The sequence below is a fragment of the Paraburkholderia sp. RL17-368-BIF-A genome, from assembly GCF_046054045.1.
GTDB lineage: Bacteria > Pseudomonadota > Gammaproteobacteria > Burkholderiales > Burkholderiaceae > Paraburkholderia > Paraburkholderia graminis.
On record NZ_JARESN010000014.1, the window covers coordinates 1 to 55,755 of the forward strand.

Annotated in this window: 56 protein-coding genes (1 of these 56 only partly in view); 19 read left to right on the forward strand and 37 right to left on the reverse strand. The window is 62.5% G+C overall.

Annotation, left to right across the window (positions count from 1 at the left end; translation table 11 throughout):
• The 8 genes from P0D87_RS22535 to P0D87_RS22570 form a co-directional block, all read right to left on the reverse strand.
• Positions 1–1,014 (reverse strand): UDP-glucuronic acid decarboxylase family protein (locus P0D87_RS22535; protein WP_408637041.1); only part of this gene is annotated, 1,014 nt, incomplete at its 3' end.
• A 48-nt stretch (positions 1,015–1,062) separates the two neighbouring features.
• The gene (locus tag P0D87_RS22540; RefSeq protein ID WP_053859476.1) at positions 1,063–2,019 is read right to left on the reverse strand and encodes a glycosyltransferase family 4 protein; all 957 of its coding nucleotides are present in this window, start codon (positions 2,017–2,019) and stop codon (positions 1,063–1,065) included.
• Positions 2,009–3,148: a glycosyltransferase family 9 protein gene (locus tag P0D87_RS22545; protein WP_053859475.1), complete on the reverse strand. Its 1,140-nt coding sequence runs from the start codon at positions 3,146–3,148 to the stop codon at positions 2,009–2,011. The genes P0D87_RS22540 and P0D87_RS22545 overlap by 11 nt, the downstream gene beginning before the upstream one ends.
• Positions 3,145–4,224 (reverse strand): glycosyltransferase family 2 protein, encoded by a 1,080-nt coding sequence (locus P0D87_RS22550; RefSeq protein WP_053859474.1) that lies wholly within the window; start codon positions 4,222–4,224, stop codon positions 3,145–3,147. Before P0D87_RS22550 ends, P0D87_RS22545 begins: the two co-directional genes overlap by 4 nt.
• A complete protein-coding gene (locus tag P0D87_RS22555; protein WP_053859473.1) occupies positions 4,221–5,966 on the reverse strand; it encodes a carbamoyltransferase family protein in 1,746 nt (581 codons plus the stop codon). The genes P0D87_RS22550 and P0D87_RS22555 overlap by 4 nt, the downstream gene beginning before the upstream one ends.
• A 25-nt stretch (positions 5,967–5,991) precedes the next feature.
• Complete coding sequence (gene waaF / locus P0D87_RS22560) at positions 5,992–7,281, reverse strand: lipopolysaccharide heptosyltransferase II (RefSeq protein WP_053859472.1); 1,290 nt, start codon at positions 7,279–7,281, stop codon at positions 5,992–5,994.
• The gene (locus P0D87_RS22565) at positions 7,278–7,883 is read right to left on the reverse strand and encodes a D-glycero-alpha-D-manno-heptose-1,7-bisphosphate 7-phosphatase (RefSeq protein ID WP_053859471.1); all 606 of its coding nucleotides are present in this window, start codon (positions 7,881–7,883) and stop codon (positions 7,278–7,280) included. The genes waaF and P0D87_RS22565 overlap by 4 nt, the downstream gene beginning before the upstream one ends.
• 109 nt (positions 7,884–7,992) lie before the next feature.
• Positions 7,993–9,291 (reverse strand): glycosyltransferase family 4 protein, encoded by a 1,299-nt coding sequence (locus P0D87_RS22570; protein ID WP_053859470.1) that lies wholly within the window; start codon positions 9,289–9,291, stop codon positions 7,993–7,995.
• Between the two features lie 485 nt (positions 9,292–9,776).
• Between P0D87_RS22570 and P0D87_RS22575 the strand changes: the two genes are divergently transcribed.
• Positions 9,777–12,458 (forward strand): ATP-binding cassette domain-containing protein, encoded by a 2,682-nt coding sequence (locus tag P0D87_RS22575; RefSeq protein ID WP_053859469.1) that lies wholly within the window; start codon positions 9,777–9,779, stop codon positions 12,456–12,458.
• Between the two features lie 39 nt (positions 12,459–12,497).
• On the opposite strand, the gene P0D87_RS22580 is transcribed toward P0D87_RS22575, so the two are convergent.
• Positions 12,498–13,442: a glycosyltransferase family 2 protein gene (locus P0D87_RS22580; RefSeq protein ID WP_053859468.1), complete on the reverse strand. Its 945-nt coding sequence runs from the start codon at positions 13,440–13,442 to the stop codon at positions 12,498–12,500.
• A gap of 94 nt (positions 13,443–13,536) precedes the next feature.
• Positions 13,537–14,262 (reverse strand): PIG-L deacetylase family protein, encoded by a 726-nt coding sequence (locus P0D87_RS22585; RefSeq protein WP_321175870.1) that lies wholly within the window; start codon positions 14,260–14,262, stop codon positions 13,537–13,539.
• 177 nt (positions 14,263–14,439) lie between these two features.
• Between P0D87_RS22585 and P0D87_RS22590 the strand changes: the two genes are divergently transcribed.
• Together P0D87_RS22590 and P0D87_RS22595 are read left to right on the forward strand one after the other, a co-directional pair.
• On the forward strand, positions 14,440–15,471 hold the full coding sequence (locus P0D87_RS22590; protein ID WP_053860755.1) for a flavodoxin family protein: 1,032 nt from the start codon (positions 14,440–14,442) through the stop codon (positions 15,469–15,471).
• Between the two features lie 54 nt (positions 15,472–15,525).
• Positions 15,526–16,764: a phosphatidylserine decarboxylase family protein gene (locus P0D87_RS22595; protein WP_006049350.1), complete on the forward strand. Its 1,239-nt coding sequence runs from the start codon at positions 15,526–15,528 to the stop codon at positions 16,762–16,764.
• Positions 16,765–16,869: 105 nt separating this feature from the next.
• On the opposite strand, the gene P0D87_RS22600 is transcribed toward P0D87_RS22595, so the two are convergent.
• The gene (locus P0D87_RS22600) at positions 16,870–17,745 is read right to left on the reverse strand and encodes a manganese catalase family protein (protein ID WP_053859466.1); all 876 of its coding nucleotides are present in this window, start codon (positions 17,743–17,745) and stop codon (positions 16,870–16,872) included.
• 170 nt (positions 17,746–17,915) lie between these two features.
• Between P0D87_RS22600 and P0D87_RS22605 the strand changes: the two genes are divergently transcribed.
• The gene (locus tag P0D87_RS22605) at positions 17,916–18,416 is read left to right on the forward strand and encodes a YciE/YciF ferroxidase family protein (protein ID WP_006049352.1); all 501 of its coding nucleotides are present in this window, start codon (positions 17,916–17,918) and stop codon (positions 18,414–18,416) included.
• 112 nt (positions 18,417–18,528) lie between these two features.
• Here the strand turns inward: P0D87_RS22605 and P0D87_RS22610 are convergent, their stop codons facing one another.
• From P0D87_RS22610 to P0D87_RS22625, 4 genes are all read right to left on the reverse strand, one after another.
• Positions 18,529–19,041 carry a hemerythrin domain-containing protein gene (locus tag P0D87_RS22610; RefSeq protein ID WP_006049353.1) on the reverse strand — a complete coding sequence of 171 codons (513 nt, stop codon included), beginning with the start codon at positions 19,039–19,041 and terminating at the stop codon, positions 18,529–18,531.
• A 94-nt stretch (positions 19,042–19,135) separates the two neighbouring features.
• A complete protein-coding gene (locus P0D87_RS22615; RefSeq protein ID WP_053859465.1) occupies positions 19,136–19,696 on the reverse strand; it encodes a hypothetical protein in 561 nt (186 codons plus the stop codon).
• Between the two features lie 53 nt (positions 19,697–19,749).
• A complete protein-coding gene (locus tag P0D87_RS22620) occupies positions 19,750–19,977 on the reverse strand; it encodes a hypothetical protein (protein ID WP_006049355.1) in 228 nt (75 codons plus the stop codon).
• Between the two features lie 73 nt (positions 19,978–20,050).
• A complete protein-coding gene (locus P0D87_RS22625) occupies positions 20,051–20,458 on the reverse strand; it encodes an NUDIX hydrolase (protein ID WP_044021019.1) in 408 nt (135 codons plus the stop codon).
• Between the two features lie 164 nt (positions 20,459–20,622).
• Here P0D87_RS22625 and P0D87_RS22630 point away from each other — a divergent pair, with 164 nt between their 5' ends.
• Positions 20,623–23,304, forward strand: a complete 2,682-nt coding sequence (locus P0D87_RS22630; RefSeq protein ID WP_053859464.1) for a glucose/quinate/shikimate family membrane-bound PQQ-dependent dehydrogenase — start codon at positions 20,623–20,625, stop codon at positions 23,302–23,304.
• 334 nt (positions 23,305–23,638) lie between these two features.
• On the opposite strand, the gene cydB is transcribed toward P0D87_RS22630, so the two are convergent.
• Both cydB and P0D87_RS22640 read right to left on the reverse strand, forming a co-directional pair.
• Positions 23,639–24,655, reverse strand: coding sequence for a cytochrome d ubiquinol oxidase subunit II (gene cydB, locus P0D87_RS22635; protein WP_029966253.1), 1,017 nt, complete (start codon positions 24,653–24,655; stop codon positions 23,639–23,641).
• Positions 24,636–26,087 carry a cytochrome ubiquinol oxidase subunit I gene (locus P0D87_RS22640; protein ID WP_408637044.1) on the reverse strand — a complete coding sequence of 484 codons (1,452 nt, stop codon included), beginning with the start codon at positions 26,085–26,087 and terminating at the stop codon, positions 24,636–24,638. The genes cydB and P0D87_RS22640 overlap by 20 nt, the downstream gene beginning before the upstream one ends.
• A gap of 254 nt (positions 26,088–26,341) precedes the next feature.
• On the opposite strand from P0D87_RS22640, the gene P0D87_RS22645 reads away from it, so the two are divergent.
• Positions 26,342–28,648 (forward strand): FdhF/YdeP family oxidoreductase, encoded by a 2,307-nt coding sequence (locus P0D87_RS22645; RefSeq protein ID WP_053860754.1) that lies wholly within the window; start codon positions 26,342–26,344, stop codon positions 28,646–28,648.
• A 64-nt stretch (positions 28,649–28,712) separates the two neighbouring features.
• Here P0D87_RS22645 and P0D87_RS22650 read toward each other — a convergent pair whose 3' ends face one another.
• The 3 genes from P0D87_RS22650 to P0D87_RS22660 form a co-directional block, all read right to left on the reverse strand.
• Positions 28,713–29,300, reverse strand: coding sequence for a hemerythrin domain-containing protein (locus tag P0D87_RS22650; RefSeq protein WP_006049360.1), 588 nt, complete (start codon positions 29,298–29,300; stop codon positions 28,713–28,715).
• 142 nt (positions 29,301–29,442) lie between these two features.
• Entirely contained in the window at positions 29,443–31,491 is a 2,049-nt protein-coding gene (locus P0D87_RS22655; RefSeq protein ID WP_053859462.1) for an NAD(+) synthase, read from the reverse strand.
• Positions 31,488–32,003, reverse strand: a complete 516-nt coding sequence (locus P0D87_RS22660) for a CinA family protein (protein WP_053859461.1) — start codon at positions 32,001–32,003, stop codon at positions 31,488–31,490. Before P0D87_RS22660 ends, P0D87_RS22655 begins: the two co-directional genes overlap by 4 nt.
• A 278-nt stretch (positions 32,004–32,281) precedes the next feature.
• On the opposite strand from P0D87_RS22660, the gene P0D87_RS22665 reads away from it, so the two are divergent.
• Complete coding sequence (locus tag P0D87_RS22665) at positions 32,282–32,791, forward strand: GNAT family N-acetyltransferase (protein WP_006049363.1); 510 nt, start codon at positions 32,282–32,284, stop codon at positions 32,789–32,791.
• A gap of 45 nt (positions 32,792–32,836) precedes the next feature.
• Here the strand turns inward: P0D87_RS22665 and P0D87_RS22670 are convergent, their stop codons facing one another.
• From P0D87_RS22670 to coxB, 6 genes are read right to left on the reverse strand one after another with little or no spacing between them, the layout of a single operon-like run.
• Positions 32,837–34,159: a c-type cytochrome gene (locus P0D87_RS22670; protein ID WP_053859460.1), complete on the reverse strand. Its 1,323-nt coding sequence runs from the start codon at positions 34,157–34,159 to the stop codon at positions 32,837–32,839.
• The gene (locus tag P0D87_RS22675) at positions 34,156–35,124 is read right to left on the reverse strand and encodes a cytochrome c oxidase assembly protein (protein ID WP_053859459.1); all 969 of its coding nucleotides are present in this window, start codon (positions 35,122–35,124) and stop codon (positions 34,156–34,158) included. The genes P0D87_RS22670 and P0D87_RS22675 overlap by 4 nt, the downstream gene beginning before the upstream one ends.
• Positions 35,097–35,429 (reverse strand): hypothetical protein, encoded by a 333-nt coding sequence (locus P0D87_RS22680; protein ID WP_053859458.1) that lies wholly within the window; start codon positions 35,427–35,429, stop codon positions 35,097–35,099. Before P0D87_RS22680 ends, P0D87_RS22675 begins: the two co-directional genes overlap by 28 nt.
• An 11-nt stretch (positions 35,430–35,440) precedes the next feature.
• On the reverse strand, positions 35,441–36,091 hold the full coding sequence (locus P0D87_RS22685; protein ID WP_006049367.1) for a cytochrome c oxidase subunit 3: 651 nt from the start codon (positions 36,089–36,091) through the stop codon (positions 35,441–35,443).
• On the reverse strand, positions 36,088–38,037 hold the full coding sequence (gene ctaD / locus P0D87_RS22690) for a cytochrome c oxidase subunit I (protein WP_053859457.1): 1,950 nt from the start codon (positions 38,035–38,037) through the stop codon (positions 36,088–36,090). Before ctaD ends, P0D87_RS22685 begins: the two co-directional genes overlap by 4 nt.
• Positions 38,034–39,119, reverse strand: coding sequence for a cytochrome c oxidase subunit II (coxB, locus tag P0D87_RS22695; protein ID WP_082367108.1), 1,086 nt, complete (start codon positions 39,117–39,119; stop codon positions 38,034–38,036). The genes ctaD and coxB overlap by 4 nt, the downstream gene beginning before the upstream one ends.
• 317 nt (positions 39,120–39,436) lie before the next feature.
• On the opposite strand from coxB, the gene P0D87_RS22700 reads away from it, so the two are divergent.
• Positions 39,437–41,848, forward strand: a complete 2,412-nt coding sequence (locus tag P0D87_RS22700; protein WP_053859456.1) for a hybrid sensor histidine kinase/response regulator — start codon at positions 39,437–39,439, stop codon at positions 41,846–41,848.
• A gap of 19 nt (positions 41,849–41,867) precedes the next feature.
• Here the strand turns inward: P0D87_RS22700 and P0D87_RS22705 are convergent, their stop codons facing one another.
• Both P0D87_RS22705 and P0D87_RS22710 read right to left on the reverse strand, forming a co-directional pair.
• Positions 41,868–42,149 (reverse strand): hypothetical protein, encoded by a 282-nt coding sequence (locus P0D87_RS22705; RefSeq protein WP_053859455.1) that lies wholly within the window; start codon positions 42,147–42,149, stop codon positions 41,868–41,870.
• A 145-nt stretch (positions 42,150–42,294) separates the two neighbouring features.
• Complete coding sequence (locus P0D87_RS22710) at positions 42,295–42,750, reverse strand: hypothetical protein (protein WP_053859454.1); 456 nt, start codon at positions 42,748–42,750, stop codon at positions 42,295–42,297.
• Between the two features lie 263 nt (positions 42,751–43,013).
• Here P0D87_RS22710 and P0D87_RS22715 point away from each other — a divergent pair, with 263 nt between their 5' ends.
• Positions 43,014–43,454, forward strand: coding sequence for an Hsp20/alpha crystallin family protein (locus P0D87_RS22715; RefSeq protein WP_006049373.1), 441 nt, complete (start codon positions 43,014–43,016; stop codon positions 43,452–43,454).
• A 29-nt stretch (positions 43,455–43,483) separates the two neighbouring features.
• Positions 43,484–43,891 carry an Hsp20/alpha crystallin family protein gene (locus P0D87_RS22720; RefSeq protein ID WP_053859453.1) on the forward strand — a complete coding sequence of 136 codons (408 nt, stop codon included), beginning with the start codon at positions 43,484–43,486 and terminating at the stop codon, positions 43,889–43,891.
• Between the two features lie 52 nt (positions 43,892–43,943).
• On the opposite strand, the gene P0D87_RS22725 is transcribed toward P0D87_RS22720, so the two are convergent.
• Positions 43,944–45,032, reverse strand: coding sequence for a glycosyltransferase family 4 protein (locus tag P0D87_RS22725; RefSeq protein WP_053860752.1), 1,089 nt, complete (start codon positions 45,030–45,032; stop codon positions 43,944–43,946).
• A gap of 72 nt (positions 45,033–45,104) precedes the next feature.
• A complete protein-coding gene (locus P0D87_RS22730) occupies positions 45,105–45,275 on the reverse strand; it encodes a hypothetical protein (protein ID WP_006049376.1) in 171 nt (56 codons plus the stop codon).
• 206 nt (positions 45,276–45,481) lie between these two features.
• Between P0D87_RS22730 and P0D87_RS22735 the strand changes: the two genes are divergently transcribed.
• The 5 genes from P0D87_RS22735 (at position 45,482) to P0D87_RS22755 (ending at position 47,525) form a co-directional block, all read left to right on the forward strand.
• Positions 45,482–46,027, forward strand: coding sequence for a DUF4142 domain-containing protein (locus tag P0D87_RS22735; protein ID WP_006049377.1), 546 nt, complete (start codon positions 45,482–45,484; stop codon positions 46,025–46,027).
• A gap of 195 nt (positions 46,028–46,222) precedes the next feature.
• Entirely contained in the window at positions 46,223–46,375 is a 153-nt protein-coding gene (locus tag P0D87_RS22740) for a DUF6496 domain-containing protein (protein WP_006049378.1), read from the forward strand.
• A 56-nt stretch (positions 46,376–46,431) separates the two neighbouring features.
• Complete coding sequence (locus P0D87_RS22745; RefSeq protein WP_053860751.1) at positions 46,432–46,860, forward strand: GFA family protein; 429 nt, start codon at positions 46,432–46,434, stop codon at positions 46,858–46,860.
• Between the two features lie 79 nt (positions 46,861–46,939).
• Positions 46,940–47,065, forward strand: coding sequence for a hypothetical protein (locus tag P0D87_RS22750; RefSeq protein ID WP_006049380.1), 126 nt, complete (start codon positions 46,940–46,942; stop codon positions 47,063–47,065).
• A gap of 166 nt (positions 47,066–47,231) precedes the next feature.
• Complete coding sequence (locus tag P0D87_RS22755; protein ID WP_029966222.1) at positions 47,232–47,525, forward strand: DUF6723 family protein; 294 nt, start codon at positions 47,232–47,234, stop codon at positions 47,523–47,525.
• Between the two features lie 69 nt (positions 47,526–47,594).
• Here the strand turns inward: P0D87_RS22755 and P0D87_RS22760 are convergent, their stop codons facing one another.
• The 3 genes from P0D87_RS22760 to P0D87_RS22770 form a co-directional block, all read right to left on the reverse strand.
• Positions 47,595–48,170: a low affinity iron permease family protein gene (locus tag P0D87_RS22760; protein ID WP_006049382.1), complete on the reverse strand. Its 576-nt coding sequence runs from the start codon at positions 48,168–48,170 to the stop codon at positions 47,595–47,597.
• Positions 48,171–48,259: 89 nt separating this feature from the next.
• Positions 48,260–48,475 (reverse strand): FmdB family zinc ribbon protein, encoded by a 216-nt coding sequence (locus P0D87_RS22765; protein WP_053859452.1) that lies wholly within the window; start codon positions 48,473–48,475, stop codon positions 48,260–48,262.
• A 62-nt stretch (positions 48,476–48,537) separates the two neighbouring features.
• A complete protein-coding gene (locus P0D87_RS22770) occupies positions 48,538–50,703 on the reverse strand; it encodes a response regulator (protein WP_029966218.1) in 2,166 nt (721 codons plus the stop codon).
• Positions 50,704–50,915: 212 nt separating this feature from the next.
• Here P0D87_RS22770 and P0D87_RS22775 point away from each other — a divergent pair, with 212 nt between their 5' ends.
• Positions 50,916–51,143 (forward strand): DUF2795 domain-containing protein, encoded by a 228-nt coding sequence (locus tag P0D87_RS22775; protein WP_006049385.1) that lies wholly within the window; start codon positions 50,916–50,918, stop codon positions 51,141–51,143.
• A gap of 89 nt (positions 51,144–51,232) precedes the next feature.
• Here the strand turns inward: P0D87_RS22775 and P0D87_RS22780 are convergent, their stop codons facing one another.
• Entirely contained in the window at positions 51,233–51,646 is a 414-nt protein-coding gene (locus tag P0D87_RS22780) for a hypothetical protein (RefSeq protein ID WP_006049386.1), read from the reverse strand.
• A 182-nt stretch (positions 51,647–51,828) separates the two neighbouring features.
• Between P0D87_RS22780 and P0D87_RS22785 the strand changes: the two genes are divergently transcribed.
• From P0D87_RS22785 to P0D87_RS22795, 3 genes are all read left to right on the forward strand, one after another.
• On the forward strand, positions 51,829–52,083 hold the full coding sequence (locus tag P0D87_RS22785) for a hypothetical protein (RefSeq protein WP_053859451.1): 255 nt from the start codon (positions 51,829–51,831) through the stop codon (positions 52,081–52,083).
• A 66-nt stretch (positions 52,084–52,149) separates the two neighbouring features.
• On the forward strand, positions 52,150–52,611 hold the full coding sequence (locus P0D87_RS22790) for a VOC family protein (RefSeq protein ID WP_029966211.1): 462 nt from the start codon (positions 52,150–52,152) through the stop codon (positions 52,609–52,611).
• 54 nt (positions 52,612–52,665) lie between these two features.
• Positions 52,666–53,193: a GNAT family N-acetyltransferase gene (locus tag P0D87_RS22795; protein WP_053860750.1), complete on the forward strand. Its 528-nt coding sequence runs from the start codon at positions 52,666–52,668 to the stop codon at positions 53,191–53,193.
• Positions 53,194–53,341: 148 nt separating this feature from the next.
• On the opposite strand, the gene P0D87_RS22800 is transcribed toward P0D87_RS22795, so the two are convergent.
• The 3 genes from P0D87_RS22800 to P0D87_RS22810 all read right to left on the reverse strand — a co-directional run.
• The gene (locus tag P0D87_RS22800) at positions 53,342–54,403 is read right to left on the reverse strand and encodes an alkene reductase (RefSeq protein WP_006049390.1); all 1,062 of its coding nucleotides are present in this window, start codon (positions 54,401–54,403) and stop codon (positions 53,342–53,344) included.
• Positions 54,404–54,493: 90 nt separating this feature from the next.
• The gene (locus tag P0D87_RS22805) at positions 54,494–54,811 is read right to left on the reverse strand and encodes an ArsR/SmtB family transcription factor (protein WP_053859450.1); all 318 of its coding nucleotides are present in this window, start codon (positions 54,809–54,811) and stop codon (positions 54,494–54,496) included.
• 160 nt (positions 54,812–54,971) lie between these two features.
• Positions 54,972–55,755, reverse strand: partial view of a LacI family DNA-binding transcriptional regulator gene (locus tag P0D87_RS22810; RefSeq protein ID WP_053859449.1) — the 3' portion only. The gene runs 272 nt beyond the window's last position; 784 of the gene's 1,056 nt are visible here — the last part of the coding sequence; its start codon lies beyond the right edge, outside the window — the gene reads right to left on this strand; the stop codon is at positions 54,972–54,974.

The following is a 55,755-nucleotide window of genomic DNA, read 5'->3' on the forward strand; positions in this document are numbered from 1 at the left end:
GGCGATTGGCGCGCCCGCTTCCGAACTCGCTTCCGAACTCGCTTCCGAACTCGCCTCCGAACTCGCCTGGATTCGCGCGCGGAAGTAACGCGCGGTGTGCTGAAGACCGTCGTCGAGCGAGGTTTGCGGTTGCCAGCCGAGCAACTCGCGCGCGCGAGAAATATCCGGCTGCCGATGCCACGGATCGTCGGTCGGCAACGGATGCAATTCGAGCGGCGAATTGGAGCCCGTGATCGCGACGATCCGTTGCGCGATCTCGCGCATGCTGACTTCGTGCGGATTGCCGAGATTGACCGGACCGCCTGGGTCGTCGGCGGAATTCATCAGGCGGATGAACGCGTCGATCATGTCGTCCACGTAACAGAACGAACGCGTTTGCGAGCCGTCGCCATAGAGCGTGATCGGCTCGCCGCGCAGCGCCTGCATCATGAAGTTCGACACCACGCGGCCATCGGCGGGATGCATGCGCGGCCCATACGTATTGAAGATTCGCGCGATGCGGATCGACAGGCCATGCTGGCGCCGGTAGTCCATGAAAAGCGTTTCCGCGCAGCGCTTGCCCTCGTCGTAGCACGAGCGCGGGCCGATCGGATTTACATGGCCCCAGTAGTCTTCTTTCTGCGGATGCACGAGGGCATCGCCATACACTTCGCTCGTCGACGCCTGAAAAATCCTCGCCTTCACGCGCTTCGCGAGGCCCAGCATGTTGATCGCGCCGTGCACGCTCGTCTTGGTGGTTTGCACCGGATCATGCTGATAATGAATCGGCGATGCGGGACACGCGAGGTTGTAGATCTGGTCGACTTCGACATAAAGCGGAAATGTCACGTCGTGACGCATCAGCTCGAAATTCGGGCAGTCCAGCAGATGCGCAATGTTGTCCTTCGTGCCGGTATAGAAGTTGTCCACGCACAGCACGTCATGGCCCTGCGTCACGAGCCGCTCGCACAGGTGCGAGCCGAGAAAGCCGGCGCCGCCTGTGACGAGAATCCGCTTGCGGGTAAGTTCTTTCATGTTGCGTCGTCCTTATGATGATTCGGCGAAGGTGTCAAGACGCGCCGCTCATGCGGTAACGTGCAGCAACGCTTCGTGCCAGTCCTGCGCGAAACGGTCTATGTGGAAGCGCTCGAGCGCAGTGCGCCGCGCGCCTTCGCCCAGACGCCGTGCTTCCGCCGGGTCGCGCAGCAACTCGTGCATCGCGTCTTCGAGCGCATTCACATCCGTATGCACGAAGCCGTTTTCGCCGTTGCGAATCACCGTCGCGAGTTCGGTGGTCGCGAGGCCGACGATCGGCATGCCGATCGTCATTGCCTCGACAATCGCGAGACCGAGGCTTGTCCAGCGAATCGGATTGAAGAAGAAGCGATAGCGCGCGCTGAACGCGGCGAGATCCAGATTGCCGACTTCGCCGATACCATCCAGCCGCTCCGCATCCATGCCGACGAGATCGAGCGGCACACGCGTGCGCAGGTCGGCGAACACGTCGGCGCCAAGCCGCCTTCCGCGCTGCGCCAGATGATTGACGACGACAATGCCGCGTTCCAGTTCGCCGCTGTAGCGCACGCCTTCCGGCACCACCACGCCATGTTCGATCACGCGCGTCGGGGTCACGCCGCAATCCCACATCAGCCGGTTGAAGTGGGTGACATGGACCAGCAGCGTGTCCGGGTCGTCCACCCAATGCCATTGCTGGAACGGGTTTTCCTGCGGCGGATCGTGCTCGATATAGACGCGCGGCAGGCGCCGTTGCGCCTCGCTCAACACATGCTCGCGGTCGTATTCCCAGTGCGTTTTGTGCTGATACAGGATCACGTCGAATTCCTGATCGGGCACGTCGTCCGCATTGATTTCGTGGACGTTGTCGCCCCAGGGCAGCACGCCGACCTTGCCCGCATAGCCGGGCGGATGGCCCGGCTTCGTGACCAGATAGAAGTCGTGCGGCGCCTGAGTGAGGTAATACAGATAGTTGCCGTGGACGTGCCATGTCAGCACACGCAGACGGCGGCAGTTACGCAGCATGATGCAACTCCTCGAAGGGCCCGCTTCCGGTCTGCGTATGCAACGCGTACGGACCGGCGGGACGGGCGCCGTGAACCTCGGCCAGTTGCGCGCGGGCCGTCTCGACCACGCGCTCGATGCCGATATTCAGCGCGCAAGGATGGCCGTACGGGCACTCGCGGAACATGCACGGACGGCACGGCGGATAGTCGGCGAGCACGCGATGCCGCGCGTGGTCGAGCGGCGCCCAGCGCCGTGTGTCGCTGCCCGATGCAATCACCACCGACGCGGTCGCGACAGCCGCGGCGATATGCGAAATGCCCGTGTCGTTGCAGACCACAAGCCGCGCATGCGCGACGAGCGCCGCCAATCCGCCGAGCGACGTCGCGCCGGCCAGGTGCAACGCGGGCGCGGTCATCGCGCCGAGCACCTCGCCGGTAAGCGATGCTTCAGCCGCGGTTCCCGTGATCGCGATTTGCCAGCCGTCGGCGGCGAGGCGGTCCGCGACTTCGGCGAAACGCGCAGCGGGCCAGCGGCGCGAGGGCAATTGCGCACCGGGATGAACCAGCACCAGACGCTGCGCTTCGATGCCGTGCGCGGCGACGAGCGACGCATATTCATCGCCATCGCGATCGCTCAGCGGAAACGACAAGTGCCGCTCGGTGGTGTCGGCACCTAGCGCGCTCATCAACGCAAGGTAGCGCTCGGGCTCCGGCAAATCGTCGGGCCAGCCGATGAACACGCCATCGCGCGGCGGCTCGTCCGGCTGCACGAAGCCTGCATAAGCGCGCGCGCCGAACTGAAGCAGCAGATCGTTCGCGATGCCGCCGCTGCCATGCAACTGGATCGCGAGATCGAAACCTTGCGCGCGCATCCGTTCATAAAACGCGGGCAGGCCGTCGTTCGATTCGCGCTGCTCGGGAAAGCCTTCGGCGCCCGGAAAGACGATCAGCTCATCGACGAGGTCCGCGTAACGTTCGACAAACGACTGCGCCCACGGCAGACCGATCAGCGCGATATGCGCGTGCGGCGCAGCCGCGCGCAGTGCCCGCAAAGCCGGCACCGCGCAGAGCATGTCGCCGAGTTGCAGCGCACGAAAAACGGCGATGCGCCGCGGTGCGAGTGACGCGATGAACGGGCCTGCATTCATAGAAAGAGCACCTTGTAACGTACGGCGCCGTAAAGCCGCCAGTAGATCGAAAGGAACGGGATCGGGATCGACGTCCACGCCATTTCGGCGATGTGCCGCAAACCGCGGTCCCGTCCGCGCAGGCGTATCGCGCAGAAGTAGGCCGTCAGCGCAAGCCATGCGACAAAGCCGAGCGTCATGGTGGTCGTGTCTCCGATCACGACGCCGATCAGCGCGGCCAATGCGGCGCACAGAATCAGGTAATAAAGAAAAGGAGGCGACGAGCGAATCCGCGCCTTGAACAGTTCGGGGTGCTTCTTGTACAGCAGCGCGTCGAACTGGCTTTTCTTTTGCTGCGAGATGCTGACTCCCCAACGCGCCGGCCGCACGGGATGCACGACGACCGCCTCGTTCGCGCGCACGATCTTGCCGCCCGCTTGCAGCAGCGCGAACTGCAGGTCGGAGTCCTCGCGCCACGCCGACGTGAAGCGTTCATCGAAGCCGCCCGTCATCGTCAGAAAGCTTCGGGCGACGAATACATTGGCGGTTGCGAATTCGGCGCGTTCGAGTCCGCTTGCATCGGCTTCGTAGTCGGTCGGCACGGCGGGCAGCGGCACGACGATTCTGCCCGCGGCGGCCGCCGCGCCCTGGCGAATCGCCGTGAGCCCTTCTTGCAGCCAGTGCGGATCGGGCAGCGTGTCGTCGTCGGTGAAGGCGATCACCGGCGAGCGCGCCTGCTGCCAGCCCGCATTGCGCGCGCCGGCCGGACCTTGCGTGCGGGTGACGGGCACATAGCGCACCGTGAGCCCGCGCTTCGCCTGCTCGGCCGCAATGTGAGCGACGCAGGCGCGCGTCGCTTCGTCGGGGCCGTCGTCGCAGACCACGATTTCATAGCGGTCGACAGGAAAGTCCTGCTCGGTCAACGCGCGAAGGCACGCCGCCAGCATGTCGGGCCGCCGGTAAGTCGGCACCACCACGGACACATCGAGGTGCGCGAGCAGCGCACCCGGATAGCCCGCGGCGATCGGCTCCGTCTCGTCATGCGAACGACTGAAGCCGCCTGTTACGTCCATCGGTCCCGTAGCGGATGGACTCATGCGCTATCCCTCGCTTTCTCGACGAGAAACGGGCCGATCACGAGCGCGTCGAGCGGCGAGGTCCAGAACGACTCCACCGCGTCGCGCGGCGAATTCACCATCGGCTCACCGCGCGTATTGAACGACGTGTTGACGAGAATCGGCACGCCGGTGCGTTGGTTGAATGCGGCGAGCAGATCGTAATAGAGCGGATGCTGCGAACGGTTCACGGTCTGCACGCGCGCGGTGCCGTCGACATGGCGCACGGCCGGAATGCGCGCGGCCTTGTCGGCGTGCACGTCGAACACGAACAGCATGAACGGCGCGACCTTGCCGTTCACGAACCATTCGCTCGCATGCTCTTCCATGACGACCGGCGCGACTGGCCGGAAGTCCTCGCGGTCCTTGATCTCGTTGAGCTTCGCCTGCATGTGCGGATCGACGGGCGACGCGAGAATCGACCGTGCGCCGAGCGCGCGCGGACCGAATTCCGTGCGGCCCTGATACCAGCCGATCACCTTGCCGCTCGCGAGCAGGTCGGCGGTTTCGCCGGCAATGTCGCCAAGCCGCCGATAGGGCACCTTCGACCATTTCAGGAACTGTTCGATTTCCTCTTCGGGATACTCGGGGCCGAGGTACGCATGGTCCATCGTCCAGTGACGCTTGCGGTCGCCGCGCTCGCTGCGTTCGCGATAGTCGATCCACAGCGCCGCGCCGAGGGCGGTGCCCGCATCGCCCGCGGCGGGTTGCACCCATACGTCGTCGAACGGGCCCGCGTCGCGCAGCTTCGAATTCATCACGCAGTTCAACGCCACGCCGCCCGCCATGCTGAGCTTGCGCAAGCCGGTCTTCTCATGCAGCCAGCCGGCGAGTTGCAGCACCGTTTCCTCGAGCACGCGCTGCAACGAATGCGCGATGTCGAAGTGGCGCTGCTCAAGCGGGCCGCCGCGTTCGCGCGCCGGTCCAAAGCGCTTGACGAGGCGCGGCGCGTCGACCGTATAGCTGCCGTCGCCGCGATAGCGCACGATGTCGCGGAACACATCGACATATTCGGGCTTGCCGTATGACGCGAGCGCCATCACCTTGTACTCGTCCGACGAATGCAGAAAGCCGAGCCAGTCGGTCACGGCTTCATAGAGCAGGCCGAGCGAGTGCGGCAACTCGACCTGTTTCAACCGCGTATATTCGCCGTCGACGAACTGGCCCATGCTGGTCGTCACGCCTTCGCCGCGGCCGTCCATCGTGAGCACGGCGGTGTCGTCGTAAGGCGCCGCGAGAAACGCGCTCGCTTCGTGTGCGAGGTGATGCTCGACAAAATGCCACTTGAAGCCGTTGTTGCGGTCCACGCCCTGAAAACGCTTGCGCAGATGATGCGGCGCACCGTCGAGCAACTGGCCCTTGGCGTTCGCGATATAGCTGAGAAAGAGCGGGTCCCACGGCGATGCGGACGGGTCCGTGAGGCGCGTGTTGGCCGGATCGAAGGGCAGTTCGATGGTCGCGCCCGGCTGCTTCGGCATGCCGCCGAACAGGCTCGGGTCGTACGAATACGCAACATGATCGACGTCGGCAAGCGTGATGCCGGCGGCTTTCAGGCAGTAGTCGATGGCATCGAAGGGCAGTTGCCAGGTCGAGAACGGCACGGGACGCTTCGCATGTTTGACGTGCGTGAAGCGTTCGTCTTCGGCGGCGGCGAGCACCACGCCGTCACGCAGGATGGCTGCGGCGCTGTCGTGATAGACGGCATTGATTCCGAGTGTATACATGGGCGTTCGCAGTAGAAGTGGGTTGTCAGGGCGCCACCGGTTGTTTGGCGAGCGGCTGTGCCGCGTCGCTTTCGTGGTGGGCATTGGGTGGGTTGTCGGAAGCACGGCGCGCAGACGGCGCGTGTGACTGCGCTTCGGCGCGCAACTCCAGCGCGGCTGTCACGACTTCGCCGGGCGTCACGCCGAGCAGACACGCGTGATGATGTTGCGGACACTCGCTGCGATAGCACCAGCGGCATTCGACATCGCGAAACAGCACGCGATGCGGCGTCTGCCACGGCGTGTGCTGCGGATTCGTCAGCGCGTAAAGATCGATGACGGGCGTGGCAAGCGCGGACGCGAGATGCACCGGTCCGCTGTTATTCGACACCAGCACGCTGGCGCGCTCGATCAGCGCCGCGAGTTCGCCGAGCGACAGCGCCCCGCTCATATCGTGCAGTTGCGCGCGAACGCGAGGCGCGGCCGCCGCGATCACTGCATCGACCAACGGACGCTCGCTCGCGCTGCCGGTGATCAGAATAGGTGCGCCGGTTTCCGTGGCGAGGCGCGTGGCCACCTGGCCGAAGCGCTCCGGCGGATAGCGGCGCGATGCGGCCGTTGCGCCTGGGTGCAATACGATCCACGGGGCGCGGTGTTGGGTGCTGCCATTTGCGCGGCTTTTCGCGTCACTATGCACGCCGCGTGCCGCAAGCTGCTTCGCAAGCGCGCGCCTATCCGAATCCCGCACAGCGAAGCGCATCCGCGTATCGGGCGCTTGTGCGCCGACCTGGCGCACGAGATCGAGTTGCCGCTCCACCTCATGACGCGTGCGCTGCTGCGGCTCCGGTTCGCGCAGCCAGTCGCTGAGCAACGCATAAGGATTCTCGCGGCAATGCGCGAGCCGCCGCGGAATGCCCGCGAGATAACACAGCATCGCAGCGGGCAACGGGCTCTGACTGTAGACGGTGAAGATCACGGCCGCGTCAAAGCCGCCGTGCCGCAAGCGCTCCTGCATGCGCTGATCGTCGGCGAGCGAACGCGCACTCGCGGCCGGATTCGCGACCCACGGCGCTTCGTATTCGATCACGTCGTCGATATCGTCCAGATACGGCGCGAGCGCGGCGCCGCTGCGCGAACCGAGCAGCGTGATATGACGGCCGGGACCCGACTCGCGCAACGCGTGCAGCGCGGGCGTGGTCATCAGCACATCGCCGAGGTTGTCGAGCCGCACGCACAGAATCCGCTTGATGTCCTCGCCCCAATGCGCGAGCTGCGGACTGTCGGGCACGCGAGCGTGCGCGAGTGTCGGCTGGGCGATGAGGAGGGGCGCGTTCATCGAGCGGTTTCCTCGCCGGCGGGCGCGGGCCGCGATACGGCTTCGACGCTGCGCGCGACGATCTGCGCAGCCTCATACAAATCAGCGGCGCGCGCGCCGGGCACGCGCTGCGGTCCTTCTATCCACTCGGTCTCGTGGCCGTTGTCGAGCAGAATCGTGCGGCATCCGGCGCGATTGCCCGCTTCCACGTCGTCGAGAATGTCGCCGATGAACCAGCTTCGCGCGAGATCCAGCCGATGCTCGCGCGCCGCGCGCAGCAGCAGTCCGGGCGCCGGCTTGCGGCAATCGCAGGCGGTCGCGTAGGGCGCGACCGTGCCGTCCGGATGATGCGGGCACCAGTAAGCGCCGGCGAGCGTCGCGCCGCATTCGCTGAACATGCGCGCGAGTTCGGCTTCCACCTCTTTTAACGCGGCGCGCTGAAACTTACCGAGCGCGACGCCCGACTGATTGCTGATCACGAACAGCGCGAACGGCTGGCTCGCGAGCAGCGTCAACGCTTCGCGAGCGCCGGGTGCGAGGCGCATCAGCGAAGGGTCGATGTTGTACGGCACGTCGTCGAGCAGCGTGCCGTCCTTGTCGAGAAACACAGCGGGTTGCAGCATGATGATGGCGGTGCCGAAAACGTGAGCGATTCGCCGGAAGCGGACAGTGCGTCCGCCCCGGCTCGACGAAACAGGCTGCGCTGATAGCGCTGCGACGACGCGCGGCGTTCTAGCGGAACGACGCGCCGGCCGCCGCGCGCACGCGAACCTCCACGCGTTCTTCTTCCGCGGTCTTTGCCGGCACGAGCCGCGCGGTGCGCATATAGATTTGCGCGAGCGCTTCGCCCACGCCGCGCCACGTGAACTCCTTGCGTGCGCGTTCAAGGCCCGCTTCGCCCATCCGGCGAGCGAGCGCGGGGTCGCGCCGCAACTGGTCGAGACGCGCGGCCAGCGCAGCCGGATCGCGCGGCGGCACGAGGAACCCGGTGATGCCGTCCGCCACCGAATAGCGGATTCCGCCGACGTCCGCGCCGATCACCGGCGTGCCGCACGCCATTGCTTCGACCGGCGTGATACCGAACGGCTCGTACCACGGCGTCGTCACGAAGACGTCGGCGGCGCTATAGAAGTAGCGCAATTGCGCGCGCCCGCGCCGCCCGACGAAGTGAGTCTGGCCGGCGACGCCGCAGTCGCGCGCGATGCCGCGCAAGCGCGCGATTTCCGGCGTGGCCTTTTCATTCGGCGCATCCGAATTACCGCCCACGATGTACAGCTCGGCCGACGCGCTGAAGGCTTGCTTCAGCACGCCGACGCCACGCACGACGTTGTCGATGCCCTTGCGCTCCACGAGGCGTCCGAGTTGCAGCACGGTGAACTGATCCTGCTGCCAGCCCAGTGCTTCGCGGGCAGTGGCGCGGTCCATCGGATGAAACTCGTCGGCGTCGAAGCCGCACGGCACAGTCTGAATGCGCGCGGGGTCGGCCCGGTAATGGTCGATCAGGTCGGCTTCGTCCTGCGGGCATTCGGCGATCACCACGTCGGATTGCGCGACGAGGTCGTCTTCGATTGCGAAGCGCTCATCGGGAAAGCCGTCGTTCGCGCCCTGATGTATCCGGCGCACGCGGCCGAGTGCATGGAACGTCGTAACGAGCGGCACGCCGAGCGCCGCTTTCACTTTCAATGCCGCGAGGCCCGACATGAAGAAGTTCGCGTGCATCACGTCATACGGCGTCTTCTCGCCGCGGAAGAACTCGATCAGGAACGCGGCGAACTCGTCCATGAACGGCAGCAGCCGTTCTTTCGGCAACTGCATCGGCGGCCCTGCCGGCACGTGGATCACGCGCACGCCGTCCATGTCGGAGATGAGCGGCAGCAGCGCGCGGTCGCGCCGCGTGAACACATCCACTTGATGGCCCATCTCCGTGAGTTCACGCGCGACGTTCGCGACGTAAATGTTTTGTCCTCCGCTGTCGACGCCTCCGGCGACGGCGAGGGGCGAGGCGTGTTCACTGATGAGGGCGATCTTCATTGACATTCCTTCGCGAGATAGGCATTAGCAGGGCGGGCATCGCGCGGTTTGCTGAGCACTGTTATGCAATTTCCGCCGATACGACGCTGTTACCCGGCCACAGCATGTGGTGTGCCTATACGCGGCAAGGCGCGCAAGAAACGTTGATCCGACAGTGGGTGCGGAGAAGCGCTGTAGCGTTCCCTTTTTCGCGGGAGGGAAGCGGTGTGGCGTTCCCTTTTTCTACAACCCGTCATGTAATTTCGAGTAGTACTTCCTGGAGAAGCGCGAATTTTTTTCTCTGCGATGCGAGAAGAATCGCGCCTGTCGTCGCGGTCTCGCGTGTGCTAAGTTTTGTCCGACGGCGGGCGCATCGTTTGCTCGTCACTGGCCTCGGCGCGCGACTCGACATGCCGCGTTTTTCGTCGCGCCGCTTTGTGAATCCGCATAGTGGAATCTAATGCCCGTTGCAGCGTCGTTGCTGCGGCGGCTCTCTCAGGGACCTCATGCCGAACCCCGCCACGCTGCCCCGTTCCCAGTTGACCCGCCGCATTGCCGCCGACCTGACGCGCGCGGTCTGGCGCTACCGCAACCAGACGCTCGCCGCGTTGCTGCTGATGATCTCGGCAAAGCTCGCGACCGTGCTGATACCGCTCGTGCTCAAGCATGTCGTCGACGAATTGGGGCACCCGGTCGCGCAGGCGTTCTTTCCGGTGTTTCTCGTATTGACGTATGCGTTGCTGCGTTTTCTCGGCGACGCGTTGAACGAAGCGCGCGACGTGGTGTTCAGCATCGTGACGCAGCGCACGGTCGCCGCATTCACCGAGCGGACCTTCGCGCATCTGCACCGCATGAGTGCGCGCTTCCACACGAAGCGCGAGACGGGCGCAATCGTGCGCGATGTGCAGAAGGGCGCTGACGGCATCGGTTTTCTGCTTGGCGTAGCGCTCTTTACGATCGTGCCGACCGCGTTCGAAATCGTCACGATTGTCGCGATCATGGTTCACAACTACGCGCGCGAATTCATGATCGCGATTGCCGCGACCTTCGTCTGCTATGCGGTCTATACATTCATCTTCACGCGGCGGCGCGTCGCGTTCCAGCGCGCGGTGAATGCGCTCGAGGCGCAGTCCGACGGCCGGCTAGTCGACAGTCTGCTCAATTACGACACCGTCAAATACTTCGCCACCGAAGACACCGAAACGCAGCGCCTTTCCGCCGTGCTCGACAAGTGGGTGCACGCGAGAACCGCGAACCAGCGTGCGCTGACCGCGTTGCATGTCGGCCAGAGCGCGGTGATTGCGTTCGGCATCGGCGCGATCATGCTGCTCGCGGCGCAGCATGTGGTGGCGGGAAGCATGAGCGTCGGCGATCTGATTCTGGTGAATGCGTACATCATCCAGATCTGCATGCCGCTCAACACGCTCGGCTTCGTGTTTCGCGAGACCAACGACGCGATGGTGAATGTCGAGCGCATGTTCGAGATACTCGCCGCGCGCGGGCGTGTCGGCGAGGATATTGACGAGCCGGCCGCGAAACCGCTGATCGTGAGCGCGGGGCAGATCTCGTTCGAGCATGTGGACTTCGGCTACGACCCGGCGCGGCAGATTCTGCGCGACGTCGACTTTCATGCGTATCCTGGCAAGACGCTCGCGATAGTGGGCGGAAGCGGCTCCGGAAAATCGACGCTCGTGAAGCTGCTGTTTCGCCTTTATCAGCCGACGAGCGGCACGATACGCATCGACGGACAGGACATCGGCCAGGTCACGCAGAAGAGTCTGCGCGAGGCGATCGGCATCGTGCCCCAGGACACGGTGCTGTTCAACGAGACGATCGCATACAACATCGCGTATGGGCGGCCTTCCGCCACGCGTGCGGACGTGGTGCGGGCGGCGCGCGCGGCGCAACTCGACGAATTCATCGAACGATTGCCGGATCATTACGACACGCGCGTCGGCGAGCGCGGCGTGCGGCTCTCCGGCGGCGAGCGGCAGCGCATTGCGATTGCGCGCGCGATTCTGAAGGACCCGCGCATCATCGTGTTCGATGAAGCAACGTCAGCGCTCGACACGCGTTCGGAGCGCGCGATACAAACCGAGTTGACGCGCCTCGCGCAAGGCCGCACATCGATTGTCATCGCGCACCGGCTCTCGACCGTGGTCGACGCCGACTGGATTCTCGTGATGGAGCATGGCCGCGTGGTCGAGCAGGGCACGCATCGCGAACTGCTCGCGCGCGACGGCGTCTACGCGAAGATGTGGTCGCTGCAATGGCAGCAGGGCGAACTCGAGCACGCGCAGCGCAAGCTCACCGCGCAATCGGTCAGTCTCGCCGCGCTGATGGCCGGCGTGATCGATGCGCTGCACGACGAAATCGCGGCACGGCGCGTGACCTTGTACCCGCAGATCAGCGACAACGATCTGCGCGTGACGGGCGACCCGAGCGTGCTGCAACCGCTGATCGCCGATTTGTGCCGCAACGAGATCGAGCACGCGAGGCCCGGGCAGCGCATCGAGTTGCGCGTCGAGCGGCATAACAATCAGGTCTGGGTGACGGTGCTCGGCATGAGCGAGAAGCCCGCCGAATTGTCGCAGGCAGCGGCGCGTCATATGGAAGAAGCGCTGTCCGCCGCCGGCGGCAGCTTCACGCTGATGCCGCTCAACGGGCGGCTCGCGTATGTGGCGATGCTGCCGCTGCGTCCCGTGGCCGATGCGAGTGCGGGCACTCAAGCGGCGGCGCCCATTGCCGATGCCGACGGCGCAGCGCCGCTCGAAGGTCTCTTCGTGATGGCGATCGACGATCAGGAAGATGCGCTCGACGCGCTCGAAGCGGTGCTCACGGCGAGCGGCGCACGCGTGCGCACGGCGTCGTCGGGCAAGGAGGCATTGGACTGGTTCGCGCAGACCGCGACCACGCAATGGCCGCATGCGTTGCTATGCGACATCGTGCTCGCCGATGAAGACGGCTATGACGTGCTGCGCCGTTTGCGGCGGCTGGAAGCCGACCGTCAGTTGCCGTTGCAGGACCGCGTGCCGGCCATCGCACTGACCGGCTACGCGCAGGCCGAGGACCGCATGCGCGCGAAAATGGCTGGTTTTCAGGCACATTTGACGAAACCCGTCGCACCGCAGAAGCTGATCGGCGAGATTCGCAACCTTGCGATGGCGACCGCGCGCACTGGCGCGTAGCAACTTTTCGGTGCGCTCGCTTGGATCAAGCGATCCAGATCACGTGCTTGCGTCGGCTTTGCCAACCGTAGCCTTCGCGCGAGTGCTTGGCGCAGGCGCGGCCATCTGGCGTTCGCCGATGTGCACGCGTTCGCGCAGGTTGAGTACTTGAGGCGGTACGGGCCTGCGGTTTTTCAATGCCCACGCGACACCGCGCAGCAGTGCGAGGCCATCGCGCGCGAGCGTGCCTTCGCGCGAGAACGTGGCGAGCGCCTGCGCTGTTGCGCGGCACGCTTCCGGCCACGGCAGCCGCAGCCACGCGACCCACGCCGCATTGCGCGCGAGTGTGCGCCGCCGCAAAGTGCTATCGCGCGCCGGCGACGGATGATGATGCACCGTCAGCTGATCGCAATAGACAATCGCGTGCCCGGACGCGAGCACATCGAGCGCGACAAGTTCTTCTTCTCCGCCGATGAAAAGACGCGGCTCGTAGCCGCCCAACTCGCGGAAAAGCGACGTGCGAAATACGCACGCGCCCGCCATGTAGCCGATTAACGCGGGCCCCGGCAGTCCCTCGCTGCCGAGCGGACTCGCGCGCATCACCGAGCACATGGGGTCCGTGATCCTGTCTTCGCCCACCACGACGCGCCCGCTCAATACACCCACGTTGGGCCACGCGTCGAGCAGTTGCACCGCGCGTTCGAGCGAGCCCGGCTCCCACCAGGTGTCGTCGTCGCAGAACGCGACATAGTCGGTGCCGACGCACTCGGCGGCGCGATTACGCCCGGCTGCGCCGAGATTTCCTCCGCATTCGATGATGCATACGGTCGGAAAGAGCGTCCTCACCAGCGCGACGGTATTGTCATTCGAGCCGTTATCCGCCACAAAGATGGGCGGATTTTCTGGAAGGGCGAGTAAGCGCTCGAGGGTGGCCACAAGCTCGGCGGCGCGGTTGTGTGTCAGAACGACTACCGAAATGCGCCGGGAAAGCGGTTTTTTATCCATGCTGTTCTTTGTTCTTGACGGGGCGATTCCCGCTTCAAGCAAACGATGTGCCGTTCGCTTTCAACTGGCTTCAGGTTTGGCCTGCGATTTTTCTTCATGCTCGTTGCAGTCGCCAGTACTTTTCCTCGCAATAGAGCGTGGTTTCGGCATCAGGGCCGAATGCGCGTAGTTGGCTCGCATAAGCAGCAATCGCTTCGCGCTTCATCTGTTCATGCGAAACGGATTGGCGCGCGGTCGCTGCGAGGTCGTCGGCGGGACTCAGCAGGTAACCGCGCTTCGTCAGTTCTTCAATGCGATCGGGAACGGCGTGTTCCATTCGTCGATACGGAATCTCTTCGTAGGCGTGGAGTACCGCGTCGCCCATCCCGGCGATTAACGAAAGACAGGCATCCGATACCAGTGTGTGATCGGAGTGAAAGAGGCCGAGCGGGACCATGACGTTTTCGGGTTGATACGCATGGAGCGTGTGGCGCAGTGCTTCGGCCAATTCATCGCGCGACGGAGTGTGAAGGTATTGCGCGTCGCAAAACGGAAGATGGACGGGCCGGGCGCCCAGCATTTCCAGAGCATGGGCGTCTTCCTGTTTGCGCGCTTGCATTGCTTCGCACGCGTCTTTGAATCCCGATTGCCGATCCCAGTCGGTCGACATGTTCTCGCCTGGCGGCGCAGTGAAAACGGTGCAGACAATGGCGGACGGGCTCGCTGTCAGCAGCAGTCCACAGCTCAATACGGCATCGTCCAGATGCGGAGAAACGACGAGTAGGCGGGCGCGTGATTGCATCATTCTTTGATGTAAGTTGTCAGGAGCGGGGCAGCGCATTCCGAAGCAAATGCCAGGCCTGGCTCCGCTACGTCGTGGCCGCGATCGCATCCGGGAATGCTAGTTGCTCGCTTGGTCGTCGTACCGTTTTTTGCATGAGACCACGTGAGCGAAGCAAAGAACCCGTCGATAGCGGTGGTGCCCGTCGAAGTCCGCCGCGGGCAGATCACGGAGAAGCTGCCGCGCGAAGTCTTTCGCGAACGTTTTATGGCGCGCTTCTACGACCCCGCATTCCGCGCGGAAGACGAGGCGCTCGCGCGGCTCGAAGCGATAGCGTGGGACGCCTATTCGCACGCGCGTAAATCGCCGATAACGGCGAAGGCCGGCGCGGGCTATGCCGATCCCGACTACGAACTGTCCGTCGAATGGCGCGCGGCGAGCGAGCGCATCAAGGCCGCGCAAGTCCGGCAGCGCGACCCGGCTGGCCGTTCGCGCGTGCTCATCGTGAATGCCTCGTCGCGAAACGACTATACGTGCCCCAGCGAAATGTCGAAGAGCTTCCGCCTCGGGAAAATCGCGCAAGGCGCGCTCGAGCGGCGAGCGTTCGACGTCGACTTCCTCGATCTGTCGCGCCTGAATTCCGATCGCGATCTGCATATTCATCCCTGCAAAGGCTGTGTCTCGACGGCGATGCCGCTGTGCCACTGGCCATGCAGTTGCTATCCGAATCACTCGCTCGGTCTCGTGAACGACTGGATGAACGAGATTTACGAGCGCTTTGCGGCCGCGCATGGTGTGATTTTCGTCACGCCTGTCTATTGGTATCAGGTCGCGAGCCCGCTCAAGCTGCTAATGGATCGCCTCGTTTGCGCGGACGGCGGCAATCCCGATCCCACCTCGACGCACGGCAAGACGCCCGAGGAGGCGAAGAAAATCGAGCTTGCCGGCTGGGATTACCCGAAGCATCTGGCGGGCAGGGCTTATGGCCTCGTAGTACATGGCGATGTTGCCGGTATCGAAGGATCGCGCCGTGCGCTGAGCGATTGGCTCGACTGGATGGGACTGATAGAAGCCGGTCCGAAGTCGCGGCTCGACCGCTTTATCGGCTATTACGAGCCCTATGCGACGAGCCACGCGGCCCTCGATCATGACGAGGCTATGCAGCAGGAAGTCGTGAATGTGGCGCAGGCGGTCGCCGAGCGCGTCGAGCAAATACGCAACGGATACAGGCAGCCCGACGACGCGTTGCAAACGCCGCGCGCGAAATAGGCGCCCGTCGTCGCAGTGTTTCATCAACGTTTAACGCAATAGGGAAGGGTAAGCATGACAGACAAGGAAGCGGACGAACGGCGCCGGCTCGGTGGGTGGCTGCCGAGCAATGAGGAGCAACTCGCGCAATACCGCACCGACCTCGCGGAAAAAGCTCGCGCCCGTGCGGCGCATGCGCCGCGCACGGCAGCGGTCGAACAGCTCGCCGCGCTCCTCGACGGCGATCCGGTTCTTCGCATGGATATGACGCGGGCTATCAATCAGGCGCGCGATAAGGGCTATGTACTTGGCTATTCATCGATAGAAGAGTTGATGGTCATCATCGACTATTTGATGACTTATGCGCCGCCGTTCAGCGAAAAGAGCCTGATCCACTGCCCGTTGAATGCGGTACTCGATTGGCCGATGTGCATGCCTTCCGGTTATGCGCTGTTTCGCGACCCGGCGTTCAATCAGCAGATCAAGCATGTGCTTGATTGCTGGTGCGGATTCCTGAGCGGACCGCATTCGCGCGAACATCTGAATACGTCGCCCCCGAACGGATGGTTCTCGCCCGAGGCCGACGAGAAGATCAACCTGTCGCAGTTCGTGTGTGATCCGGACAAGCCGTATTGGGGCTTCTCTTCATGGAACGACTTCTTCACGCGCCGCTTTCGCGAGGGCGAGCGACCAGTGGATCAGCCGGATAACGACAAGATCATTGTCAGTCCCTGCGAGGCGGCTCCGTATAACATCCAGAGAGACGTGAAACTGACCGACAGTTTCTGGATCAAGGCTCAGCCTTATTCGCTACTGGACATCTTTTCGGCCGGCCAGCGGGAGCTTGCGCAGCGTTTTGTCGGCGGTTCCATTTACCAGTGCTTTCTCAGTGCATTCGATTACCACCGCTGGCATGCGCCGATCGCGGGCGTCATTAAAAAAGCTTATGCACTGGACGGCACCTATTACTCGGACGCCGATGCGGAAGGCCGCGATCCCGGCGGTCTTAACGACTCGCAGGGCTACATTACCGCACTCGCGGCGCGGGCAATCATCGTGATCGAAAGCGACGATCCAGCCATTGGCCAGGTGGGCTGCGTATTTGTCGGTATGGCCGATGTATCGTCGTGCATCATCGAAGCACTGCCGGGGCAGCGGGTTTCAAAGGGCGACGAAATAGGCTTTTTCCAGTACGGCGGTTCGACGTGCTGCCTCGTATTCGAGCGGGACGTGATCAGCAGTTTCGTTCCGCAGCCGCCATTCGACAACGCATCGTCAATCAAGGTGAAAACGCACGTTGCGACGGCACGCTAGCGAAACGAAGCGTTGGTTCGGTAGTGACGTTCAAATGCCGCGAAGCGCGACTCGCTCCGCGGCATTTTTCTTTTACAAGCGACTTCTCAAATAGCGGATCGGAACTTAACCCGGCTGCTTACCCGATCCAAGATCTGCTCCCGTCACCGGATCGGTTGCAGTGTTCGAAGCGGTTCGCGAAGCCAGCGCGCCGAGTACTTCGACGTCCGCTTGCGTCACGTTCACCGACGGCAAACCGTCGCCGCCGTCCACCGCCGGTTGCGGCGCTTCCACGAACTCCCATTCCGGCCCTTCGTTCCATGGACCGCGTGCGTCGCCTTCGCCCGAGGACATGTTGTAGTACACGTTTGTAAATTCTGGAACGCCCGGCAGCTTGCCCTGCGGGAAGTTCGGCTGGATAGAATGCAGCGCTTTTTCGAACGACTTCTGGTGAGCGATTTCGCGCGTCATCAGAAAGCCGAGTGCGTCCTTGATGCCCGGATCGTCCGTGATATTCAGCAGCCGCTCATAGACGATCTTGGCGCGCGCTTCCGCGGCGATGTTCGAGCGCAGATCGGCGGTCGGCTCGCCGATCGTGTCGATATACGCGGCCGTCCACGGCACGCCCGCGGAGTTCGTCAGCGGAGGCCCGCCGCCGTACAGCAGCGCGGTCGTGTGCGAGTCGTTGCCGCCGCCCGTCAGCGAACGATACAACTCCGCTTCCTGCTCGACGCCTTCGGCAAGCTGGCCTTTCGCGCCCTTGTTCAACATGGCGACGATCGAGCCGATCACTTCGAGGTGGCTCAACTCTTCCGTGGCGATGTCGAACAGCAAATCCTTGCGGCCCGGGTCGTCTTCAGCGACGGCCTGGGTGAAGTACCGGCACGCGGCTGCCAACTCGCCCTGCGGCCCGCCGAATTGCTCGAGCATCAGGTTGGCGAGGCCCGGATTAGGGGCGGCGACACGCACGGTGTATTGAAGTCGCTTGTTGTGAACGAACATTGGCTTCTCCGTTGAATATGGTTGGGAAACGTTGGACTGCACGCTTGCCTGCGCATGCGCCGTACCTGGTGCGAATGCGACGCGCTACGGTCAATCACATGCCCGTCCGCTTCGCCAGGCACACCCGTTGCGCGATGCAGGGCTCCTAACCACTACCTTGGGAGTTGCATATGACACAGCGAAAGACTGTCGATGATCTGTTCGTTCACATGCTGTCTGATATCTACAGCGCCGAGAAGCAATTGACCAAAGCACTGGCGAAGCTCTCGCGCGCTGCGTCCGATCCGCAATTGAGCGAGGCATTCAAGGTTCACCTGGAGGAAACGCAGGGACAGGTGGAAAGAATCGACAAGGTTGTAGAAAGTTGTGGCGTGAAGTTGAAAAGAATGAAGTGCGTCGCGATGGAAGGGTTGATTGAAGAAGGCCAGGAACTCATCGACGAAATCGAAAGAGGACCGGTGCTCGACGCGGGTCTCGTCGCGGCCGCGCAGAAGGTGGAGCACTACGAAATCGCGTCGTACGGCAGTCTCTGCGCGATCGGCAAGCAGTTGGGCTTTACCGAGGCGGTTAATCTGCTGAAGGAAACGTTGGAAGAAGAAAAAGCTACGGATCTGAAGCTCACCGAATTCGCGGAGCGCGCCGGCAACGAGAAGGCGAAGCAGCAGAAGTAAGCAGCGGTAAGCAGCGCGGTTGCCGTCGAATGACGAGCGAAATCCCGCCCGTTTCAGGGCGGGATTTTTTATGGCAATACGCGGCGACGCACCGCGCGGCGCAGAACGTGTATCAGGTTTTATCGCCCACAGCGCGGCTTCCCACCTGGTCGAGTTTGCCTTGCAACTCGGTTTTGCGCTTCACGATCTTCTGGCCGAGCCCTTTGACGTCGAGATTGGCCTTGCGCAATTCGGGGAATAGCTCGTTCTCTTCTTCCTCGACGTGATGTTGCACCATTTCGCTCATCACCTTGAAGGTCGCGTCGAAGCCCTTATCGCCCGCCTTCAGCGTTTCGAATTTGCTGATTAGCGTCTTCACGAGAAAGTGCTCGACGTAGGCTTCCTCGACATCGACGACATCGCTTGACGGAAGCGCTTTACCCGCGGCGGGATAAAGAAGTTCTTCCTCGATGATGGTGTGAATGGTCAGTTCTTCACACGCGCGTTGGGCGAGGGTGGCTTTCGCTTCGAGATCGTCCTCTTTGGCCTGCTTGAATGCGGTGAAAAGCTTTTCGACCGCGCGATGGTCCGCGATCAGTAATTCCAGTGCGTCGTCGGTGTTGGGGGTTGGTTGTTGTTCCGGCATGTCGCTCTCCATGTTGAACGCCGCCGCGTGGCGGCATGTCTGAGCGAAGCATCGCAAGCATTGTGCCCGTTGGCGGGCGGCTCTGTGCCAACAGTCAGCTTTTGCTCTTGCGCGGCGCCGCGGCATTCACGAGCGGATTGAATGCGGCCCTTCCAGCAGGCTTGCGTGCGGACGTGTCGGCGTCTTCGCTCTCCGCGGAGCCGCGTCGCCCGTTAGACGACGTGCCGCGTGTACCGCGTGTACCGCGTGTACCGCGCGTACCGCGTGCGCCGCCGGATAATTGCCTCGCGAGTTCGGCGCTGTCTTCGTCGTCTTCTTCTGCCGGCTCTTCTTCCTCGACTTCTTCTTTGACTTTGCTCGCTGCACGGCTTGTCTTTTTCGTTTTCGGCGCGCCCGCAATATGTTCGATGATGGACATGAACGACTTGCGCGCCGCCCGCAGCGATTCGCCCGGCAGCATGGTCAGAGCGACGACTTCGTGAAGCGAGCGTCCATCCACGGAGCGCTCTGTCGGCTCAGTGTCCCAGTCGGGATTCGCCGTGGCGAACGATGCGATAAGCCGTTCGAGGACGGCGGGCGACAGTACGCCGCCGTCATACAGACTGATGACCGCGCGCTCGGCGAGAGCGAATGGTGTGGCGGAAGCTTTGGGCACCGGTCTCGCCTCCTGGCCGATAGAGCGCGCGCGAGTTCAGTGGCTTGAGTTCTTTAAACAGCCTGCCGCGCTTCGCTGCCCTTTAGCTCGCCATGACGATGCGCATGAGTGGCCGCGTATTTGAGTTCGAAGTGGGCGCCTTTGCCGCTGCGCGTCGGCGGAAAATGTTCTCCCTCTACGCAGGTCACTTCGAATGTTCCCTTGCCGTCGTCATGAACGACTGCATAGATGCCGGACGTCTTGACGATTTCGCCGGGCTTGAACGAGTTATCTCCTGCCATTTGAAACTCCGTGAGTGAATAGGCGACAAGCTTTGCGATGCAACGCTTGTGCCACGCGCGTCAAATGCGGCGCTCAGAAAACACGCAACGGGCTCGACCTTCGCGCGGGGCCCACAGGACTGCCTTCGCCGAGCAGTACCTGAACGATTCCGCGCGTCGACACGCTGACCCATGCGGAATGGATGTCTTTCGCGCGAACCCAGCGGCACCGGCTGATCTCTCGGCCCGGAACAGGCTCGATGTCATCGGGAATACGCGCGGCGAATACATAGTGGCGAGTGCGCGCGCCCCAGAATTCGAAGATGTAGTGAAGCGCGAGATCGGTCAATTGCGTTTCTTCCAGAAGTTCGCGAATGGCCGCTGCCGCGACCGATTCGCCAGGCTTGCATCGGCCGCCGGGCAGCGCCCATCTTCCATTCGATCTCGCGACGAGGAGGATGCTATTGGCGCGTAGACAGAGTATGGTGGCTCGCTGCTTCATCGGATATCGGGCAAGAAAGGGCGACCTTACAAAGCATGCACTATGCCTTCCCGGCAAGCGTCCGGGAACCACAAATGCTACTCGCAGGGCAGCGTCTTCCGAGCCTGCATGGGTGGGCTATTGTTGCAATTCAATTTGAATCATTGTCTGTAGAGGTGGCGAACATGTCGAAGCCGCATCGGTTTCCCCCCGCGCTCGCGGTCCCTGGTATCGTATTTATCATTATCGGTTTGGCGTTAGCCGCGGGCGGAGTCCCGCTGGTCACGCTTGGCGGCTCCTGGTATTACGTCATAACGGGCATTGCGATCGCGCTGACCGGTGTGCTGCTGTTCATTCGCCGGCGGTCGGCGCTCTGGTTGTTCGCGCTCGTTCTATTCGGTTCGACCATTTGGGCGGTCACGGAAGCGCGCTTCGATTTCTGGCAATTACTGCCGCGTTTGTGGGTGTGGCTGGTGCTCGCATTGTGGCTGCTGTTGCCGCCCGTCGCGGGCAAACTGGTGTTCGGGCCGCCGGCCGCGCATCGCGAGGGCGTGGTGCCGTTGGCTGCGGCCGTGATCGTGACGGTGCTGCTTGGCATCGGCACCGCATTCAATCATCCGTACGATCGCCCCGGCACGCTGGCCTCCACCGCCGCGGCGCCGAGCACGACGCTTGCCGGCGATGCGAACCGGCAGGCCGGCGACTGGACCGACTATGGCGGCTCGCCGTTCGGTCAGCGCTATTCGCCGCTTACGCAGATCACCCCTGAAAATGCGCGGCAATTGAAGGTCGCCTGGCAATTCCAGACCGGCGACAAGCCGGGTCCGGGCGACCCGACTGAAACGACCGATGAAAATACGCCGATCAAGGTGGGCAACAAGTTGTTCCTCTGCACGCCGCACAGTATCGTGATTGCACTCGATCCCGCGTCGGGCAAAGAACTGTGGCGCTACGATCCGCATATCCAGAGTCCCGTCGGTTTCAAGCATTGGGAACATATGACATGCCGCGGCGTGTCGTATCACGACGACGCGATGTATTCGGCGAATGCAACGACCGGGGCCGCGGAAAATGCAGCGGGGGCTTCGGCGCCGGGCGCTGGTGAGAATGTGGCTTCAAGTGTGGCCTCGAATGCGGCTGCGGCTTCGGGCGCGACTGCAAGCGTGACTGCGAATGCATCTTCCGGCGCGGCTGCATCGACGCCTGCGGCCGACGCCGCATCGGCAAGCACCGAATCGCCGAACGCGGCTTCCGCGGCGGCTGACACTACGCAATCCGCATCGGCTGCGACGACTGCGAGCGATACTGCCGCCGCCACGCAGCAGACAGCCAACGCCAGCACCAACGCCGCAGCCAGCGCCGAATGCCCGCGCCGCATCTTCCTGCCGACCGCCGACGCGCGCCTCATCGCGCTCAATGCGGACACGGGACAACCGTGCACGCACTTCGGCAATAACGGTCAGATCGACCTGCGCACGAACATCGGCCCGTTCACACCGGGCGGTTATTACTCGACATCGCCGCCGGCGGTCACGCGCGATCTCGTGATTATTAGCGGCCACGTCACCGATAACGAATCGACCAACGAACCCTCCGGCGTCACGCGTGCATTCGACGTGCATGACGGCCATCTCGTGTGGAACTGGGACGCGGGCAATCCGGACGCGACGCAGCCCGTTGGCCCCAACCAGACGTACGTTCGCAATTCGCCGAATATGTGGTCGGTGTTCAGCGTCGACGAGAAGCTCGGCATGGTCTATCTGCCGCTCGGCAATCAGACGCCGGACCAATGGGGCGGATTGCGCACACCGGCTTCCGAGAAAGTGGCAGCAGGCGTGGTTGCACTCGACCTCGCAACCGGCAAGATGCGCTGGAACTATCAATTCACGCACCATGACCTGTGGGATATGGACGTCGGCGGCCAACCTTCGCTAATCGATTTGCAGACGGCAGGCGGCGTGCAGCCTGCGCTAATTGCATCGACGAAACAGGGCAGCATTTATGTGCTGAACCGCGAGACCGGCAAGCCTATCGTGCCTATTACAGAAGAACCCGTGCCGCAAGGCGCCGCGTCGGGCGACCACACATCGCCGACGCAGCCGTTCTCCGCACTTAACTTCAAGCCGCCGAAAGTGCGCGAACGCGACATGTGGGGCACTAATCCTTTCGATCAGTTGTGGTGCCGCGTGAAATTCAAATCGCTGCGTTACGACGGCATGTTTACGCCGCCTTCGGAACAGGGATCGCTCGTATTTCCGGGCAATTTCGGTGTATTCGATTGGGGCGGTGTCGCGGTGGACCCGGTGCGGCAAATACTCATCGCGAATCCGAGTTACATGGCCTTTACTTCGAAGCTGATACCGCGTTCGCAGATTCCGTCGGACAACGGCGAGAAGAAGGGCAGCGAAACGAGCGGCATCAAGCTCGCTCGCGGCACGCCGTATGGATTCGAGATCAACGCATTTCTTTCGCCGCTCGGCATTCCGTGCCAGGCGCCGCCGTGGGGTTATGTCGCGGGCGTCGATCTGCGCACCAACAACATTGTGTGGGAGCACAAGAACGGTACGATCCGCGATAGCGCGCCTTTGCCGATTCCGATGCCGCTCGGCGTGCCGAGTCTCGGCGGCATGGTGACGACCGCCGGCGGTGTCGCATTCCTCTCCGGTACGCTCGACTACTATTTGCGCGCCTATGACGTGCGTAACGGCGAGCGCTTGTGGGAGGCGCGCTTGCCCGCAGGCGGCCAGGCCACGCCGATGACTTACGCGGACAGCAACGGCAAGCAGTATGTGCTCGTCACCGCGGGCGGCCACGGCTCGCTCGGCACGAAGCAGGGCGACTATGTGATTGCGTACACGCTGCCGTAACCAAGGGTTTGCATTGAAGACCAGAGCGCCGGCGAATACGAGGAAGAACTCCCTCGTACTCGCCGGCGCAATACGCAGTACGCAGTACGCAATACGCAATACGCAATACGCAATACGCAATACGCAATACGCAACGCGCGACTATCGACAAAAATTTGAAAACGTTACGCGTCGGCGAGCAAACATTTCACCGGGCACAACTGAAGAACCCGTTCCACAAAAGAGTTAATGCGTAGCCGCGCGTAATATAACTTTCAATACGCCTGCTATTAGCCCTACCGTGGCCACGCCCAGCATCCATAAACCGACGAACCATGCGAATCGTCGCCACATGTCAGTGGTATCCCTCGCCGGGGCGCATTTTACCTTTGAAGACGGAATACGCGTAGACGGTGTAGCCGAGAATCATCGGTACGGTAATCGCAGCGCCTACCAGAAGAAATAGCAGGCTCGAGTGCGGCGCAGCGGCATCGCGGAAAGAAATGGCGGGCGGCACAAGATTGGGATAGAGGCTGATGAGAAGTCCCGCATAGCAAAGAATGAAAATGCCATAGGCAAACAGCAAGGGCAGTACATGCCTGCGCGCCGACAGACTGCGCCAGAAGCCGGCCGCGAGAAGAACCAGCAAGATCGGCACTGGAGCCGTGAATGCAATCGCCGGCCAGCGGAACCAGCGTTCGGCGAGCGACCCTTGCAGCATCGGCGTCCATAGCGTGACCACCACGATGAGCGCGAGTACCGCCACGGCCATGCTGCGCGCGTAGCGCCGGCAGCGTTCATGCAGTGGACCTTCGGTGCGCCAAATGAGCCAGCATGAACCCAGCAACGTATAGCCGACGATCACCGCGAGTCCGCACAACACGGTGAAGCCCGTGAGCCAGTCCCACCAGCCGCCGGAATACGAAACGCCTTCGACGTGGATGCCCTGAAGCAATCCGCCGAGCACGAGGCCCTGGCATAAAGCAGCCATGACGGAGCCGGAAAAGAAGGCGACGTCCCACCACATGCGCCCCGAGCCTGTTGCGCGAAAACGGAATTCGAAAGCCACGCCGCGAAAGACGAGTGCGAGCAGCATTGCAATGATCGGTGGATAGAGCGCGGGCAGAATGATCGAATAGGCGAGCGGAAAAACGGCAAAGAGTCCGCCGCCGCCGAGCACGAGCCATGTCTCGTTGCCGTCCCATACCGGCGCAATGGAATTGACCATCAGGTCGCGGTCTTCCCGATTGCGCTCGACGGCGAACAGAATGCCCACGCCCAGATCGAAGCCGTCGAGCAGCACGTACGCAAGCACGGCAAACGCGAGAATCGCGGCCCATATGAGCGGCAGATCAATCGTGGCGGCTGTCATGGCGTGGGTCCTGTGAAAGAGCGTTATCGCTAGAGGCCGATACTGGTTGCCGTTGCGCGGGGCCCGGCGTGATGCCCGCGCTTCTATGCGGCTTGTCCTTCGCGGGCCCTTCGGTGGCGAGCGACGGCGGCCTCGCCATGAGCCGCAACAGGAACACCATTGCCGCGCCGAATACGATCAGATAGACCACGCCGAAAGCCGCGAGCGATGTTGCAACGCCGGGCGCGGCGATGGGCGATACGCTGTCGACGGTACGCAAGTGGCCATACACGGTGTAAGGCTGACGGCCGACTTCGGTCACGGTCCAGCCGCACAACAGCGCGATCAGGCCGGAAGGTCCCATCGCGACCATGAGCCGGTGCAGCCAGCGCGCGCGATAAAGCGAATGCCGCGCCCGCAATGCGAGACTCGCAAAGCCGGTCAGCGCCATCAGCACGCCGAGTCCGACCATGATGCGAAAAGTCCAGAAAATAAGAGGTGAAAACGGACGATCGGCCGGCGGGAATTCCTTCAGCCCCTTAATCGAGCCGTTCCATGTATGCGTAAGAATCAGTGCGCCGAGGTGCGGAATCTCGACGGCGTAATCGGTCGTTTCCGTCTTCATGTTTGGCATGCCGAACAATATGAGCGGCTGGCCCGGTTTCGACTCCCAGTCGCCTTCGAGTGCGGCGATCTTCGCGGGTTGATGCTTGAGCGTATTGACGCCGTGCTGGTCGCCAGCGACGATCTGGATCGGCGCGACGATGCACGCCATCCATAACGCCATCGAAGCCATCAGCCGCGCGGGCTCGTTGCTCGAATCGCGCAGCAGGTGCCAAGCACCCACCGCGCCCACGATGAACGCCACGCTCAAATACGCGGCAAGCACCATATGCACGAGCCGATAGGGGAACGACGGATTAAAGATGATGCTGAGCCAATCCGCGGGAAAAAAGCGGCCGTCCACCATCGTGAAGCCCTGCGGCGTTTGCATCCATGAATTGACGGCCAGAATCCAGAACGCGCTCATCAACGTGCCGATCGCCACGAGCGCCGTGGCGAGAAAATGCAGTCTGGGTCCGACGCGCTTCATGCCGAACAGCATCACGCCGAGAAAGCCGGATTCGAGAAAGAATGCGGTGAGTACTTCGTAGCCCATCAGCGGGCCCACTATGGGGCCGGCACGATACGCAAAGCCTGCCCAATTGGTGCCGAACTCATACGACATGACGAGGCCCGACACCACACCCACGCCGAACACCACGGCGAAAATTGTCAGCCAGTAGCGAAATACCGCCAGATAGACCGGCTTGCCGGTGACGAGCCACGCCCCTTCGAGAACCGCGAGATAGCTGGCGAGCCCAATGGACATCGCCGGAAAAATGATGTGAAAGGCGATGGTGAAGCCGAATTGCGCGCGGGCGAGAAAGAGAGCGTCAACCGAGGGTGGCATCGCGGAACCTCGAGTAAGGGACGTGAGCGGACATCGACGAACGGGCAATCGCCCGGCAAGCGCTCATGCAGGGTAGCAAATACGTGACCCGATTGCTTGAATGGATGCGGCAGCGCGAACGGGCACGCGGTAGTGATTTGTAACGCGTCGTGTAACCCGCCTTGTAACCCTATTGTCAGCAGCAGTGCTCATTGCGCGGCACGGGTACATGCTTTGCTCACCGCCTGTACATTGACGATCGCGCGGAGACGATGATGAAAGAGAGCGATACCACACGAGACTACCCGTATGCATCCGGCGGCTGGGGGTCGTTGAAAGCGGTCACGACGATCCTGGCGCAGGAGCATGTGAGCGTCAAAGACAGCGCAGCGCTGCGCAAGCAGAACAAACCGGACGGCTTCATGTGCGTAAGCTGTTCGTGGGCGAAACCGGCCGACCCGCACGTGTTCGAGTTTTGCGAAAGCGGTGCGAAGGCGACGGCGTGGGACCTCACATCGAAGCGAATGACGCCCGAGTTCTTTCAGCTTCACACCGTAACTGAACTGTTGTCATGGCACGACCATGATCTGGAGGAAGCCGGGCGGCTCACCGCGCCGTTGCGCTACGATCCCGCCACCGACAAGTACGTGCAGGTCGAATGGCAACAGGCATTCGACGAAATTGGCCGCGAGTTGAATCAGCTCGATCCGGACAGCGTGGTCTTTTACGCGTCGGGCCGTGCATCGCTGGAAACCTCATACATGTACCAGCTTTTCGCGCGCATGTATGGCACTAACAATCTGCCGGACAGCTCGAACATGTGTCACGAGAGCACCAGCGTCGGCTTGAAGGAAGCGATCGGCGTGGGCGTCGGCACGATTACGCTCGAGGACTTCGAGAAGACCGATCTGATGTTCTTCTTCGGCCAGAATGTCGGCACCAATAGTCCGCGCATGCTTCACCAGTTGCAGGACGCGCGCAAACGCGGCGTGCCTATCATCACGTTCAATCCGCTTCGAGAGCCGGGCCTCGTGCGCTTTGCCAATCCGCAATCGCCGGTGCAGATGCTGACGCCCGACAATACGCAGATCAGCACGCAATATCATCAGCTTAAGACGGGCGGCGATACTGCGGCGATTCTCGGCATCTGCAAGGCGGTGATTGAGGCCGACGATCTCGCCATCGAACAGGCGCGACCGCGCGTCATCGACGTCGACTTCATTCGCGAGCACACAACCGGCTATGAAGCATTCGCGAACTATGCGCGCGAGGCGTCGTGGGCGGACATCGAGAAAGTGAGCGGCTTGCCGCGCGAGGCGATAGAAGCTGCGGCAAACGAGTACATGAAAGCCAATGCCGTGATGATTCATTACGGCATGGGACTCACACAGCATAGACTCGGCGTGCAGAACGTGCGCATGGTGTGCAACCTGCTCTTTCTGCGCGGTAATATCGGCAAGCCGGGAGCCGGGCCTTCTCCGGTGCGCGGACACTCGAACGTGCAGGGGCAGCGCACCGTCGGCATCACGGAGAAACCGGAACTCGCGCCGCTCGACAAACTGGCCAGTCAGTTCTCGTTCGAACCGCCGCGCAAAAAAGGCTTGAATACCGTCGAGGCATTCGAGGCAATGCTTAAAGGCGAGGTTAAAGGCGTGTTCAATCTCGGTGGCAATCTCGTGCGTTCAGTACCCGACCGTTTGCGCATTGAACCCGCATGGCGCGGTTTGCGTCTGAACGTGAACGTTGCGACGAAGCTCAACCGCAGCCATCTCGTGCACGGCGAGATTTCGTACATTCTGCCGTGCCTGAGCCGCATTGAAATCGACCGGCAGGCGAGCGGAGAGCAAGCTGTTTCGATGGAAGACAGCACCGCCTGCATGCATGGCTCGCATGGCGTGGCCGAACCCGCGAGTGAGAACATTCGCTCGGAGCCGTACATTGTCGCCGGCATTGCAAAAGCGACGCTGGGCACGCGTTTCAACGTCGATTGGGATGCGTGGCGAGACGATTACTCGGTAGTGCGCGACGAAATAGCGAAGACGTACCCGGAGATCTTCCACGATTTCAATCAGCGCATGTGGACGCCCGGCGGATTTCACAAACCTTTGCCGGCCAGCCAGCGGCAATGGAAAACAAAGAGCGGCAAGGCGGAGTTCCTCGTGCCCAAGGCGCTAGGCGAAGATCCCGACATGCCCGAGCGTGAACCGGACGCGCTGCGGCTCATGACGCTGCGCTCCGACAGCCAGTTCAATACGACGATCTACGGTCTCGACGACCGCTTTCGCGGCGTGCAAGGCAGCCGCATGGTTGTGCTGATGAATCCGGACGATATGGCGGCGAGCGGTCTTTCCGAAGGCGACAAGATCGGCTTGCAGACCATCGCCGACGACGGCTTTGACCGGCGCGTGAGCGGCTTTACCGTGAAGGCGTATGACATTCCGCGCGGCTGCATCGCCGGCTATTACCCCGAGTGCAATCCGCTATTGCCGCTGTGGCATTACGCGGAAGAGAGCAAGGTGCCAGGGGCGAAGTCTATTCCGGTGAGGATTGTGGATAAGCCGGGCGCGCAGGCTTCGGCGTGACGAATCAGCCGGGCTTCCTACAGCCCGGCTGATCGTAAGTGCGTAATCAGCGCTTAATCGGCGCCTAATCGGCGTACCGAGTTCTGCGCGATTTCGGCAGGCAATGCGTCGCGCCGATCACAAGCAGAGAGCCGAGCAGAAACGTGGCGACCGGAAAAGTGCCCGCCGTATTCACCGCGATTTCGCGCGGACGTTCGCCGAGAAGCTGGAGTCTGCGGCGCGTCATCTTCGCGCCAAGCGAACGCAACTCGTCCTTCAATGCGCGTTCGGCGGTGGGCAGCAGTACCGTTTCCTCATCGGCCACATGGTGCATGACTTCGCGCATCAGTTGCTGAAAGAGGCCGTCGTAGGCAGCGTCCTCGGGACCGGTCGCGCGCAGCTTCGCAATCGTCGCGCGCATTTCGTCGTGTTCGGGGCGGCTCTTTTCGAGCGTCTGATCTTCGCTGAGTACGCCGCCCAGCGCCGGGTAAAAAATCTCTTCTTCCAACTGCGCGTGAATTTCGAGCGCGGCACACACTGAATTCACAATTGCGCGCTTGCGCCACCATGCGGTGTCCGGATGATAACGATGGAACGCGGTGAGTACATGCATATGATCCAGCCGGATCATTGAGGTGATGGTGGGCGACATCGACGAATTGCTATCGGGCATGGCAGTTCTCCAGAATGACGCGGCGCCAGGCGTCGGTATTGGGGATTGTCGGCATGCGCAACATCGGCATGCGGGCGCTCGCGGATGCGCGACATACCGCATTCTCCGTACCTGCGACGCTGCATTAGTCGCGTTACTTACGTCAGTCCGGAATTTTTTCTATGTCCCGCAGCCAGACGGTTGCTTCGCTATCGCTCGGCGCGCGCCAATCGCCGCGCGGCGACAGTGAACCGCCGGAGCCGACTTTGGGTGCATTGGGAATGCACGAGCGCTTGAACTGACTCGTGTGAAAAAAGCGCTCGGCGAAAATCGCCAGATTGCGTTTAATGTCGGCCAGCGTGTACTGATTGCGCGCAACATTCCGGCCCGCAGGCCAGACGCCATGCTCCCGGTCGGCCCACGCGCTATGCGAGAGAAACGCCACTTTCGACGGAGCAAAGCCGAAACGCAGCAAGTAGTACAAGTTGAAGTCCTGCAATTCGTATGGACCGATGATGCTTTCGGTTTTCTGATCGATAACCTTCTCGACTTTTCCGGGCACCAGTTCCGGGCTGATCTCTGTCGCGAGAATCTGTTCGAGCACGCGCGAACCCGCGTCGCCTACCTGACCCGATTCCGCGACCCAACGGACAAGATGTGTGATGAGCGTCTTCGGCACGCTCGCATTCACGCTGTAATGCGACATGTGATCGCCGACGCCATACGTGCACCATCCGAGCGCCAGTTCGCTCAGATCGCCGGTGCCGATCACAATGGCGTGATGAAAATTGGCAAGCCTGAAAAGATGGCTGGTGCGCTCACCGGCCTGAACGTTTTCGAACGTGACGTCGTACTGTTCTTCGCCGGTCGCGAACGGATGGTTCAGGTCCTTCAGCATTTGCATGCAGCTTGGACGTATGTCGATTTCCTGCATCGAGCAGCCCACGGCCTGCATCAGATCTTTCGCCTGCTGGAGCGTGCGGCTGCTGGTCGCAAAGCCCGGCATCGTATAGCCGAGGATATGCGAGCGCGGCAGTTTCAACCTGTCCATTGCTTTTGCGCAGACGAGCAGTGCCTGAGTAGAATCGAGCCCGCCCGAAACGCCGATCACGACTTTCGAAATGTTGGCCGCGCCGAGCCGCTGAAGCAGTCCCTGCACCTGTATGTTGTACACCTCGGCGCAGCGTTCGTCGCGCGTCGCGGGATTGGACGGCACATAAGGGAAGCGGTTAATCGCGCGCATGAGCGGAAGATGCTCTGCGTCCGGCAGCGAAGCCGGCACGCTGACCACCTGGAATTTGCGGACTTCGTCTGCATGGCGGCGCGTCGATTGGCCGAACGTCGTCTGCCGCATTCGTTCGCGCGACAGCCGTTCGAGATCGACGTCGCCGAAAATGATGTGCGACGTATCGAGAAAACGCTCGGATTCCGCCAGCAGTTCGCCGTTTTCGTAGATCAGCGCCTGGCCGTCCCATGCAAGGTCGGTGGTGGATTCGCCGCGCCCCGCCGACGAATACAGATACGCGGACAGGCATCGCGCGGATTGCTGCCCAACCAGTTGATGACGATAGCCCGACTTGCCGATCACGATGTTCGACGCAGACAGGTTCACGAGCACGGTCGCGCCCGCCAGCGCGGCGAACGACGAAGGCGGCACGGGAACCCATACGTCCTCGCATATTTCAATGTGAAAGCGAAAGAGCGGCGCGCCGGGAACGTCGAATAGCAGCGATGCGCTAAACGGCGCCTGCTGTCCGCACAGCGTTACTTCGGTAGATGAAGCATTCTCCGCCGCGCTGAATTGCCGGACCTCGTAAAACTCGCCATAGTTCGGCAAATAGCTCTTCGGCACGACGCCGCATAGCTTCCCGTTTGAAATGACCAGTGCGCAATTAAAGAGCTTATGCTCGATCTTCAGCGGTGCGCCGATCACGAGTACCGCGGGAATGTTGGTGGACGCCGCAACGATGTCGCCAATTGCCGCTTCGCATGCGTCGAGCAACGCGCGCTGATGGAAGAGGTCGTCGCACGTATAAGCGGAGATGCCCAACTCGGGAAACACCACGAGCAACGCACCCTTTTGCGCGGCTTCCCGCGCGAGCCGCAGCGTTTCCTGGGCGTTGAATTGCGGGTCGGCGACGCGGCACACAGGAACCGCGACCGCGACACGCGCGAAATCGTGACTGTAGAGATTGAAAAATGATCGCGTCATGGTCCGCGGCGCCTCGCGTTCGGCAACTGATTGAAATAATGCTCGATCCGCGACAGTGCATAAAGCGCGGCGTTCTGCCTGATGGCCGTACGGTCGCCGTCGAACACGCGAGTCTCGCTGAACATGTATTCGCCGTCGCGGCGCTTGTAGCGCCACGCGAAGCATTGCGTGCCCGGCGCGAGATCGGTGCCTTTCGGCGGCGGACCTGCAATTCCCGTATTGGCAACGGCAATATGCGCCGAGCATGCTTCGAGCGCAAGCGCGCCGGTAGCCATCTCGCGCGCGACTTCCTCACTCGTCAGGCCGTGCTCTTCGATCGTCTGCGCCTGCACGTTGAGCACACCGCATTTGCCCGATGGCGAATAGACGACGAATCCCATGTCGAGGCACGCGCCGCTGCCCGGCACGTCTGCGATCAGCGATGCAATCAGACCGCCGGTACACGATTCGGCGGTCGCGATCACGAGACCGCGCGACGACAGAAATCCAACCACGCTGCGGGGAATATTCATTTTTTTCCTCTCTCATTCAGGGCATGGACCGATCACTTCTGTGCAAGCAAGTGCGATACCCGTTGCGCGTGCAGGTACTCGAAGCGGCACGCGGATTGCTCCACACGATGGTCCCTTCACCGGGACGCCATGGTTGTTTGTTCGGTTCGGCCCGCCGGTTGGCGGGCCATTTTTTTGCCGAGGCCGCCGAAGCATCGGCGCGTCGCTTCGCAGATCGGTACAGCGATTGCTGTTTCTGTTGGGCGCAACCACACGCGACGGTAAAGGAGGCGACGCCCATGATGTTTCCCACAATCGTTATCAATCGCGAGGACCCCGCCTCGATGGACGCACAGACGCTGCTCGACGAACTGAGTGCGACGCTCGCCGTGTTCACCGGCGACAGCGGACAGAACCGCTTTTCCATTCGCGACGTCACGCTCGATTGCTCGCGCTTTCTGGTGGCGCGAAGTGATTCGGCGACTCCGCTCGGCTGCGGCGCATTTCGTCCGCTGGGCGAGCATATCGCCGAAATCAAGCGCCTGTATGCGCGTCCCGGCGCCGATGGCGTGGGCAGTGCAATCCTCGCGCGACTCGAGAAAGAAGCGGCGCAACTCGGTTATCAGGCGTTGTGGCTCGGCACGCACCTCAACAATCGCCGCGCGATCGACTTCTATGAAAAGCATGGTTTCCAGCGCATTGCGCCGTATGGACCGTATGTGGGCAAGGCCGACGCATGCTGCTACGAAAAGCGCCTCGGCGGGCAGGCGCCCGACAATCAGCGCAAGGAAACGATGCGCGACGCGTGACGCGTCACAAACGCGACGGCATCGCGCGGCACGACACACGCCGCGCTACTTATGCAATTTTTTGCGTAGCGATTGAATGTCGTTCGCGGTGACGGGCCGCGCGTCGTTGCCCCATGAACTGCGAATCCATGAAAGCACGCTTGCCATTTGCGCGTTCGTGAGCGTTTGAGCGAAACCAGGCATGGCCTGGCGCGGCGGCCCGCCGATCGTCGCGGGACTGTTGCCGCCTTCCACCATTAAGCGGATCAGCGAGGTCGTGTCTTCGGTGATCACCGACGGATTGCCCGCGAGGCGCGGAAACACATTCGGCACGCCGGCGCCTTCCGCGCCGTGACATTGTGCGCAGAACGAAACATAGACGCGTGCGCCGACCGATTGCGGCGCATCGATGCGATTGCCGTTGCGCGTCGGCAAGTCGGGCTGAGCATGCGGATCGTAGCGTCCGGAAGGTTTTTGCGCGGGCAGCGATTTCAGATAGTGCGCCATCGCGAGCGCGTCGTCGTCCGTCAGATACTGCGTGCTGTCTTCGACCTGCTCGACCATCGAGCCGAATGCCGCGAGGCCCGCACCGTGGCCCGTCTTCAGAAACGCGGCGAGATCTTTTTCGCCGATGCGCCCGAGCCCCGAGCCGGGATCGCCAGTGAGATTCGGCGCAAACCAGTTGTCGTTGATACCACCGGTCAAATAGCTAGGTGAGGTTTCGTCGTAGCCGCGCTCCTGGAAGCCCAGGCCGCGAGGCGTGTGACATGCGCCGCAATGGCCGGGGCCTTGCACGAGAAACGCGCCGCGATTCCATTGCGCGTCGCGTCCCGGCTTCGGCCGATACGGTTCTTTCGGAGCGAAAAGCTGTTGCCAGAAATACAGCACCCAGCGCTGATTGAAGGGGAACGGTACTTTCGTCGGCGGCGCGGGTTCGGGAACCGGCTTCACGCCATGCATGAAATACGCGTAAAGCGCGCGCATGTCGTCGTCGGACATTTTGGCGAACGACGCATACGGCATCGCGGGATAGAGGCGCTTATTGCCTGGCGACACGCCTTCTCGCACGGAGCGCGCGAAGTCTTCATAGCTGAATGCGCCGATCCCATAGCGCTTGTCCGGCGAGATATTGCTGCTGACGATCGTGCCGAAGGGCGAGGTCAATCCGAGGCCGCCGCCGTACGCTGGTCCGCCGACCGCGGTATGGCATCCCGCGCAGTCGGATGCTTTCGCGAGATAGTCGCCGCGCGCGACAAGCGCGACAAGCGCGGCATCCGCGGCTTGCGATTGCTGCGCGCATGCGCGCTGTTGCGGCGAGACATACAGCACGCCAAGCACGCACAGCATCGCGGCAGCGCCCAGCGCCCTATAGGTGAAGCGCCGCATCATGAATTGCTGTCTCTGTGTGCGGGCAGCGCGTTCGGCATCAGCGTCGCGGGCGCGCGATGCATCAGCCAGCGCGCGCCGGTCGCAAGCGCCGCGATCAGATAGGCGAGGCCGCCGGGCACCCACATCACGAGTCCGCCGAGTTGTTGATCCTGCAACGGATCGAAACCGAGCGCCGACGTAGGCTCGATATACGCGGGATACCAGAGTCCCGGCGCGAGCGTGAGCAATGCGCCGAGCGCGCCGGTGTGAACCATCGTCGTGAAGAGCGACAGCATCGCATAGCCGCTCTGATCGCGTCGCGTGCCTTCGCCGAAAACGACCCACCAGAACAATAGTGCGCTCAGCAGAAAACTCGCATGTTGAAGCGTGTGAATAGCGGACGACGCAAGCGCCGCTTCGAACAGACGCGGCATATGCCAGGCCCACAACGCGGCGGCATGCAGCATCCACGCGACGGCTGGCGCGCACAGCGTTCGCCAGAGTGCGCGCAACGCCGGCGTGCGAACGGCTGCCGCTATCCGGTGACGCGCGGCGGGAGGAAAGGCCCATAGCCATACCGCGAGCGGCCTGCTGAGCACGAGCAGCGGCGCGGCGACGATCATCATCAATTCGTGCTGAACCATGTGCGCGGAGAAGAGCGCGGCGCTCAACGCATCGAGTGGCGAATCGAGCGCGGCGACGAGCATGAGCCATCCGAGTACGAATGCGCCTAGCTGACGCGCGCGAACCTCGCGACCGCGTTTGCTGCGCGCGCGTAGACGCCGATAGCCGGCCACATACAAAGCAAGACTCACGATCAGCAATGCGACGACCCAAGGCTCGAACGTCCAGCGCAGCACAGGCGGCGCACTGCGTTCGGCAGCGCTCAGCACATGCGCTTTCACCTCGGCAGAAGCGCAGAGCGCGGCGCAGGCAAGCAGACAACGGAGCGGATTGTTCATTGCACGCACGGAGAAATAAGCCATTGCGGTATCCACATTGCGACCAATGCGAGCGTCGAAAGCATGCCGACCCATGTAGCCGCGCAAGCCATCATCGCGGGCCGCGCGGGAAGGGCGGGCGCGCTCGCCGGCGCAACCATGCCGGCTTCGCGCCAGCGATGCCACGCAAGCAGCGTGGCGACGATCGAGAACAGCAGCGCGGTGCCGGTCACGCTGCCCAAAGGCAGGAGCGTGCGCCACGCGCAGGAGGGCGTGACGAGCGCATAGTCGACGCTCAGCGCGGTGAGTACCGCGGAGGGCGCACCAAGGAGCGCGAGCCAGGTTCGCATGGCAACCTCCATCACAAGCGGGGAGCAAGATAGATCACCGCATAGATCGGCAACCAGCTCAGTACGACGAAGTACCAGTACAGCGCGTTCTCGCTGACATCGACGAAACGCTTTCCTTCGAATGGTCCGGTGAATAACAGCACGGCGAGGACCGCGGTGTCGACGGCGTCGGTAATCAGGTGAGTGGTGTGCAGACCGAGCAGCAGCCACACGACGGAGCCATACGCGTTCGCATACCAGCTCACGTTGAGCGCCGCGAATTCGAAGCCGCGAATCACGAGGAACACGACGGCGAACAGCAGACACACCGCGAGCCACAGCCGCGCGCGGCCGCGCTGCTCGCAGTCGGCGGCGCGCTTCGCGAGTTGATTCGGCCACATGCTCAGCAACAGTACCGCCGTGTTCACGCTGCCCCACAGCAGCGCGGGCGGCGCCGCATCGAGCGGCCAGTGCGCGGTGAGGCTGCGCAGATAGAAGTACGCCATTGCCGCGATGGCGAACACGGTGCCTTCTATCAGCATCAGGCATACGGTGCCCCACCACATCAGGCTGCGATGTCCGAAGCCGAAGCTCGGCAAATGACGCACGTCCAGCATCAACGCAGGCGCGGCGCCCTGTTGGTCCAACGCCGCATTGCCGGGCACCTTGCGCAGTTCCGTCATGGCCGTTGCTCCAACTGAAGCGCGCGCCGGTTTTGCCCGCGATTCGGCCAGAACCAGCCGATCATCGCGACGATCACGGGCACCGAGCCCCACACCACGGCCCACGGCGAAAAGATCGAGCCGATGAACAGCACCGTGGTCGCCACCGCGCTGATAAACGGCCAGATCGACGGCGACGGAAACAGCAAGCGCAGGTCGGGCAATGCATCGAGTGCAGTGGTGGACAGCACTTCGCGCGACTCGGCCGCGAGCCCGCTGACATGCGTCGGCTGCGCGCCTGGTTCCCACAGCGGATCGCGTCCGTGAACCACCGGCAACGCGTCGAAATTATGCGGCGGCGGCGGGCTCGCGGTGCTCCACTCGAGCGTGCCCGCGCCCCACGGATCGGCGCCCGCAATTGCACCATGCCGATAGCTACGGAGCACATTGACGATAAAAACCAGCACGCTGACGGCGATGGTTATCGCGCCGATCGTCGCCGTCATGTTCAGGCCGTCCCAGCCCATTGCGTGCGGATACGTCCACACGCGCCGCGGCATGCCGTGCAGACCGAGGATGTGCATCGGAAAGAACGTGACGTTAAAGCCGATAAAGAACAGCCAGAATTGCAGGCGTCCGAGCGTCTCGTTCAGCATTCGGCCGGTCGCTTTCGGAAACCAGTAATAGAACGCGCCGAAGAGCGGAAACACCGCGCCGCCAAGCAGCACGTAATGCAGATGCGCGACGACGAAGTACGTGTCGTGCACCTGCAGATCGAGCGATACCGAGCCAAGCATCACGCCCGTCATTCCGCCGAGTACGAGAATGAAGAAGAAGCCGAGCGCGAACCACAGGGGCGTCTTCAGATTGACGCGCCCTGTCCAGAGCGTCGCGATCCAGCAGAAGATCTGCACGCCGGAGGGAATGGCGATCATCAGGCTCGCCGCGGTAAAAAAGCTCTTGCCGAGCGCGGGAATGCTCGTCGCGAACATGTGATGCACCCACAGCCCGAACGCGAGAAACGCGGTGGTGATGAGTGCGAGCACCATCGCCGGATAGCCGAAAATGGGGCGGCGCGCGAACGTCGGAATGATCGACGATAGAAAGCCGAGCGGCGGAATAAAGATCAGGTACACCTCGGGATGGCCGAAGAACCAGAACAGGTGCTGCCACAACAATACGTCGCCGCCGCGCGCCGCGTTGTAGAAATGCGTGCCGACGAGACGGTCCAGAATCAGCGCGGTACTGCTCAGCATCACCGCCGGCATCGCGAACAGCACCATGAATTGCGTGATCAGCGTGGCCCACACGAAAAGCGGCATGCGGTTGAGCGACATGCCCGGCGCGCGCATCTTGAAGATGGTGGTGATGAGCACCACCGCTTCGAGCAGGCCGGAAAGTTCGGTGAAAGTGATCATCTGCGCCCAGATGTCGACGCCTTTGCCGGTCGAATAGTCGGGTCCGGCGAGCGGCACGTAACTGAACCAGCCGGCGTCGGGGCCGGCGCCGAGCAGAAACGCTACATACAGCGTCGCGCCGCCGAACAGGAAGACCCAGTACGCGTAGGCGTTCATCCGCGGAAAGGCGACGCTGCGCGCGCCGATCATCAACGGTACGAGCCAGCCGGCGACGGCCTGCATGACCGGCACGGCGAACAGAAACATCATCGTCGTGCCGTGAATCGTGAAGAGCTGGTTGTACAGCTCCGGGCCGACGAGGCGATTGCCGGGCCGCGCGAGTTGCAGGCGCATCGCAAGCGCGAGCAGGCCGGCAAGCAGGAAGAACACGAAGGTGGTGATGACAAAGCGCCGCGCCACGGTCTTGTGATTGATCGCCGATAGCCGGCCGAGCCAGCCGGGCGGATCGCTCCAGGTGCGCGCGAGTGCCTCGGTGATCTGCTGTCCGGCAGCGGGACCGTCCACCAGATGCTCGATCGGGCGCGCGGAAGCGGAATGACGTTCGCTCATTGAAGGGTTCTCATCCATGCTACAAGCGCATCGAGGTCCTGCGCGGATAACTGGCTCGCCGGCATCGTCGTGCCGGGCTTCATGCTGCCGGGCGCCCTGATCCACGACGCCAGGTTGGCAGGCGTGTTTTCGAACGTGCCGGCGCCGAGCATCGGGCGGCTCATGACGTGCGTGAGGTCGGGCCCGAGCACGCCGTGCGCGGAGGTGCCGCGCACGGTGTGGCAGCCCGCGCAGTTGCCGGTCGTGAAGAGGCGCTCGCCCTGTGCCTGCAATGCGTTGGCCGGCTGCGGCGCGGGCGCCCGCTGACGCGCGAGCCACGCGTCGTACTGGGCGGGCGGCTCGGCGACCACGGTGAACGCCATCAACGCATGTTCGAGGCCGCAGAATTCGGCGCACTGCCCACGGTAGGTGCCGGCGCGGTCCGCCCGGAATTCGATCGTCGATTCGCGGCCCGGTATCATGTCCTTCTTGCCGTGCAGGTTCGGCACCCAGAACGTGTGGATCACGTCGTCGGCCTTCAGCGAGATCACCACCGGCCGTCCCACCGGAATGTGCAATTCGTTGGCGACGGCGAATCCGCCGCCGCGCGTGTCGTCCGCGTAGCGCGCTTCCCACCACCACTGGTGCCCGGTCATCTCCAGATGGACGGCGTCCGCGACGGGCAATCGCGACAGCGCGCGATCGGTCGCGATGTCGGCGACCAGCAGACCAAACAGCAGTACGACCGACGCAATCGACGCCGCGCCGACCACGCGGCGCACGCGTTTCTCCGGACGCTCGAGCGGGCCCAGGTCGGGGTTGGCATCGCGGCTCACGCGCGGCGCGCGCGCCATTGCGACGAGCAGCGCGATCAGCACGGCCGCGAAAACGAGCGAGCAGACCGTGAGCGTCAGCGTCCAGAGCGTGAAGATGTGCGACGCCTGCACGCCTGCCGGGCTGAGCGCCTCATGGGCGGGCGTGGCCCGTGCATTCAGCGTTGCGCTGCAGCAGCAAAGCGCGGCGATCCGCAGCAGCCACGAGGCATGCCGCTGCTTTCCAGCAGGGTTGTCCAGCCGGCGTCGAGATGCTTGGCCTGTGTGCATGCTTGCGCGAGGTGGCGTGATGGTGGGGACGTTTGCGACTGGCTAGCAATCGCTGTACCTCGCGCGAGCCCGCGCCGGCGGCGCTTTCAAACGCTTACAGAAGTCGCGCCCGTCTTACTTTAATGAGCGGCGAGAGCGCTTCATATCGCCGGCGTTCGCTAATAAAATGTTGCGATGCGCATGAGGCCGCAGAGCCCCGGCTTGCCGCTGCTTTATGTGCGAAAGAACAGAAAACCAGTACAAGAACACGGGGTGCGCCGTCTCCGGCGCATTGAATCGCAGGCCAGGTCCTCGGCCTATTGTCCAGGAGCAGCTTGATGGCGCATGCATACGAGCCGGATGACATCGTTCAGAACTGGGCGAATATATGGCTTCAGTCTTTGCGCGACTATGCGGTGATCGGCCTGTCGGAAGACGGCCGCATTCGCTCGTGGAATCCGGGCGGAGAAGCCATTCACGGCTATAGCGAAGAAGAAGTGATCGGTCAGCCGCTCGACATCTTCTATAGCGCCGAGCAGCGCGCCAAAGGTCTGCCGCAAACGGCGCTCGCCACGGCGCGCCGCGAAGGCCGCTTCGAGGGTGAAAGCTGGCGGCTACGCAAGGACGGCAAGGCGTTCTGGGCGAGCGTCGTTCTGACCGCGCTGCGTTCGTCCGACGGCGCGCTGCTCGGCTTCGGCGAGATCGTGCGCGATATGACCGACAAGAAAGCGGTGCATGACGCGGTGCTCGAAAGCGAGCGGCGGTTCCGGCTGCTCGTCGACGGCGTGACGGATTACGCGATCTTCATGCTGTCGCCGGAAGGCCGCGTGACGAACTGGAATTCGGGCGCGCACCGCATCAAGGGCTATGCGGCGAATGAGATCATCGGCTCGCATTTTTCGCGCTTCTATACACCGGAAGATGCCGCGCGCGGACTGCCGCAGCGCGGCCTGGAAGCCGCCGCCCGCGACGGCCGCTTCGAATCGGAAGGCTGGCGCGTGCGCAAGAACGGCTCGCGTTTCTGGGCGCATGTGGTGATCGACGCGATCCGCCACAACGGCACGCTGGTCGGCTTCGCGAAGATTACGCGCGACATCACCGAGCGAATGGAAGCGACGCGTTTGCTCGAAGAGACCCGCGTCGCACTCGTGCAGTCGCAGAAGATGGAAGCCATCGGCAAGCTGACGGGCGGCGTCGCGCACGACTTCAACAATGTCATGCAGATTTTGCGCGGCAACCTCGAACTGCTGGAAAGCCGCCATAAGCGCGACGGCTGGACCCGTGAGCGTCTCGACAAGGCGATCGACGCCGTGGAGCGCGGCGCGAAGCTCGCGTCGCAACTGCTCGCGTTCGGGCGTCAGCAGCCGTTGCGGCCGATCGTGATCAATCTCGCTTCCGCGATTCGCGGCATGGACGACCTGCTGCGCCGCGCGCTCGGCGAGACCGTCGAGATCGAAACGGTGGTGGCGGGCGGCCTGTGGAATACGCTCGTCGACGTGCATCAAATGGAGAACGTGATCCTCAATCTCGCGATCAATGCGCGCGACGCGATGAAGGAGGGCGGCAAGCTGACCATGGAAGTGTCGAACGCGATGCTCGACGACCATTACGTCGCGGGTTTTCCCGACGTGCCCGCGGGCCAGTACGTGATGCTCGCCGTGACCGATAGCGGCACGGGCATGCCGCCCGAAGTCGTGCAGCGCGCGTTCGATCCATTCTTCACGACCAAGCCGGAAGGCGAGGGCACGGGCCTGGGTCTGAGCATGGCCTACGGCTTCGTGAAGCAGAGCGGCGGTCACATCCGGATTTACAGCGAGGTCGGACACGGCACGACGGTCAAGATCTATCTGCCGCGTTCGATGGAAGAAGCGGTCGAGGCGCCGGTTTCGCAGCCGGTCACGCTGCTCGGCGGAACGGAGACGATCCTCGTCGTGGAAGACGACAAGGACGTGCAATCCACCGTGGTCGATACGCTCTCCGGTCTGGGCTACAGCGTGCTGAAGGCGAACGACGCCGAGCAGGCTCTCGCCGTGGTGCGCAGCGGCGTGCATATCGACCTGCTGTTTACCGACGTGGTGATGCCCGGCCCGCTGCGCAGTCCGGCGATGGTCGCGCAGGCAGTGCAGATGTTGCCGCGTCTGAAGGTGCTTTTTACATCGGGCTATACGCAAAACGCGATTGTGCACGGCGGGCGGCTCGACCCCGGCGTCGAGTTGCTGAGCAAGCCGTATAGCCGCGAACAACTGGCGTACAAGATCCGGCAGATACTCGGCGTTGCGCCGCTCGTGCGCACTACCAACACCAATACCAACAGCGTTAGCAATGCGCACATGAACAGCAATAGCAACAGCAGTAGCAGCAGCCGCGGCCACGAAACGCAGCAGCCGGCGGGCGGCGAGACGAGCCTGCGCCTGCTGCTGGTCGACGACGACATCGACACGTCCGAGGCCATCGGTGAATTGCTGAAGCTCGTCGGCCACGATCCGGTTGTCACCGGTTCGCCGCAAGAGGCGTTGCGCCTGCTTGAAGCGCAACCATTCGACGTGCTCATCACCGATCTGTCGATGCCTGTTATGCCGGGGCTCGAGTTGGCGCAACGCGCCACGCAATTGCGGCCCACGCTACGGGTTATTTTTGCGTCCGGCCACGAGATGCCCGCGGTCGACACCTTGCCGTTTCGCTGGGGAGCGCTTCGCAAGCCGTATAGCATCGACGAATTGAGCGCGATGCTGCGCGGCTTCGACGACTAGCGGGACCGCACGCGACCTGTCAGCGTCCAAAGGTATTGCACGTGAATCTGAACTGAGCGACTGCGGCGGCGGCGTCGCGTTTGCCGCGTTGCCGCAGTTCGTCTGCGAGGAGCTTCTGGAAGACGGCCGCTTCCTTTTCGCCGTACAGTTGGCAGAACTCGGTCAGCGTTTCCGCAATCGCGCGCCGTTCGCTTTCGCGACTCAATGTGCTGCTGATATGCGAAGACCCGCGCGCGAGTTCGAGCACGTACGCAAGACGTGCATTCGCCGCGGCGGCGCCGGCTGTTTTTGCCTTCGGCATGGGTTCTCTCACTATTTTTATTGATGTACGGCGAGGCTGGCTCGCCGGTATCGCGTGGTGACAGACGTTGCTTTGAATCTATCGTTTGAATTTATCGCGCGATGCTGAAGGAAATCTTAAGGCTGGTCTCTAGCGGCCACCGGACCTAGCTTCTGTCTACCGGCGACGCGTCGACGCGCGACTGGCTGCGCATATCGCGTAGAGCGTCTTCTGTGCCGCGCCGGATCGGCGGCAATCCGCTGATTTTTTCGGCCAGCATCCGCTCGTACACGCCGAAGTGCAGGTCCACTTCTTCTTGCGTCACGACGGTCACGAAGATGCGCACTTGCGAGGGCAGCAAGCCGAGCACGGTGGCAATCGCGGCTTCCAGTTGCGGAGCGCACAGCCGGTCTTCCGCGAAGGTCGTTCCGACCGAGACGTCGTAGGTTTTCTCTTCTCGCACCGCAACATCCACGAGGCGCGCGCGGGCGCTCATGTTGTTCTCTATCGCAATCCGTATCACGTCGACGGCGGTTCGCATTCCCTCGGTGGGAAACCCTCTTGGCGAGCGCAGGCACACGCGGTGACGTCCAAGAGTGAGCCAGTCTGAATCGAATTCCATGCCTTTTCTCCGACACTTTTTGATCTCGCACAACTATGTGGCTGCGCCGCTATTTTTCAAGCCCGGAAATTTGCGTGAAGGGTCTTGAAATCGTTGCGCGCGGATTTATTTTAGAAGTCGTTCAGTGAGTTGCGATCATGCAGACGCGCCGTTTTTGCAATGCGCTGCGTGTTCGATTTGTCTGTCAGGGGCTGCGGGCAGGCGGAGTGCAGTGTGCAGTGCCGTCCTCTCCTCGCCCCGGTACTACCGAGGAGGAAACGATCATGAGCGACCTTTACTTCGCGACCGACCTGTTCAGCCAGTTCGACCGTCTGCAGCAGCAGATGTCGGCGCTGTTCGGCGGTTTTCCTTCGAGCATCCGCTCGAGCCGCCTCGCGGCTTTTCCGCAAATCAATATCGGCACCACCGACGATTCCATTGAGATCGTCGCGTTCGCGCCGGGCATCGATCCGTCGCAACTCGACGTGTCGATCGACAAGGGCTTGCTGACGATTGCCGGCGAGCGCAAATCCATCGCGCCGGAGGCGGACGAGTCGACCCGTCAATACGCGCAGGAGCGTTTCACCGGGTCATTTCGCCGCGTGATCGAATTGCCGCAGCAGGCCGATCCCGACAAGGTGGAAGCCCGCTATACGAACGGCTGCCTGTCGATTAGCGTCGGCAAGCGCGAATCGTCCAAGCCTCGTGCAATCGCCATTCAGTGATCTCACCGATACCGATGATGGAGGGAATCATGAACGATACGACCGATGTAGTTCAGAAGGAGCAGCAGCCCGTCGCGCGCGGCGAGCGCGAACCGGCCGAGCCGCGCACGACGCTTACGCCGCCCGTCGACGTGATCGAGAACGCGCATGGCGTGACGCTGTGGGCGGATCTGCCGGGTGTGTCGAAAGAGAAGCTGGAAGTGCGCGTGCACGACGGCAATCTGCATATCGAAGCGGAAGCGAGCGTGCCGACGCGCGCCGGCTTGCGTCTGCAACACGCGGAAATCCGCGCGCCGCATTTCTCGCGCTCGTTCACGCTGAGTGCGGAATTCGACACGTCGAAGATCGAAGCGAACCTGCAGGATGGCGTGCTGAAGCTCGTCATTCCGCGGCGCGAAGAAGCGCGGCCACGGCGGATTGAGGTGAACGTCGGCTAATGGCAATGCCGCGGCCCGTGCGTTAGGGCCGCGGTTTGTGTCCGTTGGATGTTTAGCCGCATACCTGCTGTGCGTCGGCATCGCTGTCCGACGCCGGCACGGCCGCGCGCGTGCCCGCGACGATGCGCTCGTACACGCGCAGATAGTCGTCGGCCATGCGCGCGGCCGTGAAGCGCGCGTCGAAAGCGCGGCGGCATTGCGCGCGATCCAGTTCGCCGATGCGCGCGACTGCCTGCACAGCCTCTTCCACGTTATCGACGATAAAGCCGCTGACGCCGTGCTCCAGCACCTCGGGCACGGCGCCGCGTCCGAATGCAATGACCGGCGTGCCGCATGCCATCGCCTCGATCATCACCATGCCGAACGGCTCGGCCCATTCGACCGGAAAGATCAGCGCGCGTGCATTCGCGATCAGTTCCTTGCGCAATGTTCCGCCCACTTCGCCGAGATAGTCGGTGAAGTCGCGCGAACGTTCGAGCAGCGGCTCGATTTGCTCCGTGAAGTACTCGCGCTCGCCGGGGTGAACCTTGCCGGCCATCTTCAACGGCAGCCCCGCGCGCCTTGCAATTTCGACGGCGAGATCGGGCCGCTTGCCGGGCATGATGCGGCCAAGAAAGAGCAGATACGAGCCCGCACGCGGCTCGAATTCGAATTCGTCGCGCGGCAGGCCGTGATGGATGGTCGCTTGCCAGTTCGCGAAGGGCACGGGCTTGCGCTGGTCGTCGGAGATCGACACCAGCGGCGCCGACGCAAATTCGCGAAACAGCGGTCCGTGATCCACCGGCAGTAATTGCCCGTGCAATGTGGTGAGCGACTTGCATGGCAGCGACCGCGCGAGCGGAAAGTGCAGCGGATCGCCGTGAAAATGCACGACGTCGAATTCATGCGCGAGATCCGCGACGCGCGCGAGCTGCCGCACATGATGCGTGAGCGTGTCCCACACCGCGCTATCGCGCCATAGTCCCCGCTCGCAGATCGGCACGAGCCGCGCGGCGGTGCGCGAATCCGCCGTGGCGAATAGCGTGAGTTCGTGGCCTCGTCGAACGAGTTCTTCAGTCAGGTAGGACACCACGCGCTCGGTGGCGCCGTAGGCGAAAGGCGGAACGCTTTCGTAGAGAGGTGCGACTTGAGCGATTCTCACAGGCAATCTTGTCATCAGGTTGGGTTGCGGCCGCGTCCGCGATAAGCGCGCACGCGGCCATCGCGACACGCTTTACGACTGGTCTTTTTTCACTTCCGACAAGTCACTTTCCTTCACTTCCGCTTGCCGGACAGTGGTGCCGTCTTCGCCGGTTTCCGACACATCGGTTTCAAATGTTCCTTCGCCGGAATCGTTTTGCGTGGACTCGTTGGATTCGTTCGGGTCGTTCGGTTTGGTTGCCATTGCGTTCTCCCTCGGTTGGTTGGAAGGCAAGTGCAATCAGCAAGGCACGGTCCCGAGCGGTGCGATGCGTGGGTCCGGCGTTCGCGTGCGAGGCCGCGAAAAATTCGTCTGCTTGACGCGCCGCGGCATGCGGGTTGCTGGCCTACCGGTGTCGCAACGAACATTGCGCCACCCTGGCTACCCCGTTCGAACAAGTGAGGAAACGCATGAAGAAGATGACAGTAATTGCACTAGCGTGCGGTTGTTTCAGCCTGGTTCCGGTCGCTGCTAACGCGCAGACAGAAGCCGCTTCCACCACCGCCGCGAATCCGCTCTCGCAGGTGGACAAAGACTTCGTTCAGGCCGCCTCGATGTCTTCGTCGACGGAAATCGACGCTTCGAAACTCGCGACCAGCAACTCCAGCGACAAGGACGTGAAGTCGTTCGCGCATCACATGATGATCGACCACACGAAGCTCACAGTCCAACTGAAGATGGCTGCACCGCACGGCGTTGAAGTGCCGAAGGACAATTCCGACACGAGCGTGCTCGACGCGCTCAAGCCGCTCAAGGGCAAGGAATTCGATCAGGCTTATATCCAGAAGCTCGGTCTTGAAGGCCACAAGAAGACGATCGCGGCTTTCGAAAAGGAAATTGCCGACGGGCAGAACGCGAAGCTCAAGCAGGCCGCGCAAAAGGCGCTGCCGACCATCAAGGAGCACTACCAGCGCGCCCAGCAACTGGCGTCGAAGAAGGGCGTCTCGGAGCAGTAACGCCTGCTTCCCGCCGATGGAGCCGCGCGAAGCGGCAAGCCCGCGCTCCGTCGACGCCGGCCTCGCGCAGCACGCCATGTGGCACGTGGCGTGCTGCGTTTGAATGGTAGTTTGAGTCGTAGCTGTAATGGCAGCCGAGGCCGGCCAGCCGGCTCGCTGCGTTCCGATCAACGCGTCAACTGACGGGAGAAGATCATGCCGCTGAAAAGAGGAACATCCAAGGAAACCGTCTCGCATAACATCAAGACCGAAACGAAACATGGCAAGCCGCGTAAGCAGGCGGTCGCCATTGCGTTGAACCAGGCCCGCAAATCGGGCGCGAAGATTCCGAAGAAGAGCGACAAGTAACGCGCCGAATGGCGCTCGACACGACGACACCGCAACCTCGGACGGGAGGCAACAGCATGGGCACGCAAGACAGTGAACCCACACAAAGCGGACAAGCTGAACAGGCAGGCGGATGCGCATGCGGAGCGGTGCGGTTTCGCGTCACCGCTCAACCGCGGCGCGTATCGCTGTGTCACTGCATGACGTGCCGCCGCGTTCACGGCAGCGCATTCGGCGCTTATGCGATGTTCGCCCGCGACGTTGTCGAATTCACCGGTCCCGTGCAGACCTGGCAAAGTTCGGCGGAAGGACGCCGATACTTTTGCCCGACGTGCGGGTCGGTGGCCTTCATGGAATATCTGGGAAGCGATGAACTGGACGTGCCGCTCGGCGCGTTCGATAACGTCGGGCTTTACGAACCTACTTACGAACTGTGGTGCCGCCGCAAGGAACCGTGGCTGCCTAAGGGCGTGCGTACCGAGTATGAGGAGGAAAGCCCTGAATAGTCGCTGAATAGTCGCGTAAAGCATGCAGTGCAGAACGCCGGTGCCTCCGGCCACTACTTTCGCAAACCAAGGAGCAGAGATGAGCGATCCAAAGCAATCCAATACACAACCTGGTAATCCGAAGAATGCGGGCAAGCAGAGCGGCCAGCAACAGCAGAACCAGCAGAAGACGCCGCAGCACCAGGGCGGACAACGTCAGCCCTGATTCGCTGTAGCAGGCTTGCCGGCGTTCGCTTTTGACACGCCGGCAGCCCGTGTGACGACAGAGCGCGGCGCGCATTGGATGCGCGCCGTGTCCGCGTATGCGCCATCGCCATGTGATTTTTTACAAGGCCCCTAACCAGTCGACGATAGCAATTGCAGGGATTGAGATGGTGAGAAGGAAGCTGCACTTTCGCAATAGCTCGCTGCGGGACTTCGCATCGCCCGACGGTGCGCCCACCACCGCGAGCGATTACAGGATCTACCCGACGTATCGACGCACGGCGACCGGCACGTTCACCGGCGACCTGAAGGTCGTGAGGACGACGGATGACCGCGTGATTTTCCCTTACGACGGCGCGCCGATGATCGGTCCATTCGAGACCGCGCTGGAAGCGCGCGAGGCTGCCGCGCGCAAGGGCGCGGAACTGGTCGCGGCGGATTTGCTGAACCCGGAGCCGTGAATGCGTGAAGCGAAGCGGGGCGCGCGGCGTGCGAGGCCGCGCATGAGATTGCAGGCGTGAGGCGCGGGATCAGGCGCGTTCGCTTTCCTTGGCTTCGGTTTTTGCTTCGCTTTTCGCTTCGTTGTTCCCCTCGTTCCGAGCCTTCTCCGCCGCGGTTTTCTCCACACACGCATCCACATCGACGCTCTCCCTGCCATGCGCGCCGACGCGGCTTGCCAGCCGCAGGTACGCGGCCGCGAGCCGCCGCAGATCGTCTTCTGAAGCGTCTTCGATACCGATCAACTGATTGTTCGCCGCCCGATGCGACGCGAGCAATTCGTTAAGTTTGAGATGCATTGCGACGCTGTCCTTGTTCTGGCTTTGCTGGATCAGAAAGACCATCAGGAACGTGATGATCGTGGTGCCCGTGTTGATGACCAGTTGCCACGCGTCGGAAAAATGAAAGACCGGTCCCGTGACGGCCCAAACGACTATCGTGATGAGCGCGAGGCCGAATGCGATGGGCGAACCCGCGATCCGCGTGACTGAACTGGCGAACACGTCGAATGCGCGCGTGACCGGATTGCGCGATGCGTACGCGGGGCTCGAGGTCGGCGGAATAGTGTTGATGCTGTCCGAGCTGGAGCGCGCTTCTGCTGGTCTCATGTTATTTCTCCCGGAATGATTCTATCGAACGCGCAGCACAGTTCGTGCCGGGTTCGCGCAAGCGGCTTCCGGTAATACGAAAAAATGCTTCAGCAGCACGAGCATCCGCCGCGATGGCGCATGCCGTAACTGCCCGCGTCGTCGCTCGAATCGGCTGAGCCGCCGCCGAGCGACGGCGCACCGATCACCACGCGCGCCGCAGCGTTTCCGCACTTCGGGCAGGGCGCGGGTTCATCGCGCTCGGCAATGCGGCGCGCCGTTTCGAAGTTGCCGCATTCGGCGCACTGGTAGTCGTAAACTGGCATGGGTGTCGATCTGCGAGACGAAAAATTTAAGTGCCGATCGCCGCGCGGGGCGACTGCGTCGTTTAGTCGACGCCGGCTTGCGATTGCTCCAGTTTAGCGCGCACGCGCGCGGCGAGTACTTCGGGAGAGAAGGGCTTTCTGATCACTTCCATGTCGGACGGCGTATCGCCCGGTGCATAGCCTGTGACGAGTATCACGGGCATCCGCGAATAGCGCTGTCTCACCGACTCGGCGACCTGGCGGCCGTTCAGCGCGCCGGGCAGGGCGACGTCGCTGATCAGCAGATCGAAACGCGCGCCCGCATGCAGCAGCCGCAGCGCCGCGGCTCCGCTGTCGGCCTCGAGTACGCGATAGCCCTGTTCCCTCAATTGCTCGGCGGTAACTTCGCGGACGATCTCTTCGTCCTCGACGAGCATGATGGTTTTGCCGGGGCCAGTGCTGTGCTCTTCGACGTCTTCGCGTTGCACGGAGGCCGGCATGTAGAGGCGCACCGTCGTCCCTTTGCCGACCGCAGTCTGCATCTGCACGATTCCGCCGGACTGTCTGACAAAGCCATATATCTGGCTCAGGCCGAGACCGACGCCCTGGCCCGACGGCTTCGTCGTGAAGAACGGCTCGAACGCGTGCTCCATGATCTTTTGCGACATGCCGGTGCCCGTGTCGGATACCGCGATGCAGCAGTAGCGCCCAGGCAGCGCGTCCTCGAAGTCGGCCACCTCCGCTTCGTTCAGGATCACTTCGCTTGTGCTGATGGTGAGCCAGCCGCCGTCCGGCATCGCGTCGCGCGCATTCACGCACAGGTTCACGAGCGCGCTTTCCATCTGGTTCGGGTCGCATTGCACGAGCCACACGCCGTCGCCGAGTTTCAGCTCGACGTTGATGCTCGCGCCGACCACGCGGCGGATCATGTCCTCCATGTCGTGCGCGATCGCGTCGAGGCTGACGAGCCGCGGCTCGAGCGTTTGCTGGCGAGCGAACGCGAGCAGACGGTGCGTGAGAGTCGCGGCGCGCACCGCGCCTTTTTCCGCGCGCTCGACGAGCGTGACGACGTCGCTTGGGCGGCCTTGTTGCATGCGCACGCGAATCAGGCCGAGACAACTCATGATCGCTTGCAGCATGTTGTTGAAGTCGTGTGCGATGCCGCCTGTGAGCTGGCCGATCGCCTTCAGCTTTTCGCTGTGACGCAGACGTTCTTCCGCACGCGAACGTTCGCGCGCTTCCACATGCAGCGTGTCGAGTGCCTGCTGCAATTCGGCCGTGCGCTCGTACACGCGTCTTTCGAGTTCCTCGCCGCTGCGTTCCAGCGCTTCGCGTATGCGAGCCTGGTCCTCGATATCCGTCGATGTGCCGAGCCACGTCACCGTGCGTCCTTCGGGGCGCACCGGCCTCGCGTGCGTCTGAAACCAGCGGTACGCGCCGTCCGCGCGACGGATGCGGTGCGCGACCGCATATTCGCCTTGCGCCTCACTCGAAGTCCATGCCGCCATGGTCGCGTCGCGGTCCTCGGGATGAATCGCATCGAGCCATCCGAGACCGCGGCTGTTCTTCTCCGGCAGTCCGCTGTATTCGGTCCATTGCGGACTGTCCCAGGTGCGCTCGCCCGTGCTCGTGCAGGTGAACACCAGTTGCGGAATCTGCGTCGCCAGCATGCGGTAACGCTCTTCGCTTTCGCGCAGAGAGGTCGCGTGCTTGCGCGTTTCCGCGGCGATGCGAAGCCGTTCGACCGCAGCGGCGAGCAGGTTCGCGTAGGAGCGCAGGAACTCGGTGTCCACGTCGCTAAAGTCACGCGGCTTGCGGCTGTCCACCTGCAGCACGCCATACGCGGGCCGGTCTTTTCCGCCAAGAATCACGACATTGATCAGCGCCTTCACGCCCGCATCGACGATGAACTGCGAGTAGCGGAAGCGCTTTTCATTGGCGATGTCGGGCGAGATCGCGGGCTTGCCGGTTTGCAACGCATAGCCTTCGGACGAACCGCGCTCGGCGCGCGCCCTGGCCTCGCCGACGACGCCCGGCGGCCAGCCGACTCCCGCGCGCACGACGAGCGTGACGCGGTCCTTCTGTAGTTCCATCACCTTCGCCATGTCGGTTTGCAGCGCTTCGGCCACGAGCCGGCAGGCCTCGGTGAGGATCTCGTCGAGATCGTCGGAACGCAACGCAAGCTCGCCGAATCGCGCCAGAATCGCTTGCTGGTTGACAAGAATGGCTTCGCGGTCCGCAGTGCTCACGGCAAGATCCTTTGCTTGCTTGCTTGCTTGAGAAGAAGAAACCGGGCCGCCCGTACCGCGGCGGCCCTATAGATGGCTGCAGCCAGATTCATTCCTGACACGGCGAAAGAGTGCGTTTGCATGCGACGCTGCCACGCGACGTGTGAACGCGCGCGAGGAACGCGCGATGCTGCACCGTCTGCCACCCGATGACGAACCTCAAGGAGATGCATATGGCGTCCAATAGCAATTCGACCAGTTCCAACGGCGGTCCGATTCGCAAATTCATCGATGTCCAGAAGGCGCTGAAAGGCGCCTCGTATCCCGCCGACAAGGCGAGTCTGCTGGACACCGCAAAAGGCAACGGCGCCGACGACGAAGTGCTCGACGCGCTCGAACGTTTGCCGGAACAGGAGTACGGCAGTCCGGCGGAAGTCTCGAAGGGCGTGGGCAACGAGTGACCTCGCGCGGCCGCGGCGTGCAAGGCCGCGGCCGCTGTCAAATCTGCAAGCGACGGAACGAACTACAAGCAGCAACGGTTCGCGTTGCGTCATGTTTGCGAAAGCTCCGCAAGCATCACCGACAGCGTGCCCGCCTCGTTCTGCACGCCCGCATCGAGATTGATCGCGCCCGGCGTCTCGGTTTCGATTGCACGCAACAGACGCGGCGTGAACGACGCGCCGAAGCGCGCGATCATTGCATCGCGTGCGCTGTCTTTGGCTTCGATGAGTTCGCGCAATTCGTCGAGCGGCAAGCCGACGAACAGGTTCAGCGGATAAGGCGGCGCGTCGGCATCGCCTGAGTCCTGATTAGCCGCGCGAATGCGCAGACCCGGCTGCAGATGTGCCGCGAATTCAGCCGTCACTTCGTAGTCAGGCGCAAAGTTGAGCGACGTCTTTGCCTCGCTCTCGAGAAAAGGCGCAACGCCTTCGAGGCGCGCAAGTTCTTCGTCGCTGAGCAGCATGATCGGTTCTCCTTTTAGTGGCATCGCCAGATTTGCTGGCGAGACTAGCTTCGCAGCAAGCCGCTTGCCGCGGTCGCGTGCGACCTGTCGCGCATACGTGCGGGCATGAGCGATGCTGCGCGTGGCTGACATCGACTAACCCAAGCCGTGCCTTGCGCGACGGCGAACCGAACGGTGCTACCATGCATTCGAATCTGAAAGGCGCGTTGCTGGCCGTATCGATTGCCGCGTTGGCAATGGGCGCGTCCGGCTGCAAGAAGGTCGACGACGCGAACAAGGACACCACGAGTTCCGCCAGCAGCGGTGTGATGAGCAATTCGGCGGGCGCGAATGGAACGAGCGGTGAGAGCGACGCCGCGAAACGCGCGAGCGATACGGCGGCGGGTGCTTCGGGCCAATCAGGCAGCGCGGCGTCCGCAGCCTCCGGGAGTCAATAACGCGTCGTCGTGTCAGTTAAATTGCAGGAGCGCCGCGCTCGGGCTCCGGTTTGCAAGGGACTTGTCATGAGTGAATCGACGCATCGGCCGTCATTGGGCGCGGCCGTCTATTACCAGGACCCGTTCGCCGCGCTCGAATGGCTCGAGCGGGCTTTCGGCTTCAAGCGGCAAATGGTGATTACCGACGACGCCGGGCAACTCGCTCATTCGGAAATGCGTTTCGGCGATAGCTACGTGATGATCAGCCGCGAATGGTCGGAAGACTCCGTGAGTCCTGTATCGGTCGGCGGGAAGAATACCCAATCGGTGCACGTGCAACTAAGCGAAGGCATCGACGAACATTGCGCCCGCGCGCGGGCCGAGGGCGCTGTCATCACGCGCGAGCCGGCGGATCAGTTTTATGGCGACCGTGTTTATGCAGCGCGCGATCCGGAAGGGCATATCTGGAGTTTCGGGCAGACCGTGCGCGCCGTTTCGCGCGAAGAAGCGGAGCGCGTGAGCGGCTTGAACATCGAAGGCTGGATATAGCGGGATATGCGTAACGAGCCTGAGATTAACCGCGCCGGTTCTGTTCCGATTCACATGCAACAACCCGCCGGCGTCAGTTTCCGTTTTGCAAAAGCGGACGATGCAGAAACCATTCGCGCGATCGAATTCGAAGCGGGCGCGCGCTTCGCGAGCGTCGGCATGACCGGCATCGCGGATGCGCCGCCGATGAGCCTCGCCGTGGTCGAGCGCAAGATTGCGGCGCAGGAGATTATCGTCGCGGTGGATAGCGATGGCACGCGCGCCGGATTCCTGATGTTCGAGCCGCAACCGGCGCGCATCTACATTCAGGAACTGGACGTATTGACCTCGCATGCGGGGCGGCGCATCGGCGCGGCGTTGATCGAAGAAATCGTGCAACTGGCGCGTTCGCGCGGGCTCATGCAGCTTGTTTTGTCGACGTATCGCGACGTGCCGTGGAATGCGCCGTATTACCGGCGACTCGGCTTCCGCGATATCGAAGGAGCGGAGCTTGATGACGCGCTGATTGCGCGGCGCGATGCGCATATTGCGCGAGGGCTTGATGAATCGAAGCGCGTTTTCATGCGACGCGATCTCGGTTGACGCGGTTTTTGACGTGCATGCTTTGCGCGACTCATAGAAAAAAACGGCGGGCGTCGCCGGAGTTTTGCACATGCTCCGATGACACCCGCCGCTCTTTGCTACATGTTTGCAGCAGCGAATCTTCTTGCTTTACTGCTTATTCCACCGCTTATTCCACAGTCTCCAGCGCCGGATAATCCACATAACCCGTCTCGCCACGAGCGTAATACGTAGCCGGGTCCGGCTTGTTCAACGGCGCGTTCGTCGCAAAGCGGCGCACGAGGTCGGGATTCGCGATGAACAACTGGCCCCAGGCCACCGCGTCGGCTTCGCCTGCGTCGAGTACTTGCTGCGCGGTTTCCTTCGTGAACTTTTCGTTCGCGATGTACGGGCCGCCGAATTCCTTCTTCAACTGCGGGCCAAGGCGATCTTCGCCCAACGCTTCGCGCGCGGCGATGAACGCGATCTTGCGCTTGCCGAGTTCGCGGGCCACATAGCCGAAGGTTGCCGCGGCATTCGAATCGCCCATGTCGTGCGAGTCGCGGCGCGGCGCCAGATGCACGCCCACGCGCTGTGCGCCCCACACGTCGATGCAGGCGTCGGTGACTTCGAGCAGCAGACGCGCGCGATTTTCGATCGGGCCGCCGTAGGCGTCGGTACGCTGATTGGTGCTGTCCTGCAGGAACTGGTCGAGCAGATAGCCGTTCGCGCCGTGCACTTCAACGCCGTCGAAGCCCGCTGCTTTCGCGTTTTCCGCGCCTTTGCGGAAGGCCTGAACGATGCCCGCGATTTCATCGAGTTCGAGTGCGCGCGGCGTCACATACGGACGCTCGGGGCGCACGAGGCTCACGTGGCCTTTCGCGGCAATCGCGCTCGGCGCGACCGGCAACTCGCCGTTCAGGAACAGCGGATCGGAAATGCGGCCCACGTGCCACAGTTGCAGGAAGATCTTGCCGCCGGCAGCGTGCACGGCCTGCGTGACGAGCTTCCAGCCTTCCACCTGTTCCTGCGACCAGATGCCCGGCGTGTCGGCATAACCCACGCCCTGCGGCGTGACGGAAGTGGCTTCGCTGATAATGAGGCCCGCCGTTGCACGCTCGGCGTAGTACTTCGCCATTAGCGCGTTCGGCACGCGGATTTCCTCCGCGCGCTGACGCGTGAGCGGCGCCATGATGATGCGGTTCGACAGCGTGAGGTCGCCAATTTGCAGCGGATCGAAAAGAGTCGGCATAAATATTCACCTTTGGCGGAGGCGCGGACGCCTTGCCGAAAAGAGTTGCGTGACAACAAGAAAGTGACGAAAGCGGCGATGCGGGACGACTCAGAGCTTCGAGTTCATATGCTCGAGAAACGCCTGAATAACGGCCTCGTTGCGTTTGAAGAACACCCATTGCCCCACACGTTTCGACGTGACCAGTCCCGCGCGCTGTAACGCGGCGAGATGGGCCGACACGGTGGACTGCGAGAGCCCGCAGCGCGCGTCGATCTTGCCTGCGCATACGCCGTGATCGAGCGGGAGTTCCTGATCGGCGAAGTGCGCATGCGGCTCGCGCAGCCAGCCAAGAATCTCGCGCCGCACCGGATTGGCGAGCGCCTTGTGTATCGCGTCCATGTCCGGCGCGATGGGGGTTCGTTTCATTCGTCAACTACCGTCATGCGGTTTCAATGAGCAGGCGCGCGGCGCGTTGATGCGTCGCGTTGCCTTACGTCTGCATCGCTACTGGACGAAGTATATATCGGATTTTGACGATATGCGTTGAGGCACTACTGGGGGTGGGGGAATGGATGAGGGCCGCCTATCAGGGCAGATTCTCGCGCAGCACGATGCTGAACTGCACCGGCTTCACGTCGCTCATCGCATCGCGCTTGTCGCGCACGTTGCGGAAAATACGCAGACAGTTTCCAACCATGGCCTGCGGAGTCTGCGTGATCAACGCGTCCATGGTCCCGTCGATTAGCAAGGCTCGCGTGTCCGGCGTCAGCCCATGCCCGACGAAAAGAATCTTCTGTTCCGAGCGCGCTTCGACGATTGCGCGCGCCACGCCATCCGATCCGCCGCCACTGTTGTAAATGCCGGCGAGGTCCGGATGCTGCTCGAGCAGCCTGCGCGTCTGCATATAGTTGCGCTCGCTATCGTCCTGTCCTTCGCGCAGTCCGATGACGCGCACTTGCGGAAAGGTGGATTCGATCAGATGAAGAAAGCCGATCTCGCGTTCTTCATGTCCGCGATAGTTGAGGCTGCCCGCTAGCATTGCGATCTTTCCGCTCGGCCGAGGACCCATGAAACGACCGAGCAACAGTGCCGCGGTGCGTCCCGCCGAACGATTGTCGATGCCCACGTAAGCGAGACGCCGCGCATTCGACAGATCCGAAATGAGCGTGATCGCGGGCACGCCCTGGTCGGCCAGCGCATTGACTGCATCGCGCACCACAGGATGCTCGAGCGCCATGAATACAACGCCATCCGCGCGTTGTCCGTAATGCAGCAGACGGTCGGCCAGTTCTTTAGGGTTGAAACTTTCGACGTAATGCACGCGGCACTTCATGTCGAGCGCATTCCATTGATCGTGCGCGAAGTCGATA

Bases quoted from the DNA above. Each gene is read 5' to 3' on its own strand.
- P0D87_RS22605 (WP_006049352.1), top strand. From the start codon at position 17,916: ATGACACAGCGAAAGACTGTCGATGATCTGTTCGTTCACATGCTGTCT.
- P0D87_RS22580 (WP_053859468.1), bottom strand. From the start codon at position 13,442: ATGGATAAAAAACCGCTTTCCCGGCGCATTTCGGTAGTCGTTCTGACA.
- P0D87_RS22765 (WP_053859452.1), bottom strand. From the start codon at position 48,475: ATGCCAGTTTACGACTACCAGTGCGCCGAATGCGGCAACTTCGAAACG.
- P0D87_RS22565 (WP_053859471.1), bottom strand. From the start codon at position 7,883: ATGCTGCAACCCGCTGTGTTTCTCGACAAGGACGGCACGCTGCTCGAC.
- cydB (WP_029966253.1), bottom strand. From the start codon at position 24,655: ATGACAGCCGCCACGATTGATCTGCCGCTCATATGGGCCGCGATTCTC.
- P0D87_RS22675 (WP_053859459.1), bottom strand. From the start codon at position 35,124: ATGGCTTATTTCTCCGTGCGTGCAATGAACAATCCGCTCCGTTGTCTG.
- P0D87_RS22745 (WP_053860751.1), top strand. From the start codon at position 46,432: ATGGGCACGCAAGACAGTGAACCCACACAAAGCGGACAAGCTGAACAG.
- P0D87_RS22790 (WP_029966211.1), top strand. From the start codon at position 52,150: ATGAGTGAATCGACGCATCGGCCGTCATTGGGCGCGGCCGTCTATTAC.
- P0D87_RS22800 (WP_006049390.1), bottom strand. From the start codon at position 54,403: ATGCCGACTCTTTTCGATCCGCTGCAAATTGGCGACCTCACGCTGTCG.
- P0D87_RS22625 (WP_044021019.1), bottom strand. From the start codon at position 20,458: ATGAAGCAGCGAGCCACCATACTCTGTCTACGCGCCAATAGCATCCTC.
- P0D87_RS22600 (WP_053859466.1), bottom strand. From the start codon at position 17,745: ATGTTCGTTCACAACAAGCGACTTCAATACACCGTGCGTGTCGCCGCC.
- P0D87_RS22785 (WP_053859451.1), top strand. From the start codon at position 51,829: ATGCATTCGAATCTGAAAGGCGCGTTGCTGGCCGTATCGATTGCCGCG.
- P0D87_RS22620 (WP_006049355.1), bottom strand. From the start codon at position 19,977: ATGGCAGGAGATAACTCGTTCAAGCCCGGCGAAATCGTCAAGACGTCC.
- P0D87_RS22735 (WP_006049377.1), top strand. From the start codon at position 45,482: ATGAAGAAGATGACAGTAATTGCACTAGCGTGCGGTTGTTTCAGCCTG.
- P0D87_RS22670 (WP_053859460.1), bottom strand. From the start codon at position 34,159: ATGATGCGGCGCTTCACCTATAGGGCGCTGGGCGCTGCCGCGATGCTG.
- coxB (WP_082367108.1), bottom strand. From the start codon at position 39,119: ATGCACACAGGCCAAGCATCTCGACGCCGGCTGGACAACCCTGCTGGA.
- P0D87_RS22780 (WP_006049386.1), bottom strand. From the start codon at position 51,646: ATGCTGCTCAGCGACGAAGAACTTGCGCGCCTCGAAGGCGTTGCGCCT.
- P0D87_RS22680 (WP_053859458.1), bottom strand. From the start codon at position 35,429: ATGCGAACCTGGCTCGCGCTCCTTGGTGCGCCCTCCGCGGTACTCACC.
- P0D87_RS22570 (WP_053859470.1), bottom strand. From the start codon at position 9,291: ATGAAGATCGCCCTCATCAGTGAACACGCCTCGCCCCTCGCCGTCGCC.
- P0D87_RS22700 (WP_053859456.1), top strand. From the start codon at position 39,437: ATGGCGCATGCATACGAGCCGGATGACATCGTTCAGAACTGGGCGAAT.
- P0D87_RS22740 (WP_006049378.1), top strand. From the start codon at position 46,223: ATGCCGCTGAAAAGAGGAACATCCAAGGAAACCGTCTCGCATAACATC.
- P0D87_RS22645 (WP_053860754.1), top strand. From the start codon at position 26,342: ATGAAAGAGAGCGATACCACACGAGACTACCCGTATGCATCCGGCGGC.
- P0D87_RS22715 (WP_006049373.1), top strand. From the start codon at position 43,014: ATGAGCGACCTTTACTTCGCGACCGACCTGTTCAGCCAGTTCGACCGT.
- P0D87_RS22755 (WP_029966222.1), top strand. From the start codon at position 47,232: ATGGTGAGAAGGAAGCTGCACTTTCGCAATAGCTCGCTGCGGGACTTC.
- P0D87_RS22805 (WP_053859450.1), bottom strand. From the start codon at position 54,811: ATGAAACGAACCCCCATCGCGCCGGACATGGACGCGATACACAAGGCG.
- P0D87_RS22540 (WP_053859476.1), bottom strand. From the start codon at position 2,019: ATGCTGCGTAACTGCCGCCGTCTGCGTGTGCTGACATGGCACGTCCAC.
- P0D87_RS22720 (WP_053859453.1), top strand. From the start codon at position 43,484: ATGAACGATACGACCGATGTAGTTCAGAAGGAGCAGCAGCCCGTCGCG.
- P0D87_RS22595 (WP_006049350.1), top strand. From the start codon at position 15,526: ATGACAGACAAGGAAGCGGACGAACGGCGCCGGCTCGGTGGGTGGCTG.
- P0D87_RS22710 (WP_053859454.1), bottom strand. From the start codon at position 42,750: ATGGAATTCGATTCAGACTGGCTCACTCTTGGACGTCACCGCGTGTGC.
- P0D87_RS22575 (WP_053859469.1), top strand. From the start codon at position 9,777: ATGCCGAACCCCGCCACGCTGCCCCGTTCCCAGTTGACCCGCCGCATT.
- P0D87_RS22655 (WP_053859462.1), bottom strand. From the start codon at position 31,491: ATGACGCGATCATTTTTCAATCTCTACAGTCACGATTTCGCGCGTGTC.
- P0D87_RS22585 (WP_321175870.1), bottom strand. From the start codon at position 14,262: ATGCGCTGCCCCGCTCCTGACAACTTACATCAAAGAATGATGCAATCA.
- P0D87_RS22730 (WP_006049376.1), bottom strand. From the start codon at position 45,275: ATGGCAACCAAACCGAACGACCCGAACGAATCCAACGAGTCCACGCAA.
- P0D87_RS22630 (WP_053859464.1), top strand. From the start codon at position 20,623: ATGTCGAAGCCGCATCGGTTTCCCCCCGCGCTCGCGGTCCCTGGTATC.
- P0D87_RS22550 (WP_053859474.1), bottom strand. From the start codon at position 4,224: ATGAGTCCATCCGCTACGGGACCGATGGACGTAACAGGCGGCTTCAGT.
- P0D87_RS22660 (WP_053859461.1), bottom strand. From the start codon at position 32,003: ATGAATATTCCCCGCAGCGTGGTTGGATTTCTGTCGTCGCGCGGTCTC.
- P0D87_RS22640 (WP_408637044.1), bottom strand. From the start codon at position 26,087: ATGCCACCCTCGGTTGACGCTCTCTTTCTCGCCCGCGCGCAATTCGGC.
- P0D87_RS22545 (WP_053859475.1), bottom strand. From the start codon at position 3,148: ATGAATGCAGGCCCGTTCATCGCGTCACTCGCACCGCGGCGCATCGCC.
- waaF (WP_053859472.1), bottom strand. From the start codon at position 7,281: ATGAACGCGCCCCTCCTCATCGCCCAGCCGACACTCGCGCACGCTCGC.
- P0D87_RS22750 (WP_006049380.1), top strand. From the start codon at position 46,940: ATGAGCGATCCAAAGCAATCCAATACACAACCTGGTAATCCGAAGAAT.
- P0D87_RS22610 (WP_006049353.1), bottom strand. From the start codon at position 19,041: ATGCCGGAACAACAACCAACCCCCAACACCGACGACGCACTGGAATTA.
- P0D87_RS22795 (WP_053860750.1), top strand. From the start codon at position 52,666: ATGCAACAACCCGCCGGCGTCAGTTTCCGTTTTGCAAAAGCGGACGAT.
- P0D87_RS22685 (WP_006049367.1), bottom strand. From the start codon at position 36,091: ATGACGGAACTGCGCAAGGTGCCCGGCAATGCGGCGTTGGACCAACAG.
- P0D87_RS22555 (WP_053859473.1), bottom strand. From the start codon at position 5,966: ATGTATACACTCGGAATCAATGCCGTCTATCACGACAGCGCCGCAGCC.
- P0D87_RS22775 (WP_006049385.1), top strand. From the start codon at position 50,916: ATGGCGTCCAATAGCAATTCGACCAGTTCCAACGGCGGTCCGATTCGC.
- P0D87_RS22650 (WP_006049360.1), bottom strand. From the start codon at position 29,300: ATGCCCGATAGCAATTCGTCGATGTCGCCCACCATCACCTCAATGATC.
- P0D87_RS22665 (WP_006049363.1), top strand. From the start codon at position 32,282: ATGATGTTTCCCACAATCGTTATCAATCGCGAGGACCCCGCCTCGATG.
- P0D87_RS22705 (WP_053859455.1), bottom strand. From the start codon at position 42,149: ATGCCGAAGGCAAAAACAGCCGGCGCCGCCGCGGCGAATGCACGTCTT.
- P0D87_RS22760 (WP_006049382.1), bottom strand. From the start codon at position 48,170: ATGAGACCAGCAGAAGCGCGCTCCAGCTCGGACAGCATCAACACTATT.
- ctaD (WP_053859457.1), bottom strand. From the start codon at position 38,037: ATGAGCGAACGTCATTCCGCTTCCGCGCGCCCGATCGAGCATCTGGTG.